Raw genomic sequence first — 57,671 nt, 5'->3', positions numbered from 1 at the left:
TAATCGAGTAAAAGTTAAATGGGGAGATCATAATATCTGGGTAACAGCTATTTCCTCTCTAACGATTGGAGATTTTGTTCTTGTTGAAGATAATACCATCTTAAATAAGTTACCTCTTTTGCCATATTATAATGTTGAGGTTTTTTAGGATATAAAATATAGTTCTTTATATTATAAAAATTAAAGGAACTAAAAGAATGAGAAAAGTCATCCTAATGGTTGTTATCGCAACATTATCGACTTCATTGTATGCACGACAAGGTAAATCCGTAAGATGTGGCAATGGTTTAGCTATGCTTGATGATTACCTTTATGAAGTAAATCAAAAATGTGGTGCTCCTCTTCAGGTTTACGATGTTAATGGAAGTGATGATATTAAGATTGAACGAGCTCTTTACAAAATAAATGGAAAACTTTACAACTTGACTTATGTTGGTGGTAAATTAACAAAAATAGATTTTGCTTAATATTAGTTTTGAGAATAGTAAGAAAGTTACTTGGGGTCAAATAGGGGTCAAAACTCTATATAAAAACATAGTATTTAATGTATTTTAAATTTTAAATATATACTTAAGTATATGTTATATATAGTAATTGTTGTTTTTTAATATTCTTTAGGTACTAGGCTTCAAAATGCCATTCTAGGTTTAACCACCTAGTGCCCCTCAAAAAGTACCTATCAAAAAGCTTGGTTGGATTTGTAAAAAACAAATCACCAAGCTTTTTTGCTTTTAGAAGCAAAAGAACTCACGGTTCTTTTTCAGCCAGCTTAGTTATCTCACTTCACTTATACGACACACCTCTTCATCGATCATATCGTTGATTTACGAAACATCTTTTACGGGACGCTGGGCGAGTTAGCCGACAGGCTAGTATCACGAACTGAAGAACTCTGCGATTCCTTTTTTCAGCCTACATCTTTTGACCTTATGTGTTGAATCTTTTGGATAGTTTTAATTGCCTTACTGATTGTGACTGACACATAGTATGCGATGACTCGCATACTGGCAGACTAAAGTCAGCGCCCCTAAAATCAGACTCCGTCTAATAGCTGCCGCTACTGACCAACATGAACCTTTGCTCAATACGAATAGCTCTGCGATCGTTTTTTCAGCCCGTTCAGTTAACTCAATGCAATTAAACGACACATCTCTTTATCCATTATATCGTTATTTACGAAACATCTCTTACGGGGCGCTGGCTTTAGCCTGCAGGTTTTTGTTTTTTGTGTTTAATCTTTTGGATAGTTTTTAAGTTTATTGTGGCTGACACATAGTATGCGATATCCCGAATACTGGCTTCAGCCTGCATTTTTTGTTTTTGTGTTTAATCTTTTGAGTCGTTTTTAGTTGTCTTACTGATTGTGGGTGACAATGGTATTTAGTGAACCTCATACTTGCTTGAACCTTGAACCTTTAACCTTTAAAGCCACTCCTCCAACTATCGTTGACCTTACCCATTCACAAAACATCTGTCTCAAACCTCAGCTTTATCCAACAACAGCCTTTTAAATGTCACGTAATTTAGGTAACTTATTCTATGAAATCGTTAATTCAACAAATGAAAGGAGCCTTACAATGCTAAAAGCCAGCTTAATATTACTTATCGCATCTTTGTCATTTTCAGTGCAAGCTCGTCAAGGTGAGTTTGTGAGATGTTTAGATGGTTTAGCGAGCTTGGGCGATATCCGAAGTAACGTGGATTCAATTTGTGGTAAACCAATACAAGTCTATAAAGTAAAACGAAATGACGGTACTAAAATTCAACAGGCAGTCTACAAAATTAAAGGTAAGCTTTATACGCTCACTTATCTATCAGGTAAGTTAACTAAAATAGAATCAGCTTAAAGTCGCTAGGGTTATCAATCTATCTAGGAGTTCGATACTATTAGCCAACTCGACTAATTCAGCGCAAATAGACATTAATATGCCAATCTCTCAATCATTAAAAAACACTTTATTATCTTTAACTGAAGCCGAATCCATTATAAATATAACCTTAATTCAAGGTGTGTGGGGCGGTTATGGCGAACTATTTAGAGTAAGTTTGCAAGGTGGAAAAACAAGCTCTGTGATTGTAAAACTGGTTAATACTCCTCAACCTAGCTCACACCCCAAAGGCTGGAATACAACACTTTCTCATCAGCGAAAATTACACTCTTATCAAGTAGAGGCAAATTGGTACAAAAAATATGCTCACCTTCATGATGTAGCTTGTTATGTACCGCGTTGTATTGCATCTCAACGTGACCAGAAACTCAATCTATTAATTTTAGAAGATCTTGCACAAGTCGGTTTTCCAGTTGTGAAAGCAACAGCTACATTAGAAGAAGCGCAAACCTGTATTAAATGGTTAGCGAATTTTCATGCCTTACATTTACAAGTAAATAGAAACCAGAAATATCAAGATCTTTGGGAAACCGGTACTTATTGGCATCTAGCCACGCGCCCAGATGAGTTAGCTGCATTACAAGACCAGCCACTTAAAACGGCAGCAAAACGAATCGATCAACTCCTTACTGACTCACCGTTTCAAACATTAGTACACGGTGATGCCAAACTGGCTAACTTTTGTTTCTCAGAAGATGCCAAAAACGTAGCCGCAGTTGATTTTCAATATGTTGGTAAAGGTTGTGGCATGAAAGATCTGATCTTATTTATCAGCAGTGCCATTCCACCGGAAGAGTGTGCAACGCTGCAAGATACCTTAATCGATTATTACTTTATCTGTTTAAGTGAAGCCGTAATCGCAACAGAGAAACAAATTGACCCGATTCAACTAGAGCAAGCATGGCGACCTTTGTATGCCATCGCTTGGGCTGATTTTCAGCGTTTTGTAAAAGGTTGGTCACCAGCAAACTGGAAAATCAACGACTATACAGAACAACTCACAGAGCAAGCGCTTCAATCCTTATCACAATCCCCGGTTAAGGCAGATTAACCATGCAATTAACAACAGAAACACTCAATAAACTGAGTGAGTTAGCTTTGCTAGCAGCGCAACAAGCAGGGAAATATATCCAAAGTGTTGATCGAACATTACTTGAGACTCACTTTAAAGCCGCTGGTAGTAGCCAAAGCGCACAAGTTGTTACGGAAGTCGATTTTACTTGTCAGGAAATTATTCTTGATATTTTACAAGTTAGCGTTGAAAAATATGACCTAGCTGTACTCAGTGAAGAGAATAGCAACGAAGAGCGCGCACATCTTCACTCTCGTTTACATAAAGATTATTTTTGGTGTATTGACCCATTAGATGGTACTTTGCCGTTTATTGAAGGCGGTGACGGATATGCCGTTTCTATAGCCTTAGTCAATAAGTTTGGTCAATCAGAAGTTGCTGCAATACATCACCCAACAAACAATACAAGTTATCATACGCTGATCGATAAAACTGGCGTGAGCCATTGTTATAAAAATGGACTATTACTTGTTGAAAATAGTGCTCAAAACAGATCAATGGCGATGCCTAAACAAGAGTTAACAGTACAGGCTTTTACGTTTTACACAGACAGAAGCTTTGTTGAACATTTTCAGTATCCATTGCTAATGAAGGAGTTAGTTAAATTAGCAAAATTTTTAGGTTATGAGAAATTTGAAATAAAAAGTGATGGTGGTGCGGTCATTAATGCAGTATCTGTTATTACAACACATAATAACTGCGCATCTTGCTATATTAAATTACCAAAAACACAGCTAGGAGGTGGCAGTTTATGGGACTTCAGTGCGACCGCTTGTTTAGCTAAAGCAACAAACCGCTGGTGTAGCGATATAAACGGGGATGCGTTAGATTTAAACCGACCAGATTCAACTTATATGAACCATCGAGGCATAATATTTGCTTCAAATACAGTATTGGCAAGTAAACTAATCGCTTTATGTAAAAGCATAATATGACGACATTTCTATATCGATACTAACCAAATTCATGTGTTTGCAATATAGTTTAAATTATTTTGCTTGTTTGATGTCTTACATAAACTTGAGCGAATTAAAAGTATGTTTACCTATAAAAGGGCTAGGATGAAAATACCTATTGAAAAGCAAATTAAGCAATACTACGAGAAAGATTTCTCGAATTTTGCATCTAATTTATTGATTAGAATTAAAGTAACTCATATTGCTGTCATCTTTTTACTTATTATTAATGCTGCATTTTTTACCAGTGAGTCTACTTCTATCATCGTTCAATTAATTATCGCTATATTAATAGGTATTCACGATTATGATGACAATAATTTAAAAAAAGCATTAACTAAAAATACTCTTCAGGCCATTAAACTCAACAAAGTTGCCACTAAAGATCATCTGACACAAATTCCAAACAGAAGATATTTTTTTAATATGGGGGAAAAAGCATTTCAGCTGGCAATAAGAGATAAAACTGAATGTACCGTGCTCTTTATAGACTTAGATCATTTTAAAAAAGTAAACGATCAACTTGGCCATGATGTGGGTGATGATGTGTTAAAAATGGTGGCTGGCGCATTAGAAAGTGCAATTAGAATTTCCGATATATTAGCAAGGTTAGGTGGTGAAGAGTTTGCCATACTGCTGCCTAATACAGATCTTTCTGGCGCAAATACTCTTTCCGAAAGCATCAGGAAACTTGTTGAAAAAACACCATACAATCATCAAGGAAATGAGATTTTTATTACCGTGAGTATTGGTGTAGCGAAACGAGATAAATCAGACCTCTCTTTAAAAGATACATTAAAAAGAGCTGATCTTGCTCTTTATCAAGCCAAATATTCTGGTCGAAATAGAACAATGACAGAGGCTGAAATACATAGTGTTAATAAAGCGAGCTGAATTTATTGATTCACTTTATAGTTGGTACTGATCTATTGAATCCTCTGCTAAATAAAGTAAACAAACAACTCTGATTGAGATAACTTGTTCAGTTTTTTTATTTTTTAATTAATTTGACGTCAGATCCACTTAAAATTTCCTCCAAATACTGTATAACATTGCTTTTCTATCAATGTCGGATTTGTCTCATTAGGAGTTGTTGTGGAAATTACGTTATTGTTGTTACAGCAGCTCAGTGTTTACTTAGTGATTATCTATCTACTGAGTAAAACACCACTCTTTATGCCACTTATCTTTATCTCCGGGCGTAACTCTCATCGTATTGCTTGTTATATATTATTTAGCTCCTTTTGTATTCTAGGAACCTATTTTAGTCTCTCTATTGAAAATGCATTAGCTAATACACGGGCAATTGGTGCGGTGATGGGCGGCTTATTAGGCGGTCCAGTGGTTGGTTTAGCCGTGGGATTGACCGGCGGATTGCATCGTTATTCCATGGGCGGATTTACTGATTTTGCTTGTATGGTGTCCACGACTTCAGAAGGGTTGATTGGCGGTTTATTACACCTCTATTATTTACGTAAGGGGCAGATAGAGAAGATTTTTAAACCAATGAAAGCATTGGCGATTACCTTGGTCGCTGAAGTGATTCAAATGGCTATTATCTTGATCATTGCTAAACCTTTCGATCAAGCGTGGTTATTAGTGCAATCGATCGCTTTACCTATGATTATTGCTAACTCATTGGGCGCAGCTTTATTCATGAGTATCATTCAAGATAAAAAAGCGATTTTTGAAAAGAACTACAATGCTTTTTCTAACAAAGCTTTACGTATTGCACAGCGTGCAGTTGGCGTTTTTCGACATGGTTTTGATGCTCAAAGTTGTCAAAAAATAGCGGGAATCATCCACGAGGAAACAGGTGTTGGTGCAGTTTCGATCACAGACCGAGAGAAAATATTAGCCTTTATCGGTATTGGAGACGATCATCATGTATGTGGACGAGTTATCTCTTCTGATTACACATTAAAAGCGATACAAACTGGAGAGATGACTTACGCTGATGGCTATGCTACTGCCTATCAATGTTCTATTCATGAAGGGTGTAAATTAGGTTCAGTATTGGTTGTGCCTTTGTTACAAGCTGATGGCCAAGTGTTTGGCACTGTGAAATTGTATGAGCCAAAGCAGAAGCTATTTTCGACTTTGAATCGTAGTTTAGGTGAAGGCCTAGCTAAACTAATCTCTAATCAAATTCTGTTAGGCCGCTATATTCAACAAAAGAATCTATTGAATCAATCTGAGATACGTTTATTACAAGCGCAGGTAAATCCACATTTTCTATTTAACACTTTAAACACAATCAGTGCTGTTACCAGAAAAGATCCGAAAAAAGCGCGAGACTTGATTCAACATCTTTCTCAGTTTTTCAGAAGTAATTTAAAACAAGATATCGAGGAAGTTACGATTAAAGAAGAGTTAGCGCATGTTCACGCGTATTTGGAGATTGAGTTAGCACGCTTTGCTGACCGATTAAGTGTTACTGAGAATATTGCTGATGAGTTATTATCACTCAAAGTGCCTACTTTTACCTTACAACCTTTGATCGAGAATGCCATCAAACACGGCACATCAACCTTAATCGGTAAGGGCAAGTTAGAAATTAACGGCTATTTGTTGGAAAAGGGTAAAGATACTTTAGTTGTCTTAGAAGTAATTGATAACGCAGGACATTATAAAGAGCCAAGCAACGCGAAAGGGTTAGGCTTACAAATTGTTGATAAACGTATCAAAAATCAATATGGACAACATTATGGACTCACCATGACTTGTGAGCCTGAAGTCTATACCAAAGCGACAATTCTTATTCCATTACCAAAACAACAGGATGTATGATGTTAAAAGCCATTGTAATTGATGATGAACTCTATGCTCGTGAAGAGTTAAATGAGTTATTGGTAGAAACCGAACAAGTGCAGGTCATTGAGCAATGCAGTAATGCTATTGAAGGTTTAAAAGCGATCAATACTTTAAAGCCAGATGTTGTATTTCTAGATATCCATATGCCGCAAATTACAGGATTAGATCTATTAGGCATGCTAGATCCAGATACCATGCCTAAAGTAGTGTTTGTGACTGCGTATGATGAATATGCAGTAAAAGCCTTTGAGGATAATGCCTTTGACTATTTGCTAAAGCCTGTTGAAAGCGGACGTTTGTTAAAAACATTGAAGCGGATTAATGCCGAAAAATTAGAGCAACCTAATTATGAGCCTATTACAGCAAGTAAGTTAGAGTTGATTCCTTGCTCTGGCTTTAATCGGATTTTATTATTAGCGCCAAATGAAATTGAAATAGCCATGTCTGAACAAACTGGGGTGCATTTATTAACTGACAAAGATAAGTTCACAGCGAGTTTATCTTTAAAGGTACTTGAAGAAAAAACTGATTTGATTCGTTGCCATCGTCAGCACCTTATTAACCCTACCTGTATTAGAGAAATCAAGCTATTAGATAATGGTTCAGCAGAAATAGTGACTAAGTCAAACCATCATGCTCCAGTGAGTCGTCGTTATTTGAAAGTGATTAAAGATCGCTTTGGTTTGATGTGAACCAAAGCGATTAAATGAGCTTAATGTTTAACTCATACTACTTTGATATTGTTGGCTTTAAATTTTCAGCTTGTATGTCAAAAGTAAGTTCTGTTTTCTCTGGTATTGTGATGGCTACTTCACTTAATCCCGTTTTATTAAAATAATCAGTAAAATCCTTACTGTATTCAGGTATTACATTAGTATACGCCGAGATAAATAAACCTAGTTTTTGAGCAACAATAGGGTGTTTCAGTGCGAGAGCTTTTAAATGTTCGGGTTCAGCAAACGCAAATTCAGCATAGACATTAAAATCGTTACCCATGGATGTTTCACCGTATGCTGTCAGAAAGCCTGATTCATAATTAGGTGATTTTTCTTCACTCAATGTTAATGCTTGATAATTACTTTCCGATGGCTTCCAATTATTAGGTAAAAGTTTTGGCCATGCTACTACTGTAAATATAGATTTCTTTAACACCAATGAACTTAATTCATGGTGAACTCCTCGTAAAAAATTTTTATAATTTGCTTGAGTACCGTTCCATTCCTCTATATTCGATAAGATTATCCATTTAGGCCCAAAAGTACCGCCAGCATCAGCTCCTTCAATTTGCATGTGTCCAGCTATATAAATAGCATCAATAAAAGAAGTGATAAAACCGGGAGGATATAATGATAATGCAGATTCAATTCCATCAAGTGCTTCTGATGCCTGATTTAAAGTCGTAGCTTCCATTTTTAACGTTGGGAGTTCTGCATCTTTTGGGGCATAGCCAATTGGAAAAAATAATGCAGGGCTACCTGCTTTAATTTCGAGTTTGTATGTTTGAGCTAATCTTGTGGCCTGTTTAAGCTCACTTTCATTATCTGAACAAGCAAAAAGCAGATATGTGCTTAATATGATAGTTACTATTTTAATGTGCATGTTTGTTTCTTTAATATATTAATGTGCATAACGAAGTGTTGTTACGGGCACAACTGCTGTGGTAACTCTTATAACAGCTGGCAATATAGTTCTTTGGACAATTACGTTTGTGCTATTCCATAACAAAGCCCCTCTAGTAGATAAACCAGCGGCAATTGCAAAGCTAGCTGGATCATCTGCAACTCCTGCTCCGAGTGTTATATAATCTTCAATGACAGTACCAACAATAACTGTTGCTGCTGCAGCGTATAGACCAATTGCAAAAACTTTATCCCATGAATAGGAATTAGATGGTTGAAAGGACTCTCCTTTAATATCTTTACCTATTTCTTGATCACTAATAAAAGTGACTTCAAGAGTAAATATTATTTTATTTGCTATGAAGCTAAATTCATTAATCTTCCCTTTTAATGTTGGATAATGAATTTCATATTTTAGCTTTGGTAATGGAGAGCTAGAACTTAATTCTATACCTGCGGCTGTAGAAGGCGTGTTAGGTGTTGTGCTTTGAGAGATAATTTTACTTCCTAAGGTTAGATTTTTAGTTTTTTGATCAAAAGCTAACTTTGTTTCTGTTATCAAAGAACTAAAAGCCTTATTAGCGGCAGAAGTTACTTTAGTCTCTAGCTGCTTGTTATTGGTCACATAATTTACTGGGTATGACTCAATACTTGAAAGGGAGATGTTACCTTGCATTTTTATTTCAATAATAGCATTAGGTAACTTTATCGGTGGAGACTTAATATCTTCAAGTTTGTAACTAAAAGACATTGGTGACTTTATACTAGGTAATTGCTCTTTCAAGGAAGTAGTTGGTTTTACCAATTTTTTTCCATCAATAACCATATTTTTAGTAGACTTAATAGTCAGGGGAATAAGAATTTTTTGACCAGGATAAATAAGATCTGGGTTAATAATTTCTCTATTAGTAATGGCAATCGTTGCTTTACGGTTATTATAACGCCATAGTCTAGGCCACTCTAAAGGGGAGCCTAAATATTTTGCAGAAATATCCCGTAAGGTATCTCCTTTTTCACAATATATTCCATTGTTATTTCTCTATTTAATTTGATTTTTTAATTATATTTGTTGTTTATACGTCAAATAAAAGTTTTTGGCAAAGTGAAAGTGAAAGTGAAAATGAAAGTTAAACTTAAAAGGAGTCTATTTGTTAGACGAGTATTAGAATATTGTTAAAACCGCTTAACATTCATAACAACCGTTTAAATGTGTATTTTACCGCTCAATTAATCAACTAATGCTATTTATAGGCAATCGATTAAAGTGCGAGCATCAAATTAACTCATTTAAAAGGACTTCACCATGATTTGGTTCCTCTTTTGTTTAGCATTATTAATTGGCGGCTATTTTATTTACGGTACGTTTGTAGAGAAAGTATTCGGTATTAAGAATCAACGCCAAACACCTGCTTACGAAAAGCAAGATGGCGTGGACTATGTTGCTATGTCTACTCCTAAGGTTTATCTTGTTCAGCTACTTAATATTGCTGGTGTTGGTCCGATTTTCGGTCCAATTATGGGCGCGCTATACGGTCCTGCAGCAATGTTATGGATTGTATTAGGTTGCATCTTTGCTGGTGGTGTACACGATTATTTTTCAGGTATGTTATCAGTACGTAACGGTGGCGCCTCTGTTCCTGCGATCACTGGTAAATACTTAGGTAACAATGCCAAACATTTTATGAACGTGTTTGCGCTAGTATTATTATTATTAGTGGGAGTGGTCTTTGTATCAGCGCCGGCGGGTATGATCACTAATTTAGTCAACGAACAAACTGATATGACAGTTTCATTAATGTCGATGGTAGCGATTATTTTTGCTTATTACGTCATTGCGACAATTGTACCTGTCGATAAAATTATTGGTCGTTTTTACCCATTCTTTGGTGCGTTACTGATCTTTATGTCAGTTGGTTTAATCGTAGCCGTTGTTGTTTCAAGTGACCATACTTTGTTGGGTGATTATGAAGTAAGCCAGATGCTTACAAACATGAACCCTAACGATCTTCCTCTTTGGCCTGCACTATTCATTACGATTGCTTGTGGTGCTATCTCTGGTTTCCATGCAACACAATCGCCTTTAATGGCTCGTTGTATTGAAAATGAAGAGAATGGTCGCTTTGTATTTTATGGAGCGATGATTGGTGAAGGTGTAATTGCTTTAATTTGGTGTGCGTTAGCGTTATCTTTCTTTGGTTCAGTTGAAGCATTATCTGATGTTGTTGCAACAGGCGGTCCAGGCGCAGTAGTGTATGATGCATCTTTCGGTTTATTAGGTGTATTTGGTGGTGTTTTAGCCTTCTTAGGTGTGGTCATTTTACCTATTACCTCTGGTGATACGGCATTCCGTTCAAGTCGTTTGATTCTTTCTGAGTACTTCAATATGGATCAAAAAACGATGCGTAACCGCTTATTAATGGCGCTACCGTTATTTATTCTAGGCGGCATATTAACGCAAGTTGATTTCGGTATTATTTGGCGCTACTTTGGCTTTGCTAATCAAACAACTGCGGTAATGATGTTATGGACAGCAACAGCTTATTTAGTTCGCCACAATAAATTCCACTGGATTTCTACAGTACCTGCAATGTTTATGACGGCTGTCGTTATTACCTTTATCTTAAATAACTCAAACCTTGGTTTTGGTTTATCGATGCAAATCTCAACAATTGTCGGTATTCTTTCGACAGTAGCAATCACAGTATACGTATTAACTAAATCAAAACGTGCTCTGTTTGTGAATGAACAAGGGAATGCAATTGATGATGATGGTGTAGAAGTCGCACCGCAAAAAAGCTAAACACAACAATGTAGGTTGTTATAGTTAAAACATTAAAAAGCCCATCTAATGATGGGCTTTTTGGTTTTGGGGAAAAGTGTGGTTGTTTAAGGTAAAGATCCTTTAGTAGCGGTAGCTATTAGACGAAGTCTGATTTCTGGGGCGCTGACTTTAGTCTGCCTGTATGCGGTTATCGCATATTCTGTTTGCTTTAATGAGTGAAAATCTATTTTAAGGTATTTAACACTAAACACTGCAGGCTGAAAAAGGGAATCGCAGAGCTCTTCCGCTCGTGACACTAGCCTGTCGGCTAATTTGCCCAGCACCCCAAGTTCAAAAGATGTTTCGTTTAATTGAGTTGAGTTAACTAGGCGGGTTGAATAACTGAGCCATGAATGTTGAAAGTAAACACAAGTTAGTAGCGATAGCGATTAGACGAAGTCTGATTTCTGGGGCGCTGACTTTAGTCTGCCAGTATGCGGGTAACCGCATATGACGTTACGCTTGAATAAGTAAAAATTTAATTCAAGATATCCGACACTAAACACTAAACACTAAACACTAAACACTAAACACTAAACACTAAACACTAAACACTAAACACTAAACACTAAATACAAAAGTTCAAAAGATGTAGGCTAAAAAAAGAAATCGCAGAGCTCTTCCGCTCGTGACACTAGCCTGTCGGCTAACTCGCCCTGCGCCCCTTTAAAGATGTTTCGATTAATTTAATATTTTCATCCCATAAACAAAAAGGCCAATCTACAGGTAGATTGGCCTTTGGATTTTTAGCGCTAAGAAGGGCTGTTAGCTGTTTAATTACTCTTCGTCGTAATCGTAGTCGAATTCTGCGTCGTCAGCTTCTAGTGCGCGAGCACGTGCTTCTTCTCTTTTTGCTAAGAATGCAACATTAGCTGCTTCTTTTGCTGCAGCTGCTTTTTCAGCTTGAGCGTTACGCTCTGCACGGCGTTCAGATTTTCGTGCATTAGCTTCTTTTTGTTTTGTTAAAAAGCCTTCTAATTCTTTTTCAGCCCATTCAATGGCTAACGCTTCAGTGGCAAAACCATCTTGTTGCTTTGATACATTGCTTCTACGAGCACTAACACGACGGGTGATTTCTGCACTCCAGGTATTAGCGTCCTGTTTGATTTGGTAATCGAACTTTTTTTGTTGGGTCATGAGCTATTCCTAGTTTAGACGTTGTTTATTTAAGGCGCGCGATAATAACACAGTTTAGTTATAATCTTCACCGCTTATTTATTGTTAATTTTAGCCCATTGAAATCCATCATTACTTTTAATAACAGAGGGCTTTTTCTCTGTTTTGGGAGCAGGTGACTGTGGATTTTTGTCCTGTGTCGCTAGGATACTACGGATCAATTTAGTCGTCTCAGGGTGTTTACTACAAAAAGTTTTTAAATACATAATTTCAACACGACTTCTGGCCCAAGGCGTTTGGCGTAAAAACTTTAAACATGATTTTTGTGTTGGATTATTTAAAAAGCATTTTATACCTAGTTTGTCTCCCATCTCTTTCCATGAATATATGGTTTGGAGATCGGTAAGAATTTGAGCTAGCTTAACGCCGTGCAATGGGTCATTTGTTTGCATGTTTAATTGTCTTTTCTGAATCTGAATAATTTACTCTGTCAGCTTACAGCAAGTGAAAATTAATGCTTAATTAAATGTCAATAATCACACTTTTTATACTGAATTAGTTCACTTATTCTCATTGAAAACATATCATGTGGTTGATTTTGATATTAAGAGGTTGAGATGGCTTACATTCCAAGTAATTATAAAAGTTTAGAAAGCGATTATCGTGATAAAGCGTTAAAGCTGTTTCCTTGGGTATGCGGGAAGTGCGCCCGTGAATTTCCTTATTCAAACTTGAAAGAGTTGACGGTTCATCACATGGATCACGACCACAGTAATAACCCTGCTGATGGCAGTAATTGGGAGTTATTATGTATTTATTGTCATGATCATGAGCATGATAAATACACTCAAGCAGACTTATATGGCAGTCATGTTGAAGCGGGCGATGATAACGTTGCCACTGCAACATACAATCCCTTTGCTGATCTTCTCTCAAAAATGAAAAAATAGCTTAAAATGTGATCTAATACATGCTTTGTGATATGTATAAAAAAGGTATGTATTAGCGCATTTTTTATCTCATTTTATTCTATAACATTGATTTATCAGTTTTTATTTCATTACAATTAGTAATGATATCTCCTTCGGACTCCACTTTTAGTTATTCTTAGCCAGTACTGCTGTTTGTTAACTGCTCATTTTTTGTTTGTTTATTGCTATGTATTTGTGTGTTTATCAATCTTTTATACTACTAATGCCATATGTATCAGTACTTTCTGCTAGTTGTTCATTATTTAATATTTTACTTTTGTGCGAGTAATGTTTAGTTTATCGGCCTGCAAGATTCGGTCAATTATTGACTGTTTCAAGGATATTTATTTTCAGTGAGGAAGGTTATATGCAGGAGTTAGTGGATTTTCTAAATGGTCTCATCTGGAGCCCAGCACTTATTTATTTGTGTTTGGCGGCAGGTCTTTTCTATTCTTTTCAAACCAAGTTCGTTCAAGTTCGTTTATTTAAAGAAATGTACACCTTGTTATTATCTGGTAAAAATTCTAAACAAGGGATTTCATCGTTTCAAGCTTTATCCGTTTCATTATCAGGTCGTGTTGGTACAGGTAATATTGCCGGTGTTGCAGCTGCAATTGGTTTTGGTGGTCCTGGTGCTGTATTTTGGATGTGGGTGGTCGCATTTTTAGGTGCTGCAACTGCTTACATCGAGTCAACATTAGCGCAAATTTACAAAGAAGTGGATAACGGTCAATATCGTGGTGGACCTGCATATTACTTAGAAAAAGTTACCGGACAACGTTGGTATGCTGTGATTTTTGCGATTGCAACTATTGCCGCTTGTGGCCTTTTGTTACCAGGTATTCAATCAAACAGTATTGGTAACGGAATTGAGTTAGCTTTTGGTACGGGACCACTCATTGAAACTGGTATAGGCGTGTTTAGCCAAGCTAAAATCATGACAGGTGTATTAATTGTTTTGATGTTGGGCTTCATCATTTTTGGTGGTGTTAAGCGTATCGCTAACTTTACACAAATTATTGTTCCATTTATGGCTTTCGCTTATGTACTCATCGTCATGGTTATCATTGGTTTACATATCTCTGAGTTACCAGCAATATTTATGATGATTGTCGGTGATGCATTCAGCCCAATGGCGGGTATTGGTGCTGCAATTGGCTGGGGTGTTAAACGTGGTGTTTACTCAAATGAAGCAGGCCAAGGTACAGGTCCTCATGCTGCCGCTGCTGCGGAAGTAGAGCATCCTGCTCAACAAGGCTTAGTACAGGCATTCTCTGTGTATATTGATACATTATTAGTATGTTCTGCTACTGCTTTCGTTATTTTAATTACTGGCGCTTATAACGTTCACGGTGTTGGTGAAGCATATTTAGTGCAAAATTTAGGTGCTGAAATTGCGGCTAATGGTCCTGCTTTCACGCAATTAGCGGTTGATAAAGTACTTCCTGGTATTGGTAAACCATTTATAGCATTAGCATTATTCTTTTTCTCGTTTACTACTATTTTAGCCTACTACTATATTGCTGAAACAAATGTTGCTTATTTACGCCGTACTCTTAAATTACCTGATTTTACTTTCTTATTAAAAGTTGTACTTATTGCTGCTGCTTTTTACGGTACAGTAAAAACAGCTAACTTAGCATGGGGATTAGGCGATGTTGGTGTTGGCTTGATGGCTTGGTTAAATATTGTCGGGTTATTGCTTATTTTCTTCATGGGCAAACCTGCGATTAAAGCACTAAGAGATTACGAAAAACAGCGTAAAACACAACCTGATAGCTACTCTTTTGATCCGGTGAAATTAGGTATTAGTAAAGCATCGTTCTGGGAAAAAAGACTAGAAAAACAAAAAAGTGAAAAATAGTTTTTAGTTTAATGTATTGATTGAGCTAAGTATTTATTTTCTCTAAAAGCGCCATTTAGTTTTGTCACTAAATGGCGCTTTTTTGTTTTATTGTGGTGGGGTTTACGGTTATATTGTGAAATATGTATTAGTCATTAATTAAAGTAGGTATGAAAATGGATAACGCACAACAAGTAGAATTAGAAGCAGCAGCATTTCGTCGTTTATTAAAACATCTAGACAGTCGTAAAGATGTGCAAAATATTGAGTTAATGAACACCGCTGATTTTTGCCGTAACTGTTTATCAAAATGGATGTTAGCAGAGGCTCAAGAACGTAATATTGAGATGACAGATGATCAAGCACGAGAGCATGTCTATGGTATGCCTTATAGTGAATGGAAAGCCAATCATCAATTGCCAGCAACCCAGGAGCAGATGGCAAAGTTTGAAGCGTTAAAAGCGAAGAAATAGTTTAAATTATACCAATTACATTAAATAAGTGATCTAAATTTTACGCCGGAAAAATGACTAAGTTCAAGGCGTAATTTAAGTTAAATAGTTGTTCTATTTGCGAAAATTACAACGAAGAAATAAGTTGTTTTAACAAGTGAAATAGATCAGTTGATTAGTGTGATTGGTATTAGATGGCGAAGTACTTTGGTGAGAAATACTAGTATGCGATGACTCGCATACTAGTAGGCTAAAGCATGCGCCCCGAATATTAAGCTTTGCTTAATAGCTGTCGCAATTAACTCTTTTTTTTTACTCATTTCGGAACAATTTTATTTTTTGTGTTTAATTTTTTGAATGAGACTTTTAGTTCGCTTTGCTCATTGTGGCCAATATTCATATGCGATGATTCACATACTGGCAGGCTAAAGCATGCGCCCCGAATATTAAGCTTTGCTTATATCTGTCGCTACTAACTATTACTCTCTATCTAATATCAGTTGCCACATGGCTTCGTAGTTGAGCATGTTGAGGTGCTTTTTGGTACTTTGATGCTTGAGTTTGTCTTGATCGTTGTTATAAGGACCGGTGGCGCATAACTCACAGTAGGCGTCACCTTTATATAGTGATTCATTCAATTGTGATTTGATAGCATGCGCAGAGTTGTCACTCCATACGTAGGTGATGCCTTTAGTGTCTTTAACATGCTTGTCGCGGTCGACATTTCTTACTTTGTAACCTGGGAAAGCATCAATATTAAAATTGTGCCAACCTAGGTAATCAATATCAGTATTTCTGTGTAATGCATTTTCAATATTCCACTCTTTATAAGGTTTTACATCTTTAGAAGTGATGTAGCACAAGCGTGCGCCATTTGGATCTAAAAAGTGCTTAAATGAGTTAACTAAAAAATGACGCAATAGTTGGCGGTTTAAGGTGTTGATATGTACTTCTTTACACTTTTCTTGAAACTCTTGATGTGATTTAAAGGCAGGGATCAACGGAAACTGAAAGATCACTAAATCAAAACTATGCTTTTCTAGTGTCGACCAAGCATTAGGATCGGTGACGTCGAATTCACATAAGACTGGGCATTGCTGGTCTAATAATGTTTGATAATCATTGTGTGCGTATTTGCCTAATAACACGTCACTCGTATCTAATACGGTTGCTGTTAAACTTGCTGGCTGGTAGTGGGTTAATAATGAAGCAGAAAAAGACAGATCGCCGTCTCCAACTGTTAATATTCGCCATGTCTTATCAATGATCATCATCTTTTCCTGTGTTAAAAATCGCGCGCAGTATAGCAAATAGAGGGTAATATGTTAGGTGATATTTATTATACTAATCACGCTAATTAACTTATCTAGAGAAGTGTGAGCCTAAATTAAATTAGGCTCATTCATGTCAACTGGGTTAACTTTCAGAAGAGGTTAAGAGTGCATCAAATGCTTCATTACCTTGTAAGTTTTCAAAGTCATCCTCTTCCGCAGCTAACTCTCGTAATGCAGAACGGCCTTCGATTGCTTTTTCTAAATCGCTGATCGCTTGATCTTCAACACCTAAACAAGCATAAGCACAGGCGCGCTGGTAGAAAGCATCTTGATTGGTATCATCCATATCTAAAACACGGTTACAAATACTTAACGCCCAATGGAACTCTTTTAATTCCATGGCTGCATCGGCTTTTGAAGTTAACGCTTCTAAATCACCTGGACGAATTTTTAAAATGGCATCATAAGCAGCCATTTTTTGCTCAGGTGTTTGGCCTTTCTGTGCTCGTAACCAGAGGTTATGAATTTCGTTAATTTTTTCAATTTCAATATGGTTATCAGCAATACGCAGGGTTTTTCGGCGTAAATCTTTTTCTAAGTTTTTGAATTTTTCTTCATAAGATTGCGCAATCATTTTAATTTCGGCATTGGCTTTCTTAGTGGTGTTAACACGAATTTCGTGTAACGATTTCCAACCAAATAGAGCAACCAGAGACGCAACACCTGCAATAACATAAAAGAAGAAATTTACGGTTTGTTCCGCATAACTTAATGATTTATCAGCCACGTCCAATTCACGATCAGTAATCTGCACTGTAAGGCTTCGTTCCAGATCTTGTAGATCATGACGTAGAACTTTTAATTCATCTAACACATAACGTTCAACAAGCGCTTTTTCTGCGAAGATAGAAGTGTCTGCTTCGGCTTCTTTTTTTGCCAATGCAGATTGAACTGCTGCTTCTATTTTTTGCACATGCTCAACGGCCGAAACAGACTCTGCTGTGTTAACTTCTGTTGTTTCTTCTGAAGCTAATGACAGAGAAGATATGATACTGAAAAATGCAAATAGTATAACTTTAATTGGCATAAACCGATGTCCTTTGACGCGCTAAAATTAGCGTGAAAGTATGAACGAAGCGCACATTATTACAACCATAAAGGTAATCTTTTTGCTTGATATTAGAATTAATTACAGGTTGAATAGTGAGCTTATTTAATTTAAGAGTAATAATTATGCAAGAGCCTGAAAGTCATCAAGAAAAGTGGTTATCTGGTTTCATGAAAGAAACCTTTAAAGAGCAAAAAAGAACACGTCGCTGGGGAATATTTTTTAAGTTACTCACTTTTACCTACCTGTTTGTTGGCTTATTTCTGTTTATGAATACTGGTTTATTAAATAAACAAACGGCAACTAAAGAAGAGCACACTGCAATGGTAGTGGTAAACGGTGTGATAGCCGCCGATGAAGAGGCTAATGCTAATAGTATAGTTAGTTCATTGAGAGCTGCCTTCAAGGATGAACATTCAAAAGCAGTAATGATGGTTATTAACAGCCCGGGTGGTAGTCCAGTACAAGCTGGTTATGTGAATGATGAAATTAAACGTTTACGCGGTTTATACCCTGAGAAAAAATTATATGCTGTGATAGCTGAATTAGGTGCATCGGGCGGTTATTACATGGCGGTGGCTGCTGATCAAATTTATGCCGATAAAGCGAGTTTAGTAGGGTCGATTGGTGTAACTGCGTCAGGCTTTGGTTTTGTAGACTTAATGGAGAAAGTCGGTGTTGAACGACGTCACTATACTTCTGGTGAACATAAAGCCTTTTTAGACCCGTTTTCTCCAGCAAAAGCTGAAGAGAGCGAGTTTTGGCAAGGAGTGTTAGACAGTACACACCAGCAATTTATCAAAGTCGTTGAGGAAGGGCGTGGAGAGGGTTTAGTTAAGGACAATAAAGATTTGTACTCAGGTTTAATCTGGAATGGTGAACAGGCTTTAAAAATGGGCTTAATAGATGGTTTAGGTAGTCCAGGCTACGTAGCAAGAGAAGTTATTCAAGCGGAAGATATTGTAGATTATTCAATTAAACCATCACCATTAGAAAGCTTTACTGAGCAATTAGGTCTATCGATTGGTGAAGGTGTTGCCACATTATTGAATAGCTCAAACGCATCAATGGAGTTGAGATAACGCTTTCTGTTTTTAGCTACTAACTCATTTTATTTATAACGCCTCTGACATCAGGGGCGTTTTTGTTTGTGGGGCAAATAAGACTAATAGTTATTAAAGTTGTAAATTAAGACACATCTTTTGACTTTGGGGCGCATGCTTTAGCTTGCTGATTTTTGTGTTTAATACTTAATATTGTAAGTAAATTTTTGCTTATTTAAGGAGATAGTTGTATGCAATAACTTCCATACTGGCAGGCTAAAGCCAGCGCCCCGAATATTAGACTTTGTCTAATCGCTATCGCTACTAATTTATCTTTACTCTCAACATCCATAGCGCATTTAATCAACTCGTTTAGTTAACAGAAACCCAATTAAGCGACACATCTTTTGACTTTGGGGCGCTGAGCGAGTTAGCCGACAGGCTAGTTTCACGAGCGGAATAGCTTTGCGATTCCTTTTTTAGCCTGCAGTGTTTTTTCTTTTTGTGTTGAGGTTGAGTATTGAATCTCTTGAATTAGATTTTCGCTCATTCAAGGGAATAGTCATATGCGGTTACCGGCATACTGGCTACAGCCTGTTTTTAGGCTGAAGCGCTATCCTACTTTTATTACCTAACCATTAATCAATTGCTTTTAATGTTGCTTTTAATAATGCCCAATAATTGTCTACTGATGCTATTTCAACTTTTTCATCAGGGCTGTGTGGGAATTTGATGGTTGGGCCAAAGGAGATCATATCCCAGTGCGGATATTTTTCGCAGAATAATCCACATTCTAATCCTGCATGAATAACCATGGCTTTTGGCTTGTTGCCAAACAAGGACTGATATTGTGTTTCCATCACCTGATAAATCGTTGATTCTTTATTAGGTGTCCAGCCAGGGTAATTACCTTCGGTAGCGACTCTTCCTCCGTATTGTTTAAAGTGCATTGTCAGTTTCTCTGCACATTTATGTTTGTCTTCTTCTATTTGTGAGCGAATTAATACTTGTATTGCAAATTGGTTCATCAATCCGCTTTGTTGTGTCACAACAGCAAGGTTACTAGAGGTTTCTACTACATTAGGAAAGTTATCATCCATTGAAAAAACACCATTATCGCAATGTGCGAGCGCATTGATTAGATTATCGTGAGATTGGTGCGTTAATACTGAGCTTGGTAAATCACAAGGTTGAAGTGTGACAGTAAATTTACTCTCACTTTCTCGGTATTTGTCACTCAAGCTAACCTGTAGAGTATTGATAACCGTTTCTAAACTGTTTTGATACTGCGCATCACATACAATAACTGCATGGGCTTCACGTGGAATAGCATTTCTTAAACTACCACCTGACAGTGATGAAATAAGGAAAGGTGCAGCATCTAAGTTCATTAACACATTTGCTAATTCTTTAATTGCATTGGCGCGGCCTAGGTTGATATCAACGCCAGAATGACCGCCTTTTAACCCTGAAATGCTAATTTGGTAAGCACTCTCAGTGATATCTGTTTCCATTTTCTCAAAAGGTAGCAGGACATTGACATTAATACCGCCTGCACAGCCAACATATAGCTCACCTTCTTGCTCTGAGTCAGTATTAATAAAAACTTTCCCCTGTAATTGTCCGGCTTCTAAACCAAAAGCTCCGGTCATGCCGGTTTCTTCGTCGGTTGTAATTAACACTTCTAATGGGCCATGTTCAATATCCGAGTCAGCTAAAACAGCTAGGCAAGATGCCATTCCAATGCCGTTATCTGCTCCAAGTGTTGTGTGGTCAGCGCGCAGCCATTCACCGTCAATGACAGGAATGATTGGATCAGTTAAAAAGTTATGTACTTTATCATTGTTCTTTTGTGGGACCATATCTAGGTGGCATTGTAATATTACAGGTGTTTTATCCTGATAACCCGCGGAAGCTGGTTTTGTTAATATTAAGTTACCTATTTTATCCTTAACACAATCAATATTATTTTCTTGTGCCCAATTAATAATCCAATTTCGTATTTGTTCTTCATGTTTAGAAGGGCGAGGAATTGCACAGATGTTTTGGAAGAATGACCAAATTGGAGCGGCTGGATGTGATTGTAATTGTTGCATAAACAGGCCTTTTGACGAATAAAATGAAAATAACCTCAGTTTTGCTTAGTTTTATGTTCAAGCTAGAATGTTTTTATAAAAGTGAATTTTATAAAAAATAGACTGATGATCTTATATAAAAAGAAACCTTATTCGCGAATAAATAACGTTGACCACGGTTTGCATGGTTTGTGTCATCCAATAATATTAAAAATAATCATGTAAATTAAGTTAGCTTATTTAAAATCAATGCTTTATTAGGTTTTTAGTTGCGTAAATACGTTGCTTTATATGAGGTTACGCTACTCGGTTTAATCAATAATTCCAATCATTTTAATCAACAAACTGTAGAAATTTGATCTCGACAACTTTTGTGACCACCGTCATACCTTCTTAATTAAAAATTAATAAGAGATATTTTTATAAAAATGTAAAATTTGATTGGTCAATTGGACTGAAGATCTATAAAATGCACGGAATTTGCCAAATTTTACTATTTTCTGGTGAAAAAATGCTTTGCATGGCCTCACTCAGATTATATAAATTTTTATTTATTTGTTTTATTTATGGAGGTTAACTTGAGTCATTCTGCCATACTGGTGTTGGAAGATGGGACTGTCTTTAAAGGCGTATCAATTGGCGCTGATGGGAGTTCTGTTGGTGAGGTTGTTTTTAATACGTCAATGACCGGCTACCAAGAAATCCTAACTGATCCATCCTACGCAAGACAAATCGTAACACTCACTTATCCCCACATCGGCAACACCGGCACCAACCAAGAAGATGAAGAATCTCCTGCAATTCATGCATGTGGTTTAGTTATCCGTGATTTACCTCTCCTAGCAAGCAACTTCAGAAATCAAGCGTCTTTAAGCGAATACTTAGCATCACGTAATGTAGTTGGTATTGCTGACATTGATACACGTAAACTAACACGTATTTTACGTGAGAAAGGTGCGCAAGCTGGTTGTATTATTGCTGGTGAAAATATCGATGAAGCTGCTGCATTGGCTCAAGCTAAAGCATTTCCTGGTTTGAAAGGTATGGATTTAGCGAAAGAAGTAACGACAGCAGAATCATTTGAATGGTCTGAAGGTAGCTGGACGCTAACTGGCGGTTTACCTAAGCCGAAGACAGATTGCAAATACCACGTAGTTGCTTATGACTACGGTGTAAAACGCAACATCTTACGTATGTTAGCAGACCGTGACTGCAAGTTAACAGTAGTACCAGCGCAAACACCAGCCGCTGAAGTACTAGCAATGAATCCTGATGGTATCTTCCTTTCAAATGGCCCTGGTGATCCAGAACCATGTACTTACGCCATTGAAGCGATTCAAGCCATTTTAAAAACTGATATTCCAGTATTCGGTATCTGTTTAGGTCATCAATTACTTGCCTTAGCAAGTGGTGCAAAAACAGTGAAAATGAAATTTGGTCATCACGGCGCAAACCATCCTGTTAAAGACTTAGAGCGTGATGTAGTGATGATCACTAGCCAAAACCACGGTTTTGCAGCAGACGAAGCAACACTACCTGCTAACTTACGTGCAACGCATGTTTCATTGTTTGATGGTTCTTTACAAGGTATTCATCGTACTGATAAAGCGGCATTTAGTTTCCAAGGTCACCCAGAAGCTAGCCCAGGTCCACATGATGCAGCACCACTATTTGATCACTTCATTGAATTGATTGAACAGTACAAAAACGCTTAGTTGAACCGGATAACCTTGTGTTCGAAGGCTTTCGAACACATTGAACAGATATAAAAAGGTAATTTCAGATGCCAAAACGTAATGACTTAAAAACCATCCTTATCATTGGTGCGGGACCGATTGTTATCGGCCAAGCTTGTGAATTTGACTACTCTGGTGCACAAGCATGTAAAGCACTAAGAGAAGAAGGCTACCGTGTAGTACTTGTAAACTCTAACCCTGCAACCATTATGACTGACCCAGAAATGGCCGATGCTACTTACATCGAACCAATTCACTGGGAAGTTGTTGAGAAAATTATCGCTAAAGAACGCCCATGTGCAGTTTTACCAACAATGGGTGGCCAAACGGCGCTTAACTGTGCACTAGAACTTGAAGAAAAAGGCGTTCTAGCGAAATACAACGTTGAGATGATTGGTGCAACGGCTGATGCAATTGATAAAGCAGAAGACCGTAGCCGTTTTGACGCTGCAATGAAGAAAATTGGACTTGAATGTCCACGTGCTGGTATCGCACATACAATGGATGAAGCTTACGGTGTATTAGACATGGTTGGTTTCCCTTGTATTATTCGTCCATCTTTCACCATGGGTGGAACGGGCGGTGGTATCGCATACAACCAAGAAGAGTTTGACGAAATTTGTTCAAACGGTTTAGACCTTTCTCCAACAAACGAGCTATTGATTGATGAATCATTAATCGGTTGGAAAGAGTATGAAATGGAAGTGGTTCGCGACAAGAATGATAACTGTATCATTGTTTGTGCGATTGAAAACTTCGACCCAATGGGTATTCATACGGGTGACTCAATCACAGTTGCACCAGCGCAAACGTTAACAGATAAAGAATACCAATTAATGCGTAATGCTTCTTTAGCAGTATTACGTGAGATTGGTGTTGAAACGGGTGGTTCAAACGTACAGTTCGGTATTAACCCTGCAGATGGCCGTATGGTCTTAATCGAGATGAACCCTCGTGTATCACGTTCATCTGCATTAGCATCAAAAGCTACAGGCTTCCCGATTGCTAAAATTGCAGCTAAATTGGCGATTGGTTACACGCTTGACGAATTACAAAATGATATCACTGGCGGTAAAACACCAGCGTCATTTGAACCAACTATCGATTACGTTGTAACTAAGATTCCACGTTTTAACTTTGAAAAATTTGCCAATTCAAATGACCGTTTAACAACGCAAATGAAATCAGTTGGTGAAGTAATGGCGATTGGCCGTAACCAACAAGAATCATTACAAAAAGCACTTCGTGGTCTAGAAGTTGGCGCTGATGGTTTCAGCCCAATGGTTGACCTAAACGATGAAGGCGCAAAAGAAAAAGTATTATACGAACTACGTGAAGCGGGTGCTGAACGTATTTGGTACATCGGTGATGCATTCCGTCTAGGTATGACGATGGAAGAAATTCATGACATTACGATGATCGATAACTGGTTCCTCGTTCAAATCGAAGATTTAATCTTAGAAGAGAAAAAACTAGCACAGGGTGGTCTACGTTCATTGGATGCTGATTCACTACGTAAATTAAAACGTAAAGGTTTTGCTGATAGCCGCATCGCTTCTGTGATTGGTTCATCGGAAACAGAAGTACGTAAATTACGTGAAAAATTTGCATTGCACCCAGTTTACAAACGTGTTGATACTTGTGCTGCAGAGTTCTCATCTGATACAGCTTACATGTACTCAACTTACGATGAAGAGTGTGAAGCAAACCCAAGTGATAATGAGAAAATCATGATCATTGGTGGTGGTCCTAACCGTATCGGTCAAGGTATTGAGTTCGATTATTGTTGTGTACATGCGGCGATGGCAATGCGTGCAGACGGTTACGAAACTATCATGGTTAACTGTAACCCTGAAACGGTTTCAACTGACTACGATACGTCAGATCGTTTATACTTCGAATCAATTACATTGGAAGATGTACTTGAAATCGTACGTGTTGAAAACCCTAAAGGTGTTATCGTGCAATACGGTGGTCAAACGCCACTTAAATTAGCACGTGCACTTGAAGCAGCTGGCGTACCAATTATCGGTACATCACCTGAAGCGATTGACCGTGCAGAAGACCGTGAGCGTTTCCAACAAGTGGTTGAGCGTTTAGGTCTTAAACAACCTGAAAACGATACAGTAACAACACTTGAGCAAGCGGTTGAATCTGCTAAGCGCATTGGTTACCCATTAGTTGTACGTCCTTCTTATGTACTAGGTGGTCGTGCGATGGAAATCGTATATGACGAGCAAGACTTACGTCGTTACTTTAAAGAAGCGGTAAGTGTTTCTAACGAATCACCTGTATTACTTGACCGTTTCCTAGATGACGCAGTAGAAGTAGATATCGATGCGATTTGTGACGGTACTGATGTTGTTATCGGTGGCATCATGGAGCACATCGAGCAAGCTGGTGTTCACTCTGGTGACTCAGCATGTTCATTACCTGCTTACACGCTAAGTGCTGAAATTCAAGACGAAATGCGTGGTTACATCAAAGCATTAGCATTGGAACTAGGTGTGGTTGGCCTGATGAATACACAGCTTGCTGTTAAAGATAACGAGATTTACATGATTGAAGTAAATCCACGTGCTGCTCGTACAGTACCGTTTGTATCTAAAGCGACAAGTGTGCCAATTGCTAAAATCGGCGCAAGTGTAATGGCGGGTAAAACACTGAAAGAACTTGGTGTGACTGAAGAAGTTATTCCTCCTTACTACTCTGTTAAAGAAGTCGTATTACCGTTTAACAAATTCCCAGGCTCTGACCCAATATTAGGTCCTGAAATGCGTTCAACTGGTGAAGTTATGGGGGCAGGTGTCACCTTTGCTGAAGCCTATGCAAAAGCTGAACTAGGTTCAACGAAAGAAGTCCCTGAAATTGGTCGTGCTTTAATCTCTGTTCGTAACAGTGATAAAAAGCGTGTTGCTCAACTAGCGCAAACGATGTTGGACTTAGGCTTCGAACTTGATGCAACGCACGGTACTATGATTGTGTTACAAGATGCTGGTATTAATGCTCGTCTTGTGAATAAAGTGAGCGAAGGTCGCCCACACATTCTTGACCGTGTTAAAAACAGTGAATACAAATACATTGTAAACACAACAGAAGGGCGCATCTCAATTGAAGATTCGCGTCAGCTACGTCGTGCAGCATTACGTTACAAAGTAAACTACACAACAACGCTAAACGGTGCATTTGCAACTTGTCGTGCTCATACTGCTGATCCAACAGCAGAAGAAGCAACAGTAAGTTCAGTACAAGAGCTACACAAACGTATTAATGGTTAATCATTAAATTGATAATCAATAAGCTAGTTAAGTAGCAGATAAAAAGCCACTCAAATGAGTGGCTTTTTTGTCTTGGACTGTAAATAAAGACGTTATTTTGTAAAAGTCTACTATTAATAAGGTGATACTTATAATTATTGAAATAATCATATTAATACTGATGATAGAAATCTATGTTCTGCACGCCCGAAGTAATTTCTGCAATCATAAAGCATTAGGTTTGGTGCTATTTTAAATATTTTTAGTTTTGTTAAATCAATTGAAAATTTTTTTAATTTTTTTATGATTTTTAATATATAAAAATATAGTTTAAATGTTACATTAAGTGAAATATATCGAATTGAATTATTTGAATAAATTCTACATCTAGAACAGCTGATTTAATTACAGTGAGTATGGATATTAATGTTTTAAACTTACTTAGAGTATACAAATGGAATTAACAACTAATAACCCAGAAAAGAATGCATCAACACTTGAAGTGTTTGAAGAACATTTAAACAAAGCGATAGGTAAGCCTACTCTTGATTTTAGAATGCAAACAGTTCGCGGCCTAAGAAAAAATACGACTAGAGAAATAAAAATCTATAATGGTGCTCATAAAGCAACTTGGGCTAAAACGATAATTAATCGTAAGTTAAGAACAATATATATTGATGTTTTTATTAATTTTAAAAAAAATGATTTGAACTCATCTGATTATAATCGCCTCAAAGAATTAGCTATCGAGGGAATAAAGCAATATTGGTCTAATAATATCACTGTAGATGGTGTTGTATTTAAAGTCATAGTTAATTGTTTACATAAAGACTCTAGCATCGCTATTCCTGTTGATTTAAAAATAGAAGAGGGCTTAAATTATAACAGGCCAATGAATCCCGCTATCTTAGGTATAGATGCTAGTTTTATTTATCAAAGAGGTCAGAGGAAAGCAGGCATTTCAAGTAAAATAATTGATGCCGAATTCAAATTAACTTCTGCACATGAGTTTGGTCATTCAATTTTGATGTATGCAGGGGGAATCGGTTTATCATGGGGACATAAAGGTTCTACTCACATTTTATTGCAAAGTGTTAAGTCATCAATGCCCGAATATCCAAAAAATGGGAAGATAGATATTATGAAGTATTATGATGATAAAAGTGATCCTAAAAGCTTGTTTAGAAGATTAAAAAACTCTATTGCTATGGAGATAGATTTAAAAAGGCTAATTTGGAGTTCGAGTATTTTATGGAAAAATTAAAAGTTTTAACTTTCATTTTTTTGAGCACTTTCATGTTGAGTTCATGTTCAACTGTGCGTTGGGCGAGTATTAAAAATGCGACTCATGAAGATATTATTGTAAAAGCTTTCTTTGAAAAAAATAATGAAAGATCTGATTCTAAAATTCCTATAGCAGCAGGTGAAGTAAACGTTTGGCAGTATGATAGAGGCCTTTTTGAAACATCAAAGATTGATAGTCGGCTATCATATCTAGAAGTGTCTAATAGTGCCGATTGCCTATTGAGGTTAAGTCGATCTGATATTGATAAGCAAGCCGAAGTACATTTGCAGCAAATTATTATCGAACCTGAAGATTTTTTGGCTGTATGTGCGAAATAATGCTTAACACAGTAAATAACTTATCTAACTTTTTAAACAGGCAACTTATTCGTTATAAGCTTCGTAGACTGAATATTATTTACGTCTTGAGTTGTTCTGCTTTTACAGCGTAAAATTTATCTGACATATTTAATCTAATTAATATAAGCATCAAAATAAGCTGCTAAAGATAAAGTTGGATTTTCCATAAAGGAATATATTGTTAAGCGGTGCAACTGAATAGGTGCTTTTACTATGATGAAAATAAAAGAGTTTAATCAATTATTAGCAGAGGTACATTCGTGCACTATTTGCGAAACTAACTTAAAAGCAGGTGTTCGTCCTGTTTTGCAAGTTAATCCACATGCTAAAATTCTTATTGCAGGTCAAGCACCTGGCTCAAAAGTTCATGCTACTGGTATTCCATTTGATGATCCGAGTGGTGAGCGATTAAGAGAATGGATGGGGGTTAATAAAGAAACCTTTTATGATTCACAAAAGATTGCAATATTACCGATGGCATTTTGTTACCCAGGAAAGGGAAAGTCAGGGGATTTACCTCCTCCGTCAATCTGTGCAGAGACGTGGCGTAATAAATTGCTTGAAACGATGCCACATATTCAGCTTACACTTGTCATTGGACAATATGCTTTGGCGTGGCATTTAAAAAATAGAGGTAAAAACCTTACTGAGACAGTTAAAAATTGGTCTGTTTTTGGCGAACAGGTCATGCCACTCCCACATCCAAGTCCACGCAATAATATTTGGTTAAAAAAGAATCCATGGTTTGAAGCTGATGTGATACCTGTGTTACAAAATAGAGTGCATAAAATTCTGAAATAGATTTTATCTCGCTTTTTTCATAAGGCAATTGGCTGCATTATTTGCTTCTCCTCTTACTGGCTATCGATTTTAAATGTGTTTTTGAACCCGTCAAATTTCAGCCTTGTATTTTAAAAACAGAATGTATTTAATCAATGATTTCGTAAAAACAAAAATAATACCAATTATATTAAATAAGTGACCTAAATTTTACGTAGGAAAAATGACTGAGTTCAAGGTGTAATTTAAGTTAAATAGTTATTCTATTTGCGAAAATTACAACGAAGAAATAAGTTATTTTAACAAGTAAAATAGATCAGTTAATTAGTGTGATTGGTATAATATATTTGAATCTCAAGTAAATGTGAATTAGTGTGGTTTTTATTTCAATTTTTTAAGCTGATAACAAGAAATTCAATAGCTTAGCTAGGTGAATATAGGGTGCCATTATGAGTTCATTTATTTCGTTAGATCGCCTTCGATTTTTGTTTAATCGCTTTGCTGAAAGACTATGGGTTCGACCATTAGCAATCTGTTTATTGTCAATTGTTGTTGTTTTCGCAGCGAAATTTATAGATGGTTCTCAGTTAGCTGATTTTGCACCGTTGGTTGAAAAGGATTCAGTTGAAACTTTACTGTCCATTATGGCTTCAAGTATGTTGGTCATCGCGACTCTTTCTGTTTCATCGATGGTTGCTGCATATGCTGCTGCAAGTAATTCTGCTACGCCACGTTCTTTCTCGCTGGTGGTTGCAGATGATGTATCGCAGAATGCACTTTCCACTTTTGTTGGTGCTTTCATTTTTAGTGTCGTCGCAATTACTGCTGTCAAAAATACTTTTTATGAAAAAGCGGGGCTGTTTGCGCTTTTTGTTCTGACTGTATTTGTCTTTGCTGTGGTGATTTTGACCTTTGTAAGGTGGGTAGATAGCATTGCACGTTTGGGACGAGTTGGTTCAACTATTGATAAAGTAGAAAAGGCAGCAGAAAAAGCCTTAATAAGAAGAAGAGATAAACCGACACTAGGCGGAATATCAGTTTTAGGTTCACCAACTAAAGGCCAAGCCGTATATACATCCCAAATAGGCTATGTACAGCATATTGACATGGCAGTAATTCAAGACTGGGCAAATGATCTTGACGTGTCGGTAGTTTTGTCGGCTTTACCTGGTACATTTGCTTCCAATGATCAAGCATTGGCTTACATTAGCATTCCATCAGGTGCATTGTCTGAATTGGACTGTGCATGTTTAATTAAGGCATTTCACATTGGCAAAGACCGTACCTTTGAAGATGATCCTCGATTTGGTCTAGTTACATTATCTGAAATTGCGGCTCGCGCCTTATCTCCAGCAGTTAATGATCCAGGGACAGCGATAAAAGTCATTGGCTCATTAGTACGTTTAATTTCTACTTTTAACACGCCTCCAAAAATGGAGAATCAAAAGCAAGTTGAGTTTAACCGAGTTGCTGTTCCAGAGATCTTAGTTTCGGATATGTTTGAAGATGCTTTTACAGCTATTGCTCGTGATGGTGCAGGGAATATAGAAGTTTGTGTTCGCTTACAAAAGGGGCTAAATTCACTCGAATCACTTAACAATGATGATATTCAAAAAGCTGCTCGTTATCAAAAGCAGTTGGCATTAAAGCGCGCATGTAAAGCGCTTGATATAGAGGAGGATTTAGCTGCTGTCCAGAAAGCGTTCAGGAGTTAAACAGTTTTAAAAGTCTTATAGACTGTCATCGACTTTTAGGTGCTGTTAGACAGATATGTTTTTGTCTTCGATTAAATCGGATGTTTTAATGAATTAACGAAAGGAAGTGGCTTATCATTTAATGCGAATATTTATAACATATTGTGAATATGGCTCTTTCAATAAAGGTATATCAAATTTATTGAAAGAGCGGTTTATCTTGTATTACTCTCCGTCTAACTCTTTTAATATCGCATTACCGCGATTAATTAAGTTTTTAGCTCGAATGAACGAACGAATTTCCATTAACCTATTTGAATAGGCAAAAAAATCACTGGCTTCTTGTCTTTTTAAATCAATAATAGGTTGAAAGTCTTTTGGAAACTGTTGAGCAAAACGATTTATTTTTCTACCTACAGCAATATAAGCATTGTAATTACGTGCTTTCGATAACTCCTCTGACATGTCATTAATCTCTTTTTTATAGAACAGAGTTGCTTCTTCGTGAGGATAAACGGCATTTTCAGGGGATTTTTTATAATCAGCTGCATATTTAGCAAGTGCATTAACTGCAGATGCCATTTTCTTACTAGATGCGATCACTTTGTCAGCTTCTGGATAGTTATAAAACGCAATATCACCAACTCGGATTAATTCATCAAGTGTTTTAAAATCTTTTTTATCAATTGCTAAGTTGAATTTACGCTGGAACAAAGCAAATGCTTTTTCTGTTGCTACGTATTCTTCACCGGGCAACAAAAGCAGTGATAAGTCTGAAAATAAGTTTTTAATATTGTTATCACCAGCTTCAGAATAACGACCTTGAATTAACAGTTGATCAAGTTTTTCAACGATTGCATTAATCGTTGTCTCTCGGCTGGTTTCTTGCTGTTTTTGTATTTCTTTTAAACGAAATGAGTCAGGATAATAGGTAAAGGCCTCTGCTAAAATAGTATTAACTTTTGCATAGTCTTTAAATTTATTGTTGCTGAGTTTGGGAGCATTTTGAATTTTTTCATCGTATAGTGTAATTAATTCATCATGATGCTGTCGAAATAGTGCCTGTGCAATTAAAAAGTTGCTTTCCTTTATCTCATCAGCTTTTGCTAAAAATTCAGATGCAGGTAAAGAGCCGTAACTATTAAATGTTTTCGTTTCCTGATCATATTCAGAAATTGTACTTGTTAGTTTTTCAATCTCTGTAGATTGCTGGTAAAAAGCATTTGCAGAATAACCAACAACTGCGAGTAGTAATGCTCCAGCTAATATTTTAGTTGAAACCTTGCTTGAAAATGGAGTAACTAATTCATCGATTGTATTTAAACGTTCTGCTTTATTAATTGCTAACCCGCGTTTCAATACAGACCAATGTGATAAACTAATATTCTTTGGTTTAACTAGTGTAAAACTACTTTTATTAACTTTGTTTGCAGCTGTTCGTTTATAGGGGTGTTTACTACTCAATAATTCGTAAATTATACAAGCGAACGAAAATACGTCGTCTTGTTGTGTTGGACTATCACCATTTAATTGTTCAAAACTTGCGTACGCAGGGGTATGTCCATTTAAGGCTGTATCTTGATCATTGTTTTGCAATACGTACTCATTATCCTCATCCTCATTGAGTAACTTTGAAACCCCAAAATCAAATATTTTAATATTACCTTTTCTAGTCAAAAATATATTCGATGGTTTTAAATCAGTATGGATTAAGCCTTCTTGATGAGCATAGTTTAATGCGCTGCCAATTTGATCAATGATTTTTTTAGTTTTAACAAACGGTGTACCAACAGGTTTAGAGCTGTTAATTACTTGATCTAAAGATTCACCGTCTAGCCATTCCATGACCATAAAATGATAGTTTCCGTCAGATTTAATGTCATAAACTCTGATGATATTAGGGTGAGATAGCTTTTGGGTTTGAAGAGCTTCATTGATTAATATCTTTTGAGCATCTTTCATTTCTGAAAATTGTTTTTGAAGTACTTTAATAGCGACAAAGGCATCTTCGATGCCTGCATCTTTCAGAGTTAAATCAACTGCACGGTAAACATCGCTCATACCACCTGCGCCAATCTGACTTTCAATTAAATAACGTTGGCTGAAACATTTTCCGATCAAGTTTGAAGCTTTCTGATTTATTTCTAAGTTTATACCTTTTTTTGAAATAACCGTTTTATCATCATTATCTGGGGATATTGTATTTTCCATTATTTTTTACGAGTCCATTATCTTAATTTAGTCAATTTATTTTTTTGATTTTACGCATAGGAGGCTTGGGTTGACAAGTAAAATTAATTACATTCAATTGATTAAAATACTATAAAGAACTTATTCAAATATAATCTAAATAAGTATTTTAATTTTTAATTTTATATTTTTTCGTTTCAAGTGATTGAATAACCGTCGTTACTATCACGTTAGATATATTTTTATAAAATATTAGCTATCTAAAATTGCTCGTTTTATATACTTTAAGTTGATGTTTTTGGGGTGTTAAATATTTCGACTATTTAATGATTTACTCCTGTGCAAAAATACTTATAATCGTTTGAATTAATTTTTACAAATAGTTTATTTGAGTGAGAAGTTTGATGCACATTGATTTTAAAATCGTAAGTTACCACAGGTTATCACCGGAACAAGTTTCTGAATTTACTGTGGAAGAAAAGGCAACTTTTGGACGTGCAAATAGCTGTGATTGGCACTTACCTGATCCAGAGAAAGTTATTTCAAGTTCACACGTAAGAATAGAAAAAGAAGAAGACAATTTTTATCTTATAGATACTTCTACAAATGGTGTATTTATTAATAGAAGCGTAGAGCCTGTAGGTAAAGGTAATAAATACTTACTTTGCACTAACGATTTGTTAGCTGTTGGTGATTATGAAATTACTGTTGAAGTTGTATCTGCAAAAGTAACAAATCCTCAGAAATTGGATTCGATTAAACAAGATGTTTCTTCAGTTGATGCATTTCAACAAACACCTGTGATTGATGAACCTGTTGAGTTTTTAGCACAAGATATTCTTGGTGAACCAAAACCATCATCATTGCCACTTGTCGATAATGATTTAAAGGATGCTTTTGTAACTCCTGAAGTTAAGCACGAATCTGCAATTCCTGAAGATTGGGACTTTGGTTTGTCAGATAAATCAGTTGACCAAGTAAGTTTAGCGGAACCTGAAAGTGAAGAGAGTGCCCCTGTAATTAAGAGTCAAGCACACCTAGATAAAAGCGTTGATATTAATAAAACTGAGGACATTGTATTACCAGAAGCGAAAACTCAGCAGGAAGAAATAATACCGAATATTGTTATACCGCCTGTTCAAGAAAAGATAGAAATAGAAGCTGTCACCGAAACGTCACCTCTAGCTATTCAACAGAAAGATTTTGCTAATGAACTACATCAAAAGGTTCCTACGCAAATGAAATCAACGCGACAACCACTTACCTTAAGTCAACAGGGTGATGAATTAGCTATGTTTTTGAAAGGGCTAGGGTTGTCAGACAAAATAAGCTCTGAAGGTATGTCAAGTGAAGTCTATTTCGAATTAGGTCAATCGATGAACTTAATGTTCATGGGGTTAATTAAACTATTAAGAAATAGATCTGAAATAAAAAGTGAATTCAAAATTAACCAAACGACGTTTAAACAGCAAGAGAATAACCCACTTAAATTTTCTGCAACCATTGATGACGTTTTTAATAATTTATATTTACATGGGAGTAGTAGCTTCTTATCGCCTAAAAAAGCAATTCAAGATGCTTTTCAAGATACAGAGAAACATGAGAAAGCTTTCTCAGCTGGCACCCTAGGCGCTTTAGTCGGTATTCTTAACCAACTTGACCCAGAGAAAATTCAACAAAATAATATACAACCACATTATTTGGATAAGCTAATTCCTGCTAAAAAAGAAGCAAGGAATTGGGAACTATTTGCTGAATTGCATGACAATATAAAAGCTGAGATTTCAACTCACGGAAGTGGTGCTATAACTGATGATTTTGTTAAAGCCTACGATAAAAAAATTAGAAACTTGTGAACCGAACATAAAGGAATATAACATGAAAATTTTTAGATCGACCTTCAGACACTTAATCGTTTTAAGTGGTCTTTTTTTGCTTTCTGCTTGCTCTAGCTCCAATATATTTTCAGCAACGGCTAATTTGATTGTTTCACCGTCTACTGATCTTATTTTTAATGTTGCAGATGATACAAATCCAGATTTAGAAGGAAGACCGTCTCCTGTAGTCGTTACTATTTATGAGTTGTCCTCTAGAACTATCTTTGATAATCAAGATTTTTTCTCACTGTATGAAAATGCTGATGAAATTTTGGGGCCAGATTTGCTTACTAAGCAAGAGTTAGAGTTACAACCTGAAGAAACCAAAGTACAAACGCTAACATTAAACAAAAATGCTGCTTATGTAGGTGTTGTAGTTGCATATCGTGATGTTGATAATTCGAGATGGCGCGGTGTTGTTGAAGTTTCTCCAACAGGTTATGGCGATATTGATGTCAATATCGAGAAACTAGCTGTTTACATCAAAGACTAAGTTTTAACGATCTATTAGGATAATTATGAGCGATATTAATTCAGTTGTTTGGTCTGAAGGCATGTTTTTACGACCACAACATTTTCAACAACAAGAGCGCTACTTAACATTTCAAAATACGCATATTCTAAAAACAGCTGAGCCATACCGTTGGGGATTATTTGATTTAGAAATCGATAAAAACCTACTTGGGCTAGGGCAGTTTGGTTTGAATCAATTACAGTGTGTTTTTCAAGATGGCACAGTCGCTTTGTTACCTGACCATGCTAAGTTACCAACAGCAATAAGTGTTAATGAAGGTGTTATTGATCAACTTGTTTATATTGCGGTACCTATCAATAAAAGTACAAGTTTGAATGTTTCAGATATCTCTGACCCTACTATTACACGTTATAAATTTCATGACCAAAATGTGATGGATACAACAATTGGTAGTGACGGATTAGAAACATTACAGCTTGGACAGTTGAACTGCCAATTGAAAATGCAAAGTGAAGATAGATCAGGATATATTTCATTTCCTATCGCAAAGATTGTTGAAGTGACAGAAGAAGGGATTGTATTGCTTGATAAAAAATACATTCCACCTTGCTATAGCGTTCAGCATTTTCCTATGTTGCTCAATCTAACCTCTGAAATCGCGGGTATGATTAAGCAACGTGCAGATGTGTTAGCGGCTCGATTAAACCAATCTCAGGGAAGTGCTAATGCAATTTCTGATTTCTTGATGTTACAGTTATTGAATAAATATCAGCCTGTCTTTGAGCACTATCAAACGATTAATGGACTTCACCCTGAGACCTTGTATACCTCTTTGATTAGTTTTGCTGGTGAATTAGCGACATTCTCTACACCCGAAAAACGCTCAAAACCTATGCCTATTTATAAACATGAGGAATTAACAGTAATTTTTGGTTATTGCATGTCTGTTATTAATCATGGACTAAGTAGTGTACTAGAGCAAACAGCTATCAAACTACCATTAAAAGAAAGACAGTTTGGTGTCCATGTTGCGCCAATTAATGATAAGAAATTACTTGACCGTGCCGATCTTATTTTAGCGGTTAAAGCTGATGTTGCTAATGAAGAGATACGTTTATACCTTCCTTCTCAAATAAAAATCGGTTCAGTTGATACGATTCGCGATTTGGTTAATAACCAGTTAACTGGCGTTAAATTAATTAACTTACCGGTTGCACCTCGCCAAGTGCCTTTCCATTCTGGTTACCATTACTTTCAATTAGAGAAAACTAGTGTTCATTGGGAAAAAATTAAAACGAGTGCTGGTATTGCCTTACATTTCTCAGGTAATTACCCGGGTTTAGCGCTTGAATTATGGGCAATTAATAGTTAGCAGTAATGCTTTTAAAATTAACAACTGTATACAACATTATTAGCGGACCGATATTAATATAGTGGCCGCTAATTAATCGTTGTACCAGCGTATTAGTTAGCAAGGACCAAATTTTGAACGATAAAACAATAGTGAAGCCCACTCCAGGTAGACGCAGCCCAACTCCTAAAGCAGAACCATCTAATGCACCTGCAGATGTAAAAGATAATGGCGACGAAACCGTTGTTTTTGAAAATGCTAATTATCGACCTACTAATGCCCCTGTATTAACAATTTCAGACAATTTAATTGTTGATAAAGCTGGATATTTAATTTCTTTATGTTGCCAATTAAAGCGTATAGACAATCATAACGATGTATCTGGTTTACGCCAAAAATGTATAGAGTTGATTAAAAGTTATGAGCAGGATTTAAGAAATGAATCAGTTAATCCCGAATTGATTCAATCAGCACGCTATTCAATTTGCTGTTTTATAGATGAAGCCGTTTTAAATACGAAGTGGGGTGAAACCAGTCGTTGGTCTTCCGAAAGCTTACTCTCTACTTTCCATAATGAAACGTTTGGTGGGGAACATTTTTATACTTTATTAGACGATGCATTGCAAAGTCCGACAACTAAGTGGCAGTTACTAGAGTTAATGTATTTGTGTTTATCTTTAGGTTTTATCGGAAAAATGCGTTTTGAAGAAAATGGCGACTCTAAATTAGAAGATTATAGAGAGAGTGCTTTCCAAGTTGTTTTAAATAATAAACAGAGTAAAGGTAGTCGTGAATTATCACCTGGATGGAAAGATAAAATAGCTAAAGGAACTGAATTGCAACAGTCGTTTCCTATTTGGGTTGCAGTGACTTTTTTTGCTGCTGTGATGCTATTTGTTTACATGGGCTTTAGCTATAAGATTAATGAGTATTTGTCACCAGTATACGAAGAATTAACAGAATTAGTACCAAGAGAAAGCAGCCGCATAGTTGAAGGTACAGATAATAGAGCTGAATTTTTGGTTCTACAGCAGCAATTGCAAACTGAGATCCAAAAAGAGTTAATTACAGTCACAGAGCTAAATGATCGAATCAGAATCTCAATCAACGCAAGTTACCTTTTTGCTTCCGCTAGTGCGCAGCCGAGAGAAGATTTTGAAGTTGTGTTGAGTAAAATAGCGAGAACGTTAGAAGGTACTAAAGGCAAAATATTAATTACTGGCCATGCAGATGATCAAAGAATATTTACTACAAAATTCCCTTCTAATTGGCACTTATCATTAGCGAGAGCAACATCCGTTGCAGATGTGTTAGGCAAAAATGGTTCATTAAATGGACGTTTATGGCCTGAGGGTAGAGGGGCTGATGAGCCGCTTGTTGAAAATAATAGTGATGCAAATAGAGCTATTAATCGCAGAATTGAAATTGATTTATTATATTAATTAATACAGTAAAGGAATATTACGTGTCTTTTAAATCCACGCTAAAGAAAATAATAAATAAGCTTAAATCAAAAGCTGTATTAACTACAATAGGGCTAATTTGCCTCGCCTTAATTATTTGGTTCGGTGGCCCATTGATTGCTGTAGCGGGTTATGAACCTCTACTATCAACAACCTCGCGTTTGATTACTCTTTTAGCTATTGCGCTGATATGGGGTGGCTTTCACTTTATTAAAAGAGTGAAAGAGAAAAAGAATAATGAAGCGATGGTCAACACCATGATAAATGGTGATGATAAAGCAGGTAACGCCAATGATGATGCTGTTAAGAAAGAAATTGATGTTCTTCAACAGAGAATGACGCAAGCTCATGACGTATTGAAAACGGCTAAATTAAGTAAAGGCAAGAATGTTTATGAATTGCCTTGGTATATTATCGTAGGTCCTCCAGGCTCAGGCAAAACAACGGCTATTCAGCATTCTGGATTAGAATACCCGTTAAAAGAAAAAATGGGGATCGATATGATCCAAGGCGTTGGTGGAACACGAAATTGTGATTGGTGGTTTACTAATAAAGCAGTGTTAATCGATACTGCTGGCCGTTACACAACTCACGATAGTAATAAAAAACAGGATTCTCGTGCTTGGCAGGGGTTTCTTGGCTTACTGAAAAAACATCGTCCTGTTCGACCTATCAATGGTGTAATCATTAGTATGGGGATCAGTGAATTATTAAATCAAACTAAAACAGAGCGTAATCTTCATGCGCGAGCAATAAAGCAACGATTGCAAGAAGTACAAAACCAATTAGGTATGACTTTTCCGGTTTATGTGCTGTTTTCTAAATGTGACTTAATCGCTGGATTTAACGAATTTTTCAGCTCACTTGAAAGTGAAGAGTGCGAACAAATATGGGGAATAACTTTCCCACTCGATGCCAGTAATAGCGATAGTTTAGTAGATGGTTTTAACAAAGAATTTCACTCATTATTAACGAACCTAAATGAAAAGGTAAATAAACGCCTTAAAAATGAAAGAGATCAAGAACGTAGACGTGTTATCTATGAATTTCCAAAACAGTTGCGCCTTTTACAAAGTGCTGCAGATGACTTTTTAAAAGAAATTTTTTCTCCTAATGCCTATGAAGTGCCTCCTATGTTACGCGGTGTTTATTTAACCAGTGCAACACAGGAAGGTAATCCTATTGATAAACTATCTTCTAGTTTACCTGCGGCAAATGCAGTTCAATCAACTAGCACACAAGGTCAACCTTCAAGAAGCTATTTTATTAAACATCTATTAGAAGATGTTATTTTCCCTGAAAAAGATTTAGCGACTACGAATAAACATCATGATAAGCAAAATCAAATATTTAAACATTCAGTATTAGTTGTTGCTTCATTATTGACTATCTTCTTTTCAGTATCTTGGTGGCAAAGTTTTAATTGGAATACTTACTTAGTTGACTCTACAGAAGAGTCACTAAAGCTTTATGAAGAGACCACTTCAGGTGATCTTAAAGGCAGTGATGACATTATTAAAATCACTAAAGGATTAACCATATTAAGAGATTTACCATTAGGTTTTAGTAATGAATTTGCTAGCGATGAAGTGAGTACATGGGGGCTTTATCAAGGTGATAAACTAAGACAGTCTGGTATTGGTGCTTATAAGCGTGCGCTCAATAGTTACTTATTACCTCATCTCGAGTCGTTATTGATCGATGAAATGAATAACAGTACAGATAGCTTAAACTACTTATATTTAACGCTAAAAACTTACTTGATGCTTTATCAGTCTGAATATTACGAAGAAGAAGATGTTAAAGCCTGGTTCGCTGTCTATTTCGATAGAAGATTAGTCGGTGAAGTAAATAGAAACATTCGTAATGAGCTAGGTGAACATATTGCAACTTTATTGGATTTAGGTCTTCGTGGTAATAATATTGATAACCAAGCTATCGCAGATGCTCGTGATAAATTAAGTCGTTTAACGTTGGTAGAAAGGGCATATCAAAGGCTGAAATCTGACTATATTCCGAGTACGATTCCGGACTTTAAATTAGGAAATATTATTAGCTTAAATAGCTTATCTGCTTTTACTTATCAAAGCGGTAAAGATATGAGTCAATCGATTCCAGGTCTATACACGTTTAATGGTTTCCATGGCATTTTTAATATTGAAAAAAATGAAATTGTTAAAAACTTAGTAGAAGATCGCTGGGTTTATGGTGACTCAAGCAACCTAGTTTCACAGACTAGTGAAGCAACGATTACCAAGCAATTGGAGCAAAAATATTACCAAGATTACATTTACTACTGGGAAAGCTTGTTGGATGATTTAGCACTTGAGCCATTTAACACAGAGATCAACTCTAATAATACGATTCATCAGTTAGCTAATGCTGAATCTCCTATTAAAAGTATTCTTTTGGCTGTCCAAAAAAATGTGCAATTAACAAAAATTCCTAATTCTAAAAATGCCAAAGCAGCACTTGATGTCGCTAAAAATGCGTCAGATGTCGCTTTAAGTGCTAAAAAATCAAGAATTAGTCGCTTATTACCAAAAGACGACTTAGATGTCGATTTCAATATTCCTGGTAAGGAAGTTGAGCGTGCATTTAAAGACATACTCAGTATTAATGTCGCTAAACTTGATGAAGCTGAAGGAATATTAAGAAAACTAGACCGTGCTATTGGTAAGAAAAACCTAGATGCAAATAGACTTTATGGTTTCAGTGAAGACGAGTTTGAGGTTAATTACGCCCAAGTAGGGCAAGCCTTAAATGATCAAGTCGCTGACTTTCCTGCACCATTGAATAAATGGTATGCAAGCATTCTAACTTGGTTAGATCGTAAAGTGGTTCAAGTGAAAGATCAAAAACGTTCTATAGCGAAAAAAGATCTAAACACACTTTGGAAAAAAGAAGTATTGCAAGTGTGCCGTCGTGGTATATCAGGTCGATACCCATTTAATCTATCTGCAACAAAAGAAGTGAGTATTCAAGACTTTAATCAGTTCTTTGGTTATGGCGGTACATTAGATAAGTTCTTTAATGATAACCTGCGTGAATATGTCGATACGAATAAACGAACTTGGACATTCAATAAAAATATTGGGCTAACAAATCGTTCTCTTCGTGTATTCCAAAGAGCGGAGGTTATTCGTAAAAACTTCTTTGAAAATAACGATAAAAATGTACAAGTTAGCTTTTCTCTAAGACCGTTATATCTGGATCGACATATTAGTCACTTCAAGTTAATTATTAATGGCCAAGAGTTAAATTACCGACATGATCCAATCCGTTCAACTCAATTTATTTGGAATGGAAGTGGTGATAGCGAGACGCGTGTAATCTTTACGCCACCAAATGGCGAACGTTCAATCACAACTCAATACCTCGGTGAATGGTCGTTATTTAGATTACTGGATTCACTTGCTAAACAGCGCCCTGAAACTAAAAATGATGGTCAATTAGATATTTCACTTAATGGTAATCGCGCTAAAGTATTATTAACACCAACCAATTCAAGTAATCCGTTTTGGAAAAATGACTTAGTGAGGTTCTCATGTCCGAGTGCGCTATAGACTTAACACTAGGATATTGCGGGAAAGTCCCTTCTAAAGGGGATTTTCTGCAAAGTGATTTCGATTTTGATTTTCTATCGAGGTGGAGTGAATGGCAGCAGGCAGTGATTGCTGTAAGTAAAGAGCAGCTTGAAAATAAATGGTTAGATTGTTATCTCACTAGTCCAATTTGGCATTTTTCATTATCGGCAGGTGTCTGTGGCGATTCTGCAATATTAGGTACGCTAATACCGAGTGTTGATAATGTAAATCGTCATTTTCCATTTACTTTATTTGGTCAGCATAATCTCACTGCAGTACAAGCTTGGCATCAAAATGGATGGGATCAGCTATTTGAAGATAGTGTATTAGAAGTATTAGAAGACGAATTTGATATTGATAAGTGGTTCAATAACTTATCAAAACAAGTTGAGTTTAATGATATTACTAATATCCACATTACTAACATAGAATCATCGGATTCAATAAAAAAAGGTTGGGTGATTAAAGGGGAAGATAGCCCCAACTTAATGCATTTAATGCATCAACAATACACACAACAGTTTAATGAATACAGTATTTGGTGGACCGCAGGATCAGACTTAATAGAACCCTGCGTAATTGTTACAGATGGTTTACCTCAGGTAAGCCAATTTGTTTCTATGTTAGATGGCCAATGGGCAAAAAGAGATTGGAATATTTGTGAAGCAAGTTAATAACTATAATCAACAACAAACAAGTCATGCACAGTCCCATAGAGGTGCAGTAAGAACAATTAATGAAGATGCTTTTCTTGATTTGCCACAACACGGCATCTGGGTCGTTGCTGACGGTATGGGAGGACACAGTGCTGGAGATGTTGCCAGTCAACTTGTTATCGACGCAATTGAAAGTGTTATTGAGACGGTTAGTCCAGACAAAATGTCATGTGAAATATTAATTCAAGCGTTGAAATCTGCCAATGAATCTTTATTAAATTTAAGTAAAAGCCAACTAGATGGCAAAGTAGCGGGTAGTACTGTTGTTATTTTATTCATCAAAAACAACCGTTTTTATATGTTATGGGCAGGCGATAGTAGAGGCTATTTATTACGCGATAACGAACTGATTCAATTTACTAGGGATCATAGTCAAGTAAATGAAATGGTTGATGAAGGATTGATTAGTCAAGAGGAGGCTGAAACGCATCCTCTTGCTAATGTTATTACTCGGGCAGTGGGTGTTGATAAAAAGCTTGAGGTCGAAGTAAAAGAATTATTTTTACATGATAAAGATATATTTTTGTTATGTAGTGATGGTCTTAATAAAGAATTAAGTGATACAGAGATTGAACAAGCACTTCAATCGGGGTCAATAATTGATTCAGGCATGGCATTAATGCATACATCATTAGTAAGAGATGCTCGAGATAATGTGACTTGTATCTTAATTAAACACAAAGCAGAGATAAGTCATATTCCAGTGTTAGACGATGATACAACAATCCCGTATTTCAGAATTTAACAGAGTATTAATATACTTCTTTAGCGGCACAAAATAATTCATATTCTCTGAATTTGAATATATATGATTAATAAAAAGACATTTTTTTTATGCTTTTGTTTTTTTTATTAATTTTAAAGTGTTTTGTTTGACTTGTTAACATGACATCTATTATATTTTACTTTGTTTTTAGATTTACTTTAGCCGTAGTTTTATATCAACAACACTAATTCAGCATGAAGCTACGAATTATTATGGAAAATATATGAGTTTTTTAGATTTTACCGTTGATGACCTTTGTGAAGAAATCCCAGGGGAAAGTGTATGCGGTGAAGATCCACGATCGGACATCTCTCCTAGTTCTACTTATTACACATTAAAAGATGTTCGTAACAATGCTCGAGCAAATGAACGCAAAGCCCTAATAGATGAAGAAAGTTTAGCCTCGGTTATTGTTGAATGGAACCCGATATTAGAACAAGTTCCAGATGCATTAATTAATAATTGTAAAGATATAGAGTTAACTGCTTGGTATATCGAAGCATTAACCAGAAAACATGGCTTTAAAGGACTGACATTTGGCTTTCAATTAGCAAAGAATTTAATTGAATCATATTGGGATGGTATTTATCCAACGCCAGATGATGGCGACCTATCTGAAAGGATAGCGCCTTTAGCAGGTCTTAATGGAGTTGACGGCCCGGGCTCTTTGATTACGCCTATTAAGTCTATTTTAATTACTAATGGCATTGATGCTTACTCGACGTGGCAATATGAACAAGCATGCGAAATAGACAGACTTGACTCTGATAAGAAAGAAAAGAAAATTGCTAACGGCGCAATATCATTATCAGATGTAGAGCAGAGTATTAAAGAAACAGATAAATTATTTTTTATTGAACTAAGTACAGATATTGAATCAGCAATACAAGCTTTCACTTTATTATCCAATGCAATGGATAATGCGATGCAAGGGGACCCTCAGCCAACTAGCTATATTCGTAAGGCCCTTGAATCCTGTTCACTAGCAATTAAACATTTAACTAAAGATATCCTTGTCGAAGAAAGTGTTGAGGAACCTGTGTTAGATGAAGATATACAAATATCAGAAGAACAAGCAATCCCTAAGTCTAGTCTTAATCAATTAATAGAAACTCGCGAACAAGCTTTAGATAAGCTAGAGGAAATAGCAAAGTTTTTTAGAAAAACAGAGCCTCATTCACCAATGTCCTATGCAATTGAACAAGTTGTTAGATGGAGCGAGTTGAGCCTACCTGAGCTACTTCAGGAGTTGATAGCTGACGGAGATGCTCGTAATGGTTTCTTTAAATTATCTGGTATTAAAACTGACACAGACACTAAATAAAATTATTTTAAGTACTAATTTTCAACGTTAAGGAGTTTAACTTGAGTATACATAGCAAATTAAAGAGAGTAAGAAAACCACGAGTTCACATTACTTATGATGTTGAGACAGAAGGAGCAGCAGTTAAAAAAGAGCTTCCTTTTGTTATCGGCGTAACAGGTGATTTTTCTGGTCACAATACTGAAGATTTAAAGCCACTTAAAGACCGTCGTTTTATTCAAATTGATCGTGATAATTACAACGATATTTTAAAGCGTATGAATCCTAAGTTAGACATTAAAGTTGATAACACGCTTTCTGATGATAATTCAGAAATGGCTGTTAGTTTATCATTTAAATCTCTAGATGATTTTGAGCCTGCTGCTATTGTTAATCAAGTTGAACCATTAAAACAATTAATGGAAACGCGTAATAAGTTACGTGATTTGATGACTAAAGTAGACCGTTCAGAAGACCTTGAAAATATTCTTGAAGAAGTACTTAACAATACGACAAGTCTGGATAAATTAGCATCTGAACTAAACATCGAAGGAAAACAGTCATGAGTACAGAAGAGCAAGTTTTAGACAATGCAGCTGCTGAAGAAACGATTAGTTTATCTATCCTTGAGCAAGCTATTGGTGCAACTAAACAAACTGAAAGCTCTCGTTCTGAAGAGTTAATCCGCTCGTTAACAGAAGAAGCGTTAAAAGGAACGGTTAGGTGGAATAAAAACTTAACAGTTACTTTCAGAGAAGCGATTGCTGCATTAGATATGACAATCTCTAAGCAGCTTTCTCTAATCATGCACAATAAAGAGTTACAAAAGCTTGAAGGTAGTTGGCGTGGTATTCACCACATGGTTAACAACTGTGAAACAAGTTCAACATTGAAAATTAGACTGATGAGCTTAAGTAAAAAAGAGCTTCATAAAGATCTAAGTAAAGCAGTTGAATTCGATCAAAGTCAAACCTTCAAAAAAATCTATGAAGCCGAGTTTGGTACTCCAGGTGGAGAGCCTTATGGTGCATTAGTAGGTGATTATGAATTTACTAACCATCCTGCTGATATTGAAACATTATCATTAATGTCAAATGTTGCAGCTGCAGGTTTCTGCCCATTTATTTCTGCATCATCTCCATCATTGTTTGGATTTGAGAACTGGGATGAATTAACTAAACCTCGCGATCTTGAAAAAGTATTTGAGTCATTAGAATACACTAAATGGAATTCATTCCGTGAAAGTGATGATTCTCGTTTCGTAACGCTAACAATGCCACGTGTATTAGCTCGTTTACCATATGGTGAAGCAACTAAGCCAGTTGAAGAGTTTAGTTATGAAGAGTTTGAGCTAGACGATAAAGGTATGCGTTCTGCAACAACATCTTCAGATGAGTATTGCTGGATGAATGCTGCATACCCAATGGCAACTAACATGGCTAAAGCATTTGCTTCTTACGGTTTCTGTACTGCTATTCGTGGTGCTGAAGGCGGCGGTAAAGTAGAAGGTTTACCAACACATGTATTTACAAGTGATGATGGTGATCCGGATATTAAATGTCCGACAGAAATAGGCATTACTGATCGTCGTGAAGCTGAACTGAGTAAATTAGGTTTCTTACCTTTATGTCATTACAAAAATACTGATTACGCAGTGTTCTTTGGTGGTCAAACTTGTCAACGCCCAAAAATGTATGACAATCCTGATGCAACTGCTAATGCAGCTATTTCAGCGCGTTTACCATACATGATGGCGACTTCTCGTTTTGCCCATTACTTAAAAGTAATGGCTCGAGATAAAATTGGCGCATTTATGGAAGCAGAAGATGTTGAATCATGGTTAAACCGTTGGATCCTATCTTATGTAAATGCAGCAGAGGGGGGCGGTCAAGAAATTCGAGCTAAATACCCATTAGCTGATGCTAAGGTACAAGTAAAAGAAATACCTGGTCAACCAGGCGCATATAATGCGATTGCTTGGTTAAAACCTTGGTTACAGATGGAAGAATTAACCTCGTCATTACGTTTGGTTGCAAAAATACCAAGTATCGGCTAACTAATTCTCTTAGGTGCTTTTAAACACTTCAGTTTAAAAGCACCTTAAAATTTCTTTGTATTAAGAAATAATAAAACTTCCATTTCAGTCCTTATAGATTGAAATGGAATTTTTATTATTATCTTTTATCGCTAAAAATAAATAAAACGGGTATTAAATTTGTCATTGTTAAGCGAAGTATCATTTTTAGATACGGACACATTATTTGTTCAACAGGAAAGTACTGCTATTCCTGCGGATATTGCTGTAAAAAAGTCGCTAACTAAACATGCACAAATGGAACGTTTTTTATATGAATCTGATGACGTAAAATCTATTTTATTGTGGTTAGAGAACTTTTCTATCCCAAATAAAAATCTCACAAAAAAAAGCTTAGAGCCTTTACTACTAAAGACAATTAGCGAGTTAGATGTGATGATTGAAGAACAGATAAATAGCATCTTACACCATAAACAATTCCAAGCTTTAGAAGCAAGTTGGCGTGGCTTAGCATATATAATTGAGCAAAAAGAAACGCAAGATAAAGAAGATAAATCTAAAATTAAAGTGCTCAATTGTAGTTGGCAAACATTAAGTAAAGACTTTGATAAATCGATTGAATTTGATCAAAGTGCTTTTTATAAGCTAGTACACAGCAATGAGTACGACACTTCTGGCGGCGAACCTTTTGGTGTCATTATTGGTGACTATCAAGTTTCTCATAAGCCTCAAAAAGGTTTAAGAACCAACGATATTGATACATTAAAAGATATTGCACGTGTCGCGGCAGCATCGTTCTCTCCATTTATCACTTCTGCAGACTCTTCACTTTTTGCTGTTGATGATTACTCTGATTTGGGGACTTATATAAATTGGTCTAAAAACTTTGAGCAACCTGAGTACAACAAGTGGCGTGCATTAAGAGAAATGGATGAATCGCGTTTCATTGGGATAACAGTTCCAAATATATTAATGCGTAAACCTTATAAAGACGATGGAACAAGAAAACAAGGTTTCAAATTTAAAGAGTCTATTAAAGATCCACAAAAAGAGCATTTGTGGGGAAACGCTGCCTATGCTTTCTCTAGTGTTTTATTACGTGCTTTTTCTGAGTCTGGTTGGTTTGGTCAAATCAGAGGTATGGACCCAGGGTTTAGAACAAAAGGGCTAGTTTGTGATTTGCCTGCTGCCCAATTTGATAATGATAAATACCGAAAAAATAGTAAACCTTCCGTAAATCTACAAATTGGAGATAAATCAGAAAAAATATTATCTGATAATGGCTTCATTCCTATCGTTCCTGTGAAAGGGTGTGAACATTTGGTTTTTTTCAGCAATGCATCTGTTCAAAAATCTAAACAGTACAATTCATTAGCTGCAACGGTTAACTCAAAGTTATCAACCATGTTGCAATATATTTTTTGTGTTTCTCGTTTTGCGCATTATTTAAAAATTCTTGGGCGTGAAAAGTTGGGTACATATAGCTCAGCTGAATTATGTGAGCGAGAATTACAAAAATGGTTACATCAATACACGGCAAGTGGCGATTCAACATCAGACTCTGTCCGTTGTAAATACCCTCTATATAGTGGCCAAGTAAAAGTAAAAGAGATGGTAGGTAAACCTGGATCTTATTATTCGATTATTCAGCTACAGCCACATTTTCAATTGGATCAAATGATTTCAAGTATCAGATTGGTTACAGAATTTACACCTCAACATTAATGGAACAGAGATGAAAAAAATTAAAGAAATGCTACAAAGTGGTAAATTAACTGATGCGATTCAATATCTAGAAACTCAGTTAAAAGACGATCCAATGAACGTCGATTTCCGTAGCTCATTAATCGAATTATTATGCATTAAAGGTGAGTTAGAACGCGCTGATAAACAGTTAAATCTGATGGTTCAAAAACACCCAGATTTTCTTATTGGAGCGACTAACTTACGTCAATTAATTCGCGCTGAACAGTCTCGTAAAGATTTTGCTGATGGAAAATCAGTGCCTGACTTATTTAATGGTACTAACCAACATAGCGAAGCATTATTGCAATTAAGTATTGAATTGCATAATGGTGATGCTGATTCAATGAAAGAAAAAGCAGAAAAATTAGAAGAAATTCGTCCTGAGTTAACAATTAAACTTAACGACAATGTTGTCACTGAAATGCGAGATCTTGATGATACATTAGGTGGTTTTATTGAAATCTTTGGTACAGATGGAAAGTTCTACTTAGCAGAACTATCACAAATTGATTTTATTACTTTTAAACCTGCTGCATCAATTATCGAACAAGTTTGGCGTCGTGTTGAATTAAGTATTAAAGATGGTCCTTCTGGCGAAGCGCACATTCCACTGGTGTATACGCAAAGTGAAACAGATGCTGAAAAACTAGGGCGTGAAACAGATTGGAAAGAGTTTGCCCCTGAATTGATGATGGGCGTAGGCCAAAAAATGTGGTTTGTTGATGATACTGCAATTCCATTTTCTGATTTCTCACGTATAGAATTATAAAGTTAGTTGCAGATAGGTCGTAATGAAAGTTAATAAACAGACTAGAAATAATGCTTCTTTGCTCGATAAGTTAATTGATGATGCCCCTGAAAATAGATACGAAATAGAAAATTATCGAGGCATTAGCTTATCTAAATTGCGACGTTATGTCGCAAGAGATCTTGAGAACTTACTCAATGCAAAAGTGCAGTGGAGTACTTGGCCTGATTATTATAAAGAGCTAGAACAGTCTTTAGTTAATTATGGTATGTCTGACTTTTCGAGCATGGCTGTCGGTAGTATGGAAGGTCGACAGTTATTGTGTGACAAAGTTACTGAGTCCATAAAGCGATTTGAACCACGCTTTGTAGAGGTTTATGTCGAAACCGTTGATAACGATCAGCCTTTAGACAGAATCTTAACCCTAAGAATTAATGCACTTCTCCATAATGATTCTGAGTTTATTGCTTTTGACTCTGAAGTAGAGCCAGTGCACTTAGGAATGAAAGTAATGGAGAGTTCGCAATGAATGATGAATTGTTAAGATATTATAATAAAGAGCTTTCTTTTATTCGTAACATGGGAGCTGAGTTTGCAAAAAACTATCCTAAACTCGCTGGACGTTTAAAATTAAGTGAAGAAAACATCGAAGACCCGCATGTTTCAAGGTTAATTGAAGCATTCTCTTTGCTAACTGCTCAAGTTAGACAAAAGCTAGATGATAGCTTTCCTGAGCTAACTGATGCCTTACTAGGGCAATTATACCCAGATTATCAAGCACCCATTCCTTCAATGTCTGTTATAAAAATGGAAACAGAAAATGTTTCTACAACGGGTGTTTTATTACCAAGAGGATCTCAAGTTGAGAGTCAAGCTCAAGGGCTTAAAACGTGTTATTTTCAAACATGTTACGATACCAAGCTATGGCCTTTAGATGTTGAAGATGCACAATTTCAAAATGCACCATTTAGTGCGCCAAAGTCAATATGGAGTAAACCTGCACGCTCCGTCATTAAGTTAAGCTTACATACAGATTACAAAGACGTCAGTATGCCTACATTAGGCGTTGATACACTGCGTTTTTATATTCATGGTCAGCCGCAACAATCATTTTTATTATATGAATTGTTATCTGCACATTGTATTGGGTTGAGTGTTTGTAAAGCCGGTGAGTTGAGTAGTAGTCAATACCTTGAACCCAGAAGTATTAAGCCTTTAGGGTTTGAACCTGAACAACAAGTTGTCCCATACAGTAAACGCTCATTTTCAGCGTATCAAACATTAATTGAGAACTTTGTATTTCCTGAAAAATTCTTATTTTTTGAAGTGCAGAACCTCAATAGTAAATGGCCAAATATAGAAGATAAATTTGATCTCTATATTTATCTTGATAAAACATCAGATGACTTAGAGAAACAAGTCACAGCAGATACATTTGTATTAGGTTGTACCCCGATAATCAATTTATTTGAGCAAGAATTAGAGCCTGTTCGTATCGAACCATCGCAATATGAATATAAACTTGCTGCAAAATACATGGATTCAGATGTTTCAGAAATCATACAAATCGATAAAGTAGAAGCTTACGACCAGAAACAAAATGCGATTAAAGTAACCCCATTCTACGGTGAAACACATCCTTCTTATGAAGATCAAGATAGAGCCTTTTGGCATACTCGACGCGAAGCATCTAGTTGGGCTGGAGGCAGTGCTGAAAATGGTACCGAATTATTCTTATCGTTAATTGACCATGAGTTTAAAGGTTTCAATTTAGAAGAAGAGTACAATCGCTGGATTTTGCGTATCACTGCACTATGTAGTAATCGAAATTTACCTACCTATTTACCATTTGGTAGTGACCAAGTGAATATGACTGTTTCTGAGCATGCCGACATAATTACCCAAGTCAAATGCTTACTAACACCAACAACTCCAGTAAGAGCTGAATTAGGAGATGCAACACGTTGGCAACTAATCAACCACTTATCATTGGATCATTTTAGTGGTGAAAATGCGCTAACAACCCTAAAAGAAACACTAAAGTTATACGACTTTAAAAATACACCGGAAAATAAAACGTTAATTGAAAACATTGAAGCGATTGAACTTAGTAGTGCAACGGCAAGAGTTAACCAAAAAGGGCGTATCAGCTTTTGTAGTGGTACCGAAATATTATTAACATTTGCAACTGACCACTTTGCTGGTAGTGGAATATTCTTTTTCTCGGCAATACTCGATCACTTCTTTTCTCAATTTGCTGCAATCAACAGTTTCACGCGTTTAAGCATTAAGTTTAAAGGGCAAGATAATATTTATCATCAATGGCCAAGCCGAGCAGGGAATATAAAACTGTTATGAAGATAAAAGATCTCATCGATAGCCCGACAGAATATGACTTTTTTCAAGCTGTCTACACGATAGAAAGACAACTATCAGCAGGCAAAGAAAAACAAAAAAAAGTTGGTTATGACAGCATTCCCAAAAATGAACTAATTCGTTTTAAATCGGAGCAATCATTAGGGTTTCCTGGTTCGTCATTAACTAAAGTAGAGTTACGTAATACTTTAAAAAATACTGCGGCATACGATATGTTTGTATCGTTTATGGGAGTGACAGGCACCAATGGCGTCCTTCCTCAACATTACACCGAACTCGTATTAGAGAGATTGAAATATAAAGATACAGGTATGCGTGATTTTTTTGACTTATTTAATCATCGCTTGCTTTCATTATATTACCGTGCCTGGGAAAAATACCGTTTTCCGATAGGGTTTGAAAACTATAGCGAAAATAAACCTGATCAATTCTCTGACGTGTTGAATCAACTGTCGGGTAATACATCAAGTGCTGGTAAATATTATGCAGGATTCTTTAATAGAAAAATTCGTAATGTAGAAGGGCTTAGACAAATACTGAGCGACTTTACCGGCTGTGCCGTAGAAATAGAACAGTTTCAAGGTAAGTGGCAACAGCTATCTGAGTCAGATCAGACTCGTTTAGGCAAACGTTCAGAAAGAGAAGGGCAATTTGCGTGCTTAGGCCATGATGCTTGTATCGGTAGTAAAGTTTGGGATGTTAATTCAAGTATCAATATAACCATTAAAGTGAACCCTAAAGCCAACGTTAATGATTTCCTAAATGGAGGTAATGTTAACACGGGGGTTAAAGACATTGTTAATAAATACCTTGGTACCTCCATTCAACATAAATTACAGCTTGAACTCTTAAATAAGCAAGTTGCTATTTCACAATTATCTAAAAATGCAATTCCACTAGGTAAAGGCGGAAGTTTAGCTATCCATAGTAAAAACCTGAAACAGAAAACAAAGATCTATTTATAAATTAAGGTAAGTTAATTAAATCAAAGGAACATAATATGTCAGCAATGACTCTTAATAAGCTAGTTGAAAAACTAAATCTAGAATGTAAAGAAACATTAGAAAAAGCAGCCTCAATTTGTAATGGAAGAAGCCAATTTACCGTTGAAATAGAACATTGGTTACAAGCCATGTTAGAAAATGAAATTGGTGACTTAACGCTTATCGCTGCAACCTTTGATTTAGATAGTAACCTTTTATTATCTGAGTTACGCATTGGTTTAGAGAAATTAAAAACGGGTAATAGTGCGTCACCTAGTTTATCTCCTCATATTGTTAGCTTGTTGCGTCAAACATGGTTAAATACCACCATTGAATTTAATGATACGCAAGTTCGTTCGGCTTATATTATTTATACCTTGCTGAAGGACGACTCACTATCTTCATTAATCTCTCGTTCTGCTGGAGCATTATTAGAAATAGATCCTGCTCAGCTATTACACGCATGGCCACAAATCGTTGCAAAATCAACTGAAAATGGCACGCAACCTAATGAGCAAGCTTCTAATAATGCTCAGAATAGCACTTTAAGTAAGACACCGAGTTTAGATCAATTTACCCAAGATTTAACAGCTCAAGCTAAAAGTAATAAATTAGATCCTATTCTTGGTCGAGACAACGAAATTCGCCAGATGATCGATATTTTAACGCGTCGCCGTCAAAATAACCCTATCTTAACTGGTGAAGCTGGGGTCGGTAAAACAGCCGTTGTCGAAGGTTTAGCTTTACGCATTGCGCAACAAGAAGTACCTGCTGCATTACTTAATGTGTCAATTCATGTCCTTGACTTAGCTTTACTGCAAGCCGGTGCTGGCATGAAAGGCGAGTTTGAGAATCGACTAAAAGGCCTTATTAACGAAGTTAAAAACTCCGTTAATCCAATTATTTTATTTATTGACGAAGCACACACCATGATAGGCAGTGGAGGCCAAGCAGGTCAAAATGATGCTGCAAATCTCTTAAAACCTGCTTTAGCGCGTGGAGAATTGAGAACGATTGCAGCAACAACTTGGGCTGAATATAAAAAATTCTTTGAAAAAGATGCAGCGTTAGCGCGTCGTTTTCAGGTAGTCAAAGTTGAAGAGCCAAGTGAAGAAAACGCCGTGATTATGATGCGTGGATTATTGCCTATCATGGCTAACCACCATAATGTATTGATTTCTGATCAAGCACTTAAAGCGTCTGTTTCATTATCAAAACGTTACATTAATGGTAGACAACTTCCGGACAAAGCCGTTAGTTTGTTAGATACAGCTTGTGCACGAGTTGCTATGAGCCAAGCCTCTACTCCCGGAGCAGTGGAAGCCTTACAACGACAAGAGCAACAGCTTACAGCACAGATTAAACTGCTAGAAAACGAACAAAAAACAGGTGTTGTTCATAAAAAACAACTATTAGCGCTGAATAAAACCTTAAAACTAGCGCAAAAAGAACTGGTACCAATAACAGCACAATGGCAAAAAGAATTGCAACTAGTGACTCAAATATCAGAATTAGTCGCAGCATTACAACAAGATAAAGTTGAAGGTCAAAAAGCGAAACTTGATGAGTTAACAAAAATAAAGACGGAGCTAGCAAAAAATTCAACACCAATGGTGCATTGGGAAGTTGATGAGCAATTGGTCGCAGAAGTTATTGCCGATTGGACTGGTATTCCAGTGGGTAAAATGAAAACAGATGAAATTGAAAATATCTTATCATTACAAAAAACAATGGCTAATCGTGTTATTGGTCAAAATGATGCACTAGATATTATCGCAAAAACGGTACAAACATCGCGTGCACACTTAAGTGATGAAACAAGGCCTAATGGAATCTTCTTATTAACGGGTCCTAGTGGCGTAGGTAAAACCGAAACCGCATTGACATTAGCCGAGCAAGTTTATGGTAGTGAAGAGAACGTTACTGTCATCAACATGTCAGAGTTTAAAGAAGAACATAAAGTGTCAATGCTAGTTGGTGCTCCTCCTGGTTATGTTGGCTATGGAGAAGGAGGCGTATTAACTGAAGCAGTTCGCCGTAAACCTTACAGCGTAATCCTGTTAGATGAAATGGAAAAAGCACATCCAGGTGTACAAGACGTATTTTATCAAGTCTTCGATAAAGGAATGATTAAAGATGGTGAAGGGCGCGATATCGACTTCAAAAACACTATTATCATCATGACATCCAATGTTGGAACAGATACCACTATGGAATTGTTCGAAGATGAAGAAACCGCTCCTTCCTTTTTAGGTTTACAAAAAGCATTAAAAAATGATCTTTTAGAGATATTTAAACCTGCATTTTTAGGCCGTGTTAATGTAGTTCCTTATTTACCATTGTCTCAAGAAGTTATCAAAGAGATAGCAAGGCTACAGCTCGAAAGAATTGGTAAACGATTTGATAAAAACTACCAAGCTAAATTTGAATACACTGAACAAGTCGTACAAAAAATAACAGATATGTGTGACGATACTGGGTCAGGCGCAAGGAATATTTACAACATATTGCAGAAGTTCATGTTGCCGCAACTATCAGTTAAAACACTTAAAAAGTTATCAGAAGGCAAGAAAATAACGGCAATTAAAGTAGGTGTAACTAAAGACGAATTTACATTTAAACTATAGTAGGTATATTTCTAACTAAATAAGAGTAGTTGAGCGTGATACATTGATCTTAAAAGGTATTAGCTGTTTTTTTGTATTGATATAATTCTATTAAATATCAATTTTTTTTCAAAATTACATTGTCATTTTTGGCGGTCTTTGTATACTGTTTGCTCTTCAAACTGTAAGTTATTTTATTTTTGTTTGAGGAGATTTGTTGTTAAAACATTTATAGTAAATTCACGCTTTAAATGTGCTCAACGACTTCTTTAAAATATTTTATAAAACCTATGTATAAGGGACATTTAAATGCAAGCAAATACTTATTTAAACTACGAAGGAATTAAAGGCGAAACAACTGCTGAAGAATACAAAGACTTAATCACTCTTCTTTCTTTAGATTGGAATGTTAGTCGTGAACTATCTTCGTTCACTGGTACTGCACAAGATCGTGAAGCAAGCTCTACTCGTTTAGGCGATGTAACAATCACTAAACTACAAGATAGCGCGTCACCAGATCTTTTTAAAGAAGCGACTATTGGTAAAGGTAAATCAGCTGTTTTTCATATCACTAAACAAGGTGATAAAATTGAAGAAATCATGAAAATTGAACTAACTGATGCAATGATAGCAAGCTACAGCGTATCTGTACAAGGCGACCGTCCAGTTGAACACATCACAATCAGCTACACTGAAATGATGATGACTGTTACTCCTACAGATGATCAAAATAACATTACTGCACCGTTAGTTTACGGTTACAGCGGTGTTAAAGGTCAACAAATGTAATTTTGTTGATTTAAGACTCTGGGAGCATTACTTTATTGCTCTCGGAGGCTTGCTAATTTTTATCGTTAGGGCCAAGAATGCAAAAAGCGACACAAATAAACAATACAATTAGCATCTCAACGCCACTGGGTGAAGATGTTCTATATCTAACACGGTTTTCTGCTCAAGAATCAATCTCTCAACTATTTTCTATATCTGCGTCTATGTATACCATTGGTACACAAATATCACTTGATGACTTGATAGGACAACCCGTATCTATAAAACTACGTGGTGGAGATAGTTTGCTGATCCCATTAGCAGACAGATATTTTCACGGTGTAGTAAGTTATGTTGAATGTAGTGGTTCTCGCACTGCGGCCGCTGGCGATGATGAAGATTACCTTGATTATTATCTAACGATTCAGCCTACAGCTGCATTTATGAAAAAACGTACAAACTGTCGTATTTTTCAAAATAAATCTGTTATCGAAATTGTGACTGACCTATTTGGTCAACATAATGTTGAGTTTAAAGACTTAACAACTTCCGTATACCCTAAATATGATTATTGTGTTCAATACCAAGAGTCAGACCTAGATTTTGTAAGTCGCTTATTACAACTTGAAGGCATCTTTTATTATTTTGAACATACTGACTCTTCTCATACCTTATTGTTAGTCGACTCTGCGACAACATATGAAAAATGTGAGCAAAGCTTAGTACAATGCAATTCAGGATCTTTATCTGTTCCACATGTTGCCAGTTGGCAGGGTGGGTTAAGCATGGTAAATGGCGCCTTTTTACAAAAAGGTTATGACTTTAAACAACCTAAAAAATTCCCAACGGGTGACAATGCCATCGCATCGATGCCATCACAAGAAAAATATGAAGTTTACGATTACGTTGGCGAATCAGAATACAATAAACGTGCAAAACCCGCTGCAGATATCCGCTTAGAAGCACTACAAAAAGACATGCACAAGTCTTCAGGGCAAAGTGACTGTAGGAGTTTTGGGGTTGGCAAAACCTTTACGTTTACCAAACATGAAGATTCTCGTTATCGTGGCAAAAGCTATGTCATAACGGGCATGCGAACAGAGGCAACACAACCAAATCAAACAGGCGCAAGCCAGTTTAGTGGGGATGTCTACCGAAACAGTTTTGAATGTGTACCAAGTGATACGCCATACAGACCAACATCATTAAGAAGTAAACCATTGATTAATGGTGTTCAAACAGCTGTTGTAACAGGTGATGCTGGTGATGAAATCCTCGTCGATAAATACGGTCGAGTAAAAGTCCAATTTCACTGGGATAGAGAAGGTCAGAATGACTCTAAAAGCTCTTGTTGGATACGTGTGGCTCAAAACTGGGCAGGTAATAAGTGGGGCGCATTTTTCTTTCCAAGAGTCGGTCAAGAAGTCCTAGTTGAATTCATCAATGGTGACCCTGACCAGCCTATCATCAGTGGTGCAGTGTACAACGCAGATCTAATGCCTCCGTACTCATTGCCAGGCAAAAAAACACAAAGTGGCATTAAAACTCATAGTACCAAAGAGGGGACTGCGAGTAACTTTAATGAATTACGTTTTGAAGATGAAAAAGGCAAAGAATTATTATTTTTCCAAGCTGAAAAAGATCATGAACTTAACGTTAAAAACGACCAAACAGACACGATCGGAAACAACCGCGTTACACAAGTCAACAATGATGATTCTGCAACCATAGCGAACAATCAAACGGTTAACGTAGGTAAAACACTTAACATTACAGCAGGCACTGAAATTGTGTTAACAGCAGGCGGTGCGTCTATCACCATGAGCAGTAGTGGTGCTATTGATATCAAAGGCACTAATATCACTGTTAACGGTACAGCAATAGCGCTAAAAGCAGCTGCAATTTCGTTGAATTAATTATGGATGCTTTAAAATACAAAGGAGTTAATCAATCTGGTAATAGTTGTAGAGGGGTTACAATATACAAAAGCGGACAGGATTATTTAGCCTATAAATCTTTTCACAAACCAGATGACCCGTTCTTAACTCCTGCTCTAAAAGACTTTAAACCAAATAGCACTACTGGTGATCAGTTTGTAGAAGGTTTAGATGAATTAACAATAATAAGACTATTTGAATATGTCAGTAATGAGGCAGTTTGTCTTCCATTAAATGATATGATCAGTACAATTGCAACTTTTCTAGAAAGTGGCTACTTACTGATTTCTCCTATTTTATTGACCAAAAATCCTACCTCTCAGAAAAAAAATGAAGCTAAAGCATCTTCATTGGTTATTGCAAGCTCGGTAACAGATGACGATATTGAAGATATTGTTGAGTTAATACCTGTCCGTTATGCACTAGATGAGTCACAAATTATATCTAAAGTCGATGACGAGGATGAACACAAATTAGTTAAACATAAAGGAAGGTGTATAGATGCTCATGGGTTACCTACACTCGGTAGTTTCCCTGGCGGTTTCTTTAAAGAAAAAGGTGCTTTATCACAAAACTCATA

The 57,671-nt window shown here is 36.4% G+C and carries 46 protein-coding genes (2 of these 46 running past the window's edge); 38 read left to right on the top strand and 8 right to left on the bottom strand.

What is annotated here, in order from left to right; genetic code table 11:
- The 8 genes from V5290_RS00710 to btsR form a co-directional block, all read left to right on the top strand.
- Window positions 1-148, top strand: partial view of a hypothetical protein gene (locus V5290_RS00710; RefSeq protein ID WP_333380715.1) — the 3' portion only. Its footprint begins 92 nt before the window's first position; the window shows 148 of its 240 coding nt (coding positions 93-240); its start codon lies off the left edge, out of view; its stop codon occupies window positions 146-148.
- Window positions 149-197: 49 nt separating this feature from the next.
- Window positions 198-467 (top strand): DUF2845 domain-containing protein, encoded by a 270-nt coding sequence (locus V5290_RS00705; protein ID WP_333380713.1) that lies wholly within the window; start codon window positions 198-200, stop codon window positions 465-467.
- A 1,110-nt stretch (window positions 468-1,577) separates the two neighbouring features.
- Window positions 1,578-1,847, top strand: coding sequence for a hypothetical protein (locus V5290_RS00700; protein ID WP_333380711.1), 270 nt, complete (start codon window positions 1,578-1,580; stop codon window positions 1,845-1,847).
- Window positions 1,848-1,926: 79 nt separating this feature from the next.
- On the top strand, window positions 1,927-2,940 hold the full coding sequence (locus tag V5290_RS00695) for a phosphotransferase (RefSeq protein ID WP_333380710.1): 1,014 nt from the start codon (window positions 1,927-1,929) through the stop codon (window positions 2,938-2,940).
- Between the two features lie 2 nt (window positions 2,941-2,942).
- Window positions 2,943-3,896 carry a 3'(2'),5'-bisphosphate nucleotidase CysQ family protein gene (locus V5290_RS00690; RefSeq protein ID WP_333380708.1) on the top strand — a complete coding sequence of 318 codons (954 nt, stop codon included), beginning with the start codon at window positions 2,943-2,945 and terminating at the stop codon, window positions 3,894-3,896.
- A 126-nt stretch (window positions 3,897-4,022) separates the two neighbouring features.
- Window positions 4,023-4,811 carry a GGDEF domain-containing protein gene (locus V5290_RS00685; protein WP_333380706.1) on the top strand — a complete coding sequence of 263 codons (789 nt, stop codon included), beginning with the start codon at window positions 4,023-4,025 and terminating at the stop codon, window positions 4,809-4,811.
- Between the two features lie 201 nt (window positions 4,812-5,012).
- Entirely contained in the window at window positions 5,013-6,707 is a 1,695-nt protein-coding gene (locus tag V5290_RS00680) for a sensor histidine kinase (protein WP_333380703.1), read from the top strand.
- Window positions 6,707-7,423, top strand: a complete 717-nt coding sequence (gene btsR, locus V5290_RS00675; RefSeq protein ID WP_333380701.1) for a two-component system response regulator BtsR — start codon at window positions 6,707-6,709, stop codon at window positions 7,421-7,423. The genes V5290_RS00680 and btsR overlap by 1 nt, the downstream gene beginning before the upstream one ends.
- A gap of 37 nt (window positions 7,424-7,460) precedes the next feature.
- Here the strand turns inward: btsR and V5290_RS00670 are convergent, their stop codons facing one another.
- A complete protein-coding gene (locus tag V5290_RS00670; RefSeq protein ID WP_333380699.1) occupies window positions 7,461-8,330 on the bottom strand; it encodes a hypothetical protein in 870 nt (289 codons plus the stop codon).
- 18 nt (window positions 8,331-8,348) lie between these two features.
- Entirely contained in the window at window positions 8,349-9,176 is an 828-nt protein-coding gene (locus V5290_RS00665) for a hypothetical protein (protein ID WP_333380697.1), read from the bottom strand.
- Window positions 9,177-9,653: 477 nt separating this feature from the next.
- Between V5290_RS00665 and V5290_RS00655 the strand changes: the two genes are divergently transcribed.
- Window positions 9,654-11,150: a carbon starvation protein A gene (locus tag V5290_RS00655; protein WP_333380695.1), complete on the top strand. Its 1,497-nt coding sequence runs from the start codon at window positions 9,654-9,656 to the stop codon at window positions 11,148-11,150.
- Window positions 11,151-11,948: 798 nt separating this feature from the next.
- Here V5290_RS00655 and V5290_RS00650 read toward each other — a convergent pair.
- Together V5290_RS00650 and V5290_RS00645 are read right to left on the bottom strand one after the other, a co-directional pair.
- The gene (locus tag V5290_RS00650) at window positions 11,949-12,308 is read right to left on the bottom strand and encodes a DUF3622 domain-containing protein (RefSeq protein WP_333380693.1); all 360 of its coding nucleotides are present in this window, start codon (window positions 12,306-12,308) and stop codon (window positions 11,949-11,951) included.
- Between the two features lie 74 nt (window positions 12,309-12,382).
- Complete coding sequence (locus tag V5290_RS00645) at window positions 12,383-12,739, bottom strand: VF530 family protein (protein ID WP_333380691.1); 357 nt, start codon at window positions 12,737-12,739, stop codon at window positions 12,383-12,385.
- 165 nt (window positions 12,740-12,904) lie between these two features.
- Here V5290_RS00645 and V5290_RS00640 point away from each other — a divergent pair, with 165 nt between their 5' ends.
- From V5290_RS00640 to V5290_RS00630, 3 genes are all read left to right on the top strand, one after another.
- Window positions 12,905-13,237, top strand: a complete 333-nt coding sequence (locus tag V5290_RS00640) for a YajD family HNH nuclease (RefSeq protein WP_113818677.1) — start codon at window positions 12,905-12,907, stop codon at window positions 13,235-13,237.
- Between the two features lie 388 nt (window positions 13,238-13,625).
- On the top strand, window positions 13,626-15,122 hold the full coding sequence (locus tag V5290_RS00635; protein WP_333380688.1) for an alanine/glycine:cation symporter family protein: 1,497 nt from the start codon (window positions 13,626-13,628) through the stop codon (window positions 15,120-15,122).
- A gap of 155 nt (window positions 15,123-15,277) precedes the next feature.
- A complete protein-coding gene (locus V5290_RS00630; RefSeq protein WP_333380686.1) occupies window positions 15,278-15,574 on the top strand; it encodes a DUF1244 domain-containing protein in 297 nt (98 codons plus the stop codon).
- A 458-nt stretch (window positions 15,575-16,032) separates the two neighbouring features.
- Here V5290_RS00630 and V5290_RS00625 read toward each other — a convergent pair whose 3' ends face one another.
- Window positions 16,033-16,824: a class I SAM-dependent methyltransferase gene (locus tag V5290_RS00625; RefSeq protein WP_333380684.1), complete on the bottom strand. Its 792-nt coding sequence runs from the start codon at window positions 16,822-16,824 to the stop codon at window positions 16,033-16,035.
- A 145-nt stretch (window positions 16,825-16,969) separates the two neighbouring features.
- A complete protein-coding gene (locus V5290_RS00620) occupies window positions 16,970-17,914 on the bottom strand; it encodes a tetratricopeptide repeat protein (protein ID WP_333380682.1) in 945 nt (314 codons plus the stop codon).
- Window positions 17,915-18,060: 146 nt separating this feature from the next.
- Here V5290_RS00620 and V5290_RS00615 point away from each other — a divergent pair, with 146 nt between their 5' ends.
- Window positions 18,061-19,017 carry a S49 family peptidase gene (locus V5290_RS00615; protein WP_333380680.1) on the top strand — a complete coding sequence of 319 codons (957 nt, stop codon included), beginning with the start codon at window positions 18,061-18,063 and terminating at the stop codon, window positions 19,015-19,017.
- Between the two features lie 599 nt (window positions 19,018-19,616).
- Here V5290_RS00615 and V5290_RS00610 read toward each other — a convergent pair.
- The gene (locus V5290_RS00610) at window positions 19,617-21,074 is read right to left on the bottom strand and encodes an aminoacyl-histidine dipeptidase (RefSeq protein WP_333380678.1); all 1,458 of its coding nucleotides are present in this window, start codon (window positions 21,072-21,074) and stop codon (window positions 19,617-19,619) included.
- A gap of 545 nt (window positions 21,075-21,619) precedes the next feature.
- Here V5290_RS00610 and carA point away from each other — a divergent pair.
- The 6 genes from carA (at window position 21,620) to V5290_RS00580 (ending at window position 30,185) form a co-directional block, all read left to right on the top strand.
- On the top strand, window positions 21,620-22,768 hold the full coding sequence (gene carA, locus V5290_RS00605; RefSeq protein WP_333380676.1) for a glutamine-hydrolyzing carbamoyl-phosphate synthase small subunit: 1,149 nt from the start codon (window positions 21,620-21,622) through the stop codon (window positions 22,766-22,768).
- Window positions 22,769-22,836: 68 nt separating this feature from the next.
- Complete coding sequence (gene carB / locus V5290_RS00600) at window positions 22,837-26,067, top strand: carbamoyl-phosphate synthase large subunit (RefSeq protein ID WP_333380674.1); 3,231 nt, start codon at window positions 22,837-22,839, stop codon at window positions 26,065-26,067.
- Between the two features lie 433 nt (window positions 26,068-26,500).
- A complete protein-coding gene (locus V5290_RS00595; protein WP_333380672.1) occupies window positions 26,501-27,310 on the top strand; it encodes a hypothetical protein in 810 nt (269 codons plus the stop codon).
- Window positions 27,298-27,669: a hypothetical protein gene (locus V5290_RS00590; RefSeq protein WP_333380670.1), complete on the top strand. Its 372-nt coding sequence runs from the start codon at window positions 27,298-27,300 to the stop codon at window positions 27,667-27,669. Before V5290_RS00595 ends, V5290_RS00590 begins: the two co-directional genes overlap by 13 nt.
- 237 nt (window positions 27,670-27,906) lie before the next feature.
- Window positions 27,907-28,491 (top strand): uracil-DNA glycosylase family protein, encoded by a 585-nt coding sequence (locus tag V5290_RS00585; protein WP_333381274.1) that lies wholly within the window; start codon window positions 27,907-27,909, stop codon window positions 28,489-28,491.
- A 428-nt stretch (window positions 28,492-28,919) separates the two neighbouring features.
- Window positions 28,920-30,185 carry a DUF2254 domain-containing protein gene (locus V5290_RS00580; protein ID WP_333380668.1) on the top strand — a complete coding sequence of 422 codons (1,266 nt, stop codon included), beginning with the start codon at window positions 28,920-28,922 and terminating at the stop codon, window positions 30,183-30,185.
- A 204-nt stretch (window positions 30,186-30,389) separates the two neighbouring features.
- Here the strand turns inward: V5290_RS00580 and V5290_RS00575 are convergent, their stop codons facing one another.
- On the bottom strand, window positions 30,390-32,375 hold the full coding sequence (locus tag V5290_RS00575; protein ID WP_333380667.1) for a serine/threonine-protein kinase: 1,986 nt from the start codon (window positions 32,373-32,375) through the stop codon (window positions 30,390-30,392).
- Window positions 32,376-32,758: 383 nt separating this feature from the next.
- Between V5290_RS00575 and tagH the strand changes: the two genes are divergently transcribed.
- The 19 genes from tagH to V5290_RS00480 form a co-directional block, all read left to right on the top strand.
- Window positions 32,759-34,210 carry a type VI secretion system-associated FHA domain protein TagH gene (gene tagH / locus V5290_RS00570; RefSeq protein WP_333380665.1) on the top strand — a complete coding sequence of 484 codons (1,452 nt, stop codon included), beginning with the start codon at window positions 32,759-32,761 and terminating at the stop codon, window positions 34,208-34,210.
- Between the two features lie 22 nt (window positions 34,211-34,232).
- Window positions 34,233-34,724 (top strand): type VI secretion system lipoprotein TssJ, encoded by a 492-nt coding sequence (gene tssJ, locus V5290_RS00565; RefSeq protein WP_333380663.1) that lies wholly within the window; start codon window positions 34,233-34,235, stop codon window positions 34,722-34,724.
- Between the two features lie 25 nt (window positions 34,725-34,749).
- The gene (tssK, locus tag V5290_RS00560) at window positions 34,750-36,078 is read left to right on the top strand and encodes a type VI secretion system baseplate subunit TssK (protein ID WP_333380661.1); all 1,329 of its coding nucleotides are present in this window, start codon (window positions 34,750-34,752) and stop codon (window positions 36,076-36,078) included.
- A gap of 113 nt (window positions 36,079-36,191) precedes the next feature.
- Window positions 36,192-37,499: a type VI secretion system protein TssL, long form gene (tssL, locus tag V5290_RS00555; RefSeq protein ID WP_333380659.1), complete on the top strand. Its 1,308-nt coding sequence runs from the start codon at window positions 36,192-36,194 to the stop codon at window positions 37,497-37,499.
- A 23-nt stretch (window positions 37,500-37,522) separates the two neighbouring features.
- Entirely contained in the window at window positions 37,523-41,086 is a 3,564-nt protein-coding gene (tssM, locus tag V5290_RS00550; RefSeq protein WP_333380657.1) for a type VI secretion system membrane subunit TssM, read from the top strand.
- On the top strand, window positions 41,068-41,781 hold the full coding sequence (gene tagF / locus V5290_RS00545; protein ID WP_333380655.1) for a type VI secretion system-associated protein TagF: 714 nt from the start codon (window positions 41,068-41,070) through the stop codon (window positions 41,779-41,781). The genes tssM and tagF overlap by 19 nt, the downstream gene beginning before the upstream one ends.
- Window positions 41,768-42,568, top strand: a complete 801-nt coding sequence (locus tag V5290_RS00540; RefSeq protein WP_333380653.1) for a PP2C family protein-serine/threonine phosphatase — start codon at window positions 41,768-41,770, stop codon at window positions 42,566-42,568. Before tagF ends, V5290_RS00540 begins: the two co-directional genes overlap by 14 nt.
- A 244-nt stretch (window positions 42,569-42,812) precedes the next feature.
- Window positions 42,813-43,913, top strand: a complete 1,101-nt coding sequence (gene tssA / locus V5290_RS00535; RefSeq protein WP_333380651.1) for a type VI secretion system protein TssA — start codon at window positions 42,813-42,815, stop codon at window positions 43,911-43,913.
- A 41-nt stretch (window positions 43,914-43,954) separates the two neighbouring features.
- Window positions 43,955-44,458 carry a type VI secretion system contractile sheath small subunit gene (tssB, locus tag V5290_RS00530; protein WP_333380649.1) on the top strand — a complete coding sequence of 168 codons (504 nt, stop codon included), beginning with the start codon at window positions 43,955-43,957 and terminating at the stop codon, window positions 44,456-44,458.
- Window positions 44,455-45,948 carry a type VI secretion system contractile sheath large subunit gene (gene tssC / locus V5290_RS00525; protein WP_333380647.1) on the top strand — a complete coding sequence of 498 codons (1,494 nt, stop codon included), beginning with the start codon at window positions 44,455-44,457 and terminating at the stop codon, window positions 45,946-45,948. Before tssB ends, tssC (V5290_RS00525) begins: the two co-directional genes overlap by 4 nt.
- Before the next feature lie 159 nt (window positions 45,949-46,107).
- Window positions 46,108-47,652, top strand: coding sequence for a type VI secretion system contractile sheath large subunit (gene tssC, locus V5290_RS00520; protein WP_333380645.1), 1,545 nt, complete (start codon window positions 46,108-46,110; stop codon window positions 47,650-47,652).
- Window positions 47,653-47,662: 10 nt separating this feature from the next.
- Window positions 47,663-48,442: a type VI secretion system accessory protein TagJ gene (locus V5290_RS00515; protein WP_333380643.1), complete on the top strand. Its 780-nt coding sequence runs from the start codon at window positions 47,663-47,665 to the stop codon at window positions 48,440-48,442.
- Window positions 48,443-48,464: 22 nt separating this feature from the next.
- Window positions 48,465-48,950: a type VI secretion system baseplate subunit TssE gene (tssE, locus tag V5290_RS00510; protein WP_333380641.1), complete on the top strand. Its 486-nt coding sequence runs from the start codon at window positions 48,465-48,467 to the stop codon at window positions 48,948-48,950.
- Window positions 48,947-50,779, top strand: a complete 1,833-nt coding sequence (tssF, locus tag V5290_RS00505) for a type VI secretion system baseplate subunit TssF (RefSeq protein ID WP_333380639.1) — start codon at window positions 48,947-48,949, stop codon at window positions 50,777-50,779. Before tssE ends, tssF begins: the two co-directional genes overlap by 4 nt.
- The gene (gene tssG / locus V5290_RS00500; protein ID WP_333380637.1) at window positions 50,776-51,762 is read left to right on the top strand and encodes a type VI secretion system baseplate subunit TssG; all 987 of its coding nucleotides are present in this window, start codon (window positions 50,776-50,778) and stop codon (window positions 51,760-51,762) included. The genes tssF and tssG overlap by 4 nt, the downstream gene beginning before the upstream one ends.
- 35 nt (window positions 51,763-51,797) lie before the next feature.
- Window positions 51,798-54,407, top strand: a complete 2,610-nt coding sequence (tssH, locus tag V5290_RS00495; RefSeq protein ID WP_333380635.1) for a type VI secretion system ATPase TssH — start codon at window positions 51,798-51,800, stop codon at window positions 54,405-54,407.
- Window positions 54,408-54,695: 288 nt separating this feature from the next.
- Window positions 54,696-55,175: a type VI secretion system tube protein Hcp gene (locus V5290_RS00490; RefSeq protein WP_333380634.1), complete on the top strand. Its 480-nt coding sequence runs from the start codon at window positions 54,696-54,698 to the stop codon at window positions 55,173-55,175.
- A gap of 77 nt (window positions 55,176-55,252) precedes the next feature.
- Window positions 55,253-57,070: a type VI secretion system tip protein VgrG gene (gene tssI, locus V5290_RS00485; RefSeq protein ID WP_333380632.1), complete on the top strand. Its 1,818-nt coding sequence runs from the start codon at window positions 55,253-55,255 to the stop codon at window positions 57,068-57,070.
- Window positions 57,071-57,072: 2 nt separating this feature from the next.
- Window positions 57,073-57,671 carry the 5' portion of a toxin VasX gene (locus V5290_RS00480; RefSeq protein ID WP_333380630.1) on the top strand. Its footprint extends 3,220 nt past the window's final position, so 599 of the gene's 3,819 nt are visible here — the first part of the coding sequence; its start codon is at window positions 57,073-57,075; its stop codon lies off the right edge, out of view.

It is taken from the genome of Psychromonas arctica (assembly GCF_036697365.1).
GTDB lineage: Bacteria > Pseudomonadota > Gammaproteobacteria > Enterobacterales > Psychromonadaceae > Psychromonas > Psychromonas arctica_A.
This window is presented reverse-complemented; position numbering and strand designations above follow the sequence as displayed.

Excerpts from the sequence above, each read along its gene's own strand:
- V5290_RS00705 (WP_333380713.1), top strand. The coding sequence starts at position 198 with ATGAGAAAAGTCATCCTAATGGTTGTTATCGCAACATTATCGACTTCA.
- V5290_RS00700 (WP_333380711.1), top strand. The coding sequence starts at position 1,578 with ATGCTAAAAGCCAGCTTAATATTACTTATCGCATCTTTGTCATTTTCA.
- V5290_RS00695 (WP_333380710.1), top strand. The coding sequence starts at position 1,927 with ATGCCAATCTCTCAATCATTAAAAAACACTTTATTATCTTTAACTGAA.
- V5290_RS00690 (WP_333380708.1), top strand. The coding sequence starts at position 2,943 with ATGCAATTAACAACAGAAACACTCAATAAACTGAGTGAGTTAGCTTTG.
- V5290_RS00685 (WP_333380706.1), top strand. The coding sequence starts at position 4,023 with ATGAAAATACCTATTGAAAAGCAAATTAAGCAATACTACGAGAAAGAT.
- btsR (WP_333380701.1), top strand. The coding sequence starts at position 6,707 with ATGTTAAAAGCCATTGTAATTGATGATGAACTCTATGCTCGTGAAGAG.
- V5290_RS00670 (WP_333380699.1), bottom strand. The coding sequence starts at position 8,330 with ATGCACATTAAAATAGTAACTATCATATTAAGCACATATCTGCTTTTT.
- V5290_RS00665 (WP_333380697.1), bottom strand. The coding sequence starts at position 9,176 with ATGGTTATTGATGGAAAAAAATTGGTAAAACCAACTACTTCCTTGAAA.
- V5290_RS00655 (WP_333380695.1), top strand. The coding sequence starts at position 9,654 with ATGATTTGGTTCCTCTTTTGTTTAGCATTATTAATTGGCGGCTATTTT.
- V5290_RS00650 (WP_333380693.1), bottom strand. The coding sequence starts at position 12,308 with ATGACCCAACAAAAAAAGTTCGATTACCAAATCAAACAGGACGCTAAT.
- V5290_RS00645 (WP_333380691.1), bottom strand. The coding sequence starts at position 12,739 with ATGCAAACAAATGACCCATTGCACGGCGTTAAGCTAGCTCAAATTCTT.
- V5290_RS00640 (WP_113818677.1), top strand. The coding sequence starts at position 12,905 with ATGGCTTACATTCCAAGTAATTATAAAAGTTTAGAAAGCGATTATCGT.
- V5290_RS00635 (WP_333380688.1), top strand. The coding sequence starts at position 13,626 with ATGCAGGAGTTAGTGGATTTTCTAAATGGTCTCATCTGGAGCCCAGCA.
- V5290_RS00630 (WP_333380686.1), top strand. The coding sequence starts at position 15,278 with ATGGATAACGCACAACAAGTAGAATTAGAAGCAGCAGCATTTCGTCGT.
- V5290_RS00625 (WP_333380684.1), bottom strand. The coding sequence starts at position 16,824 with ATGATCATTGATAAGACATGGCGAATATTAACAGTTGGAGACGGCGAT.
- V5290_RS00620 (WP_333380682.1), bottom strand. The coding sequence starts at position 17,914 with ATGCCAATTAAAGTTATACTATTTGCATTTTTCAGTATCATATCTTCT.
- V5290_RS00615 (WP_333380680.1), top strand. The coding sequence starts at position 18,061 with ATGCAAGAGCCTGAAAGTCATCAAGAAAAGTGGTTATCTGGTTTCATG.
- V5290_RS00610 (WP_333380678.1), bottom strand. The coding sequence starts at position 21,074 with ATGCAACAATTACAATCACATCCAGCCGCTCCAATTTGGTCATTCTTC.
- carA (WP_333380676.1), top strand. The coding sequence starts at position 21,620 with ATGGAGGTTAACTTGAGTCATTCTGCCATACTGGTGTTGGAAGATGGG.
- carB (WP_333380674.1), top strand. The coding sequence starts at position 22,837 with ATGCCAAAACGTAATGACTTAAAAACCATCCTTATCATTGGTGCGGGA.
- V5290_RS00595 (WP_333380672.1), top strand. The coding sequence starts at position 26,501 with ATGGAATTAACAACTAATAACCCAGAAAAGAATGCATCAACACTTGAA.
- V5290_RS00590 (WP_333380670.1), top strand. The coding sequence starts at position 27,298 with ATGGAAAAATTAAAAGTTTTAACTTTCATTTTTTTGAGCACTTTCATG.
- V5290_RS00585 (WP_333381274.1), top strand. The coding sequence starts at position 27,907 with ATGAAAATAAAAGAGTTTAATCAATTATTAGCAGAGGTACATTCGTGC.
- V5290_RS00580 (WP_333380668.1), top strand. The coding sequence starts at position 28,920 with ATGAGTTCATTTATTTCGTTAGATCGCCTTCGATTTTTGTTTAATCGC.
- V5290_RS00575 (WP_333380667.1), bottom strand. The coding sequence starts at position 32,375 with ATGGAAAATACAATATCCCCAGATAATGATGATAAAACGGTTATTTCA.
- tagH (WP_333380665.1), top strand. The coding sequence starts at position 32,759 with ATGCACATTGATTTTAAAATCGTAAGTTACCACAGGTTATCACCGGAA.
- tssJ (WP_333380663.1), top strand. The coding sequence starts at position 34,233 with ATGAAAATTTTTAGATCGACCTTCAGACACTTAATCGTTTTAAGTGGT.
- tssK (WP_333380661.1), top strand. The coding sequence starts at position 34,750 with ATGAGCGATATTAATTCAGTTGTTTGGTCTGAAGGCATGTTTTTACGA.
- tagF (WP_333380655.1), top strand. The coding sequence starts at position 41,068 with ATGTCCGAGTGCGCTATAGACTTAACACTAGGATATTGCGGGAAAGTC.
- tssA (WP_333380651.1), top strand. The coding sequence starts at position 42,813 with ATGAGTTTTTTAGATTTTACCGTTGATGACCTTTGTGAAGAAATCCCA.
- tssC (WP_333380647.1), top strand. The coding sequence starts at position 44,455 with ATGAGTACAGAAGAGCAAGTTTTAGACAATGCAGCTGCTGAAGAAACG.
- V5290_RS00515 (WP_333380643.1), top strand. The coding sequence starts at position 47,663 with ATGAAAAAAATTAAAGAAATGCTACAAAGTGGTAAATTAACTGATGCG.
- tssE (WP_333380641.1), top strand. The coding sequence starts at position 48,465 with ATGAAAGTTAATAAACAGACTAGAAATAATGCTTCTTTGCTCGATAAG.
- tssF (WP_333380639.1), top strand. The coding sequence starts at position 48,947 with ATGAATGATGAATTGTTAAGATATTATAATAAAGAGCTTTCTTTTATT.
- tssG (WP_333380637.1), top strand. The coding sequence starts at position 50,776 with ATGAAGATAAAAGATCTCATCGATAGCCCGACAGAATATGACTTTTTT.
- tssH (WP_333380635.1), top strand. The coding sequence starts at position 51,798 with ATGTCAGCAATGACTCTTAATAAGCTAGTTGAAAAACTAAATCTAGAA.
- V5290_RS00490 (WP_333380634.1), top strand. The coding sequence starts at position 54,696 with ATGCAAGCAAATACTTATTTAAACTACGAAGGAATTAAAGGCGAAACA.
- tssI (WP_333380632.1), top strand. The coding sequence starts at position 55,253 with ATGCAAAAAGCGACACAAATAAACAATACAATTAGCATCTCAACGCCA.